This window comes from Enterobacter sp. 22452 (assembly GCF_052045065.1).
GTDB classification, from domain to species: Bacteria; Pseudomonadota; Gammaproteobacteria; order Enterobacterales; family Enterobacteriaceae; genus Enterobacter; species Enterobacter mori.
In genome coordinates, this window is record NZ_JBQEOB010000005.1 from 401031 (window position 1) to 457817 (window position 56787).

At 49.7% G+C, this 56787-nt stretch carries 40 protein-coding genes, 14 pseudogenes and 1 other annotated feature; of the genes and pseudogenes, 33 read left to right on the forward strand and 21 right to left on the reverse strand.

Annotated features, from left to right (window positions below; all coding sequences use genetic code 11):
- Window positions 1-389: 389 nt before the first annotated feature.
- Window positions 390-1268, forward strand: a complete 879-nt coding sequence (locus ACTJJA_RS16950) for a LysR family transcriptional regulator (protein ID WP_440668741.1) — start codon at window positions 390-392, stop codon at window positions 1266-1268.
- 9 nt (window positions 1269-1277) lie between these two features.
- Here ACTJJA_RS16950 and ACTJJA_RS16955 read toward each other — a convergent pair whose 3' ends face one another.
- The 3 genes from ACTJJA_RS16955 to ACTJJA_RS16965 form a co-directional block, all read right to left on the reverse strand.
- Window positions 1278-1577, reverse strand: a complete 300-nt coding sequence (locus ACTJJA_RS16955; protein ID WP_440668742.1) for a hypothetical protein — start codon at window positions 1575-1577, stop codon at window positions 1278-1280.
- A gap of 298 nt (window positions 1578-1875) precedes the next feature.
- Window positions 1876-2229: a hypothetical protein gene (locus tag ACTJJA_RS16960; RefSeq protein ID WP_440668743.1), complete on the reverse strand. Its 354-nt coding sequence runs from the start codon at window positions 2227-2229 to the stop codon at window positions 1876-1878.
- Window positions 2230-2390: 161 nt separating this feature from the next.
- Window positions 2391-2885 carry a glycoside hydrolase family protein gene (locus tag ACTJJA_RS16965; protein ID WP_440668744.1) on the reverse strand — a complete coding sequence of 165 codons (495 nt, stop codon included), beginning with the start codon at window positions 2883-2885 and terminating at the stop codon, window positions 2391-2393.
- Window positions 2886-3575: 690 nt separating this feature from the next.
- Here ACTJJA_RS16965 and ACTJJA_RS16970 point away from each other — a divergent pair.
- The 10 genes and pseudogenes from ACTJJA_RS16970 to ACTJJA_RS17015 all read left to right on the forward strand — a co-directional run bounded on the left by ACTJJA_RS16970 (window position 3576) and on the right by ACTJJA_RS17015 (window position 12101).
- Window positions 3576-3860 (forward strand): hypothetical protein, encoded by a 285-nt coding sequence (locus ACTJJA_RS16970; RefSeq protein WP_440668745.1) that lies wholly within the window; start codon window positions 3576-3578, stop codon window positions 3858-3860.
- A 51-nt stretch (window positions 3861-3911) separates the two neighbouring features.
- A complete protein-coding gene (locus ACTJJA_RS16975; RefSeq protein ID WP_440668746.1) occupies window positions 3912-4097 on the forward strand; it encodes a hypothetical protein in 186 nt (61 codons plus the stop codon).
- Between the two features lie 73 nt (window positions 4098-4170).
- Window positions 4171-4689: pseudogene (locus ACTJJA_RS16980) on the forward strand (IS3 family transposase); the annotation flags it as partial.
- A gap of 60 nt (window positions 4690-4749) precedes the next feature.
- Window positions 4750-5495 (forward strand): annotated as a pseudogene (locus tag ACTJJA_RS16985) (transposase); the annotation flags it as partial.
- Window positions 5037-5153, forward strand: a sequence feature (AL1L pseudoknot). It overlaps the preceding pseudogene by 117 nt.
- 875 nt (window positions 5496-6370) lie before the next feature.
- Window positions 6371-6670: a helix-turn-helix domain-containing protein gene (locus ACTJJA_RS16990; protein ID WP_440668747.1), complete on the forward strand. Its 300-nt coding sequence runs from the start codon at window positions 6371-6373 to the stop codon at window positions 6668-6670.
- 86 nt (window positions 6671-6756) lie between these two features.
- Window positions 6757-6921: pseudogene (locus ACTJJA_RS16995) on the forward strand (IS256 family transposase); the annotation flags it as partial.
- Window positions 6922-7546: 625 nt separating this feature from the next.
- Entirely contained in the window at window positions 7547-7978 is a 432-nt protein-coding gene (locus tag ACTJJA_RS17000) for a hypothetical protein (RefSeq protein ID WP_440668748.1), read from the forward strand.
- Window positions 7979-8969: 991 nt separating this feature from the next.
- Window positions 8970-9482, forward strand: coding sequence for a hypothetical protein (locus ACTJJA_RS17005; RefSeq protein WP_440668749.1), 513 nt, complete (start codon window positions 8970-8972; stop codon window positions 9480-9482).
- An 823-nt stretch (window positions 9483-10305) separates the two neighbouring features.
- A pseudogene (locus ACTJJA_RS17010) lies at window positions 10306-10866 on the forward strand (DDE-type integrase/transposase/recombinase); the annotation flags it as partial.
- A gap of 286 nt (window positions 10867-11152) precedes the next feature.
- Window positions 11153-12101 (forward strand): annotated as a pseudogene (locus tag ACTJJA_RS17015) (IS630 family transposase).
- 757 nt (window positions 12102-12858) lie between these two features.
- On the opposite strand, the gene ACTJJA_RS17020 reads toward ACTJJA_RS17015, so the two are convergent.
- Together ACTJJA_RS17020 and ACTJJA_RS17025 are read right to left on the reverse strand one after the other, a co-directional pair.
- A complete protein-coding gene (locus ACTJJA_RS17020) occupies window positions 12859-13470 on the reverse strand; it encodes a LuxR C-terminal-related transcriptional regulator (RefSeq protein WP_440668750.1) in 612 nt (203 codons plus the stop codon).
- A 5-nt stretch (window positions 13471-13475) separates the two neighbouring features.
- Window positions 13476-14087, reverse strand: a complete 612-nt coding sequence (locus ACTJJA_RS17025) for a hypothetical protein (protein ID WP_440668751.1) — start codon at window positions 14085-14087, stop codon at window positions 13476-13478.
- 219 nt (window positions 14088-14306) lie between these two features.
- Here ACTJJA_RS17025 and ACTJJA_RS17030 point away from each other — a divergent pair, with 219 nt between their 5' ends.
- Together ACTJJA_RS17030 and ACTJJA_RS17035 are read left to right on the forward strand one after the other, a co-directional pair.
- Entirely contained in the window at window positions 14307-14915 is a 609-nt protein-coding gene (locus ACTJJA_RS17030) for a helix-turn-helix domain-containing protein (RefSeq protein ID WP_440668752.1), read from the forward strand.
- Window positions 14916-15172: 257 nt separating this feature from the next.
- Window positions 15173-15808 (forward strand): helix-turn-helix domain-containing protein, encoded by a 636-nt coding sequence (locus ACTJJA_RS17035; RefSeq protein WP_440668753.1) that lies wholly within the window; start codon window positions 15173-15175, stop codon window positions 15806-15808.
- Between the two features lie 326 nt (window positions 15809-16134).
- On the opposite strand, the pseudogene ACTJJA_RS17040 reads toward ACTJJA_RS17035, so the two are convergent.
- From ACTJJA_RS17040 to mscS, 4 genes and pseudogenes are all read right to left on the reverse strand, one after another.
- Window positions 16135-16636 (reverse strand): annotated as a pseudogene (locus tag ACTJJA_RS17040) (transposase); the annotation flags it as partial.
- 311 nt (window positions 16637-16947) lie between these two features.
- Window positions 16948-17232 carry a glycine zipper family protein gene (locus tag ACTJJA_RS17045; protein ID WP_440668754.1) on the reverse strand — a complete coding sequence of 95 codons (285 nt, stop codon included), beginning with the start codon at window positions 17230-17232 and terminating at the stop codon, window positions 16948-16950.
- Window positions 17233-17251: 19 nt separating this feature from the next.
- Entirely contained in the window at window positions 17252-18331 is a 1080-nt protein-coding gene (gene ydiK, locus ACTJJA_RS17050; RefSeq protein WP_440668755.1) for an AI-2E family transporter YdiK, read from the reverse strand.
- Between the two features lie 4 nt (window positions 18332-18335).
- Entirely contained in the window at window positions 18336-19217 is an 882-nt protein-coding gene (mscS, locus tag ACTJJA_RS17055) for a small-conductance mechanosensitive channel MscS (RefSeq protein ID WP_440668756.1), read from the reverse strand.
- Window positions 19218-19477: 260 nt separating this feature from the next.
- Between mscS and ACTJJA_RS17060 the strand changes: the two are divergent.
- The 3 pseudogenes from ACTJJA_RS17060 to ACTJJA_RS17070 form a co-directional block, all read left to right on the forward strand.
- Window positions 19478-19616 (forward strand): annotated as a pseudogene (locus ACTJJA_RS17060) (IS5/IS1182 family transposase); the annotation flags it as partial.
- Window positions 19613-19975 (forward strand): annotated as a pseudogene (locus ACTJJA_RS17065) (integrase core domain-containing protein); the annotation flags it as partial. The pseudogenes ACTJJA_RS17060 and ACTJJA_RS17065, both read left to right, overlap by 4 nt.
- A gap of 52 nt (window positions 19976-20027) precedes the next feature.
- Window positions 20028-20465 (forward strand): annotated as a pseudogene (locus ACTJJA_RS17070) (transposase); the annotation flags it as partial.
- A 40-nt stretch (window positions 20466-20505) separates the two neighbouring features.
- Here the strand turns inward: ACTJJA_RS17070 and ACTJJA_RS17075 are convergent.
- Window positions 20506-21384 carry a LysR family transcriptional regulator gene (locus tag ACTJJA_RS17075; protein ID WP_440668757.1) on the reverse strand — a complete coding sequence of 293 codons (879 nt, stop codon included), beginning with the start codon at window positions 21382-21384 and terminating at the stop codon, window positions 20506-20508.
- A gap of 116 nt (window positions 21385-21500) precedes the next feature.
- Between ACTJJA_RS17075 and ACTJJA_RS17080 the strand changes: the two genes are divergently transcribed.
- A complete protein-coding gene (locus ACTJJA_RS17080) occupies window positions 21501-21878 on the forward strand; it encodes a YybH family protein (protein WP_440668758.1) in 378 nt (125 codons plus the stop codon).
- Window positions 21879-21978: 100 nt separating this feature from the next.
- Here ACTJJA_RS17080 and ACTJJA_RS17085 read toward each other — a convergent pair.
- The 3 genes and pseudogenes from ACTJJA_RS17085 to ACTJJA_RS17095 all read right to left on the reverse strand — a co-directional run.
- Window positions 21979-22435: pseudogene (locus ACTJJA_RS17085) on the reverse strand (IS3 family transposase); the annotation flags it as partial.
- Between the two features lie 80 nt (window positions 22436-22515).
- A complete protein-coding gene (gene ltrA / locus ACTJJA_RS17090) occupies window positions 22516-24024 on the reverse strand; it encodes a group II intron reverse transcriptase/maturase (RefSeq protein ID WP_440668787.1) in 1509 nt (502 codons plus the stop codon).
- 672 nt (window positions 24025-24696) lie between these two features.
- Window positions 24697-25382, reverse strand: a pseudogene (locus tag ACTJJA_RS17095) (IS3 family transposase); the annotation flags it as partial.
- Window positions 25383-25570: 188 nt separating this feature from the next.
- On the opposite strand from ACTJJA_RS17095, the pseudogene ACTJJA_RS17100 reads away from it, so the two are divergent.
- A pseudogene (locus ACTJJA_RS17100) lies at window positions 25571-26407 on the forward strand (IS110 family transposase); the annotation flags it as partial.
- 32 nt (window positions 26408-26439) lie between these two features.
- On the opposite strand, the gene ACTJJA_RS17105 reads toward ACTJJA_RS17100, so the two are convergent.
- The gene (locus tag ACTJJA_RS17105) at window positions 26440-29424 is read right to left on the reverse strand and encodes a Tn3 family transposase (protein WP_440668759.1); all 2985 of its coding nucleotides are present in this window, start codon (window positions 29422-29424) and stop codon (window positions 26440-26442) included.
- 159 nt (window positions 29425-29583) lie between these two features.
- Here ACTJJA_RS17105 and ACTJJA_RS17110 point away from each other — a divergent pair, with 159 nt between their 5' ends.
- From ACTJJA_RS17110 to ACTJJA_RS17145, 8 genes are all read left to right on the forward strand, one after another.
- Window positions 29584-30192, forward strand: a complete 609-nt coding sequence (locus ACTJJA_RS17110; RefSeq protein ID WP_440668760.1) for a recombinase family protein — start codon at window positions 29584-29586, stop codon at window positions 30190-30192.
- A gap of 571 nt (window positions 30193-30763) precedes the next feature.
- Window positions 30764-31321, forward strand: a complete 558-nt coding sequence (locus tag ACTJJA_RS17115; RefSeq protein ID WP_440668761.1) for a fimbrial protein — start codon at window positions 30764-30766, stop codon at window positions 31319-31321.
- Window positions 31322-31342: 21 nt separating this feature from the next.
- On the forward strand, window positions 31343-31870 hold the full coding sequence (locus ACTJJA_RS17120) for a fimbrial protein (RefSeq protein ID WP_440668762.1): 528 nt from the start codon (window positions 31343-31345) through the stop codon (window positions 31868-31870).
- Window positions 31871-31923: 53 nt separating this feature from the next.
- Complete coding sequence (locus ACTJJA_RS17125) at window positions 31924-32640, forward strand: fimbrial biogenesis chaperone (protein WP_440668763.1); 717 nt, start codon at window positions 31924-31926, stop codon at window positions 32638-32640.
- Between the two features lie 12 nt (window positions 32641-32652).
- Window positions 32653-35208 carry a fimbria/pilus outer membrane usher protein gene (locus tag ACTJJA_RS17130; RefSeq protein WP_440668764.1) on the forward strand — a complete coding sequence of 852 codons (2556 nt, stop codon included), beginning with the start codon at window positions 32653-32655 and terminating at the stop codon, window positions 35206-35208.
- 3 nt (window positions 35209-35211) lie between these two features.
- Window positions 35212-36186: a fimbrial protein gene (locus tag ACTJJA_RS17135; protein WP_440668765.1), complete on the forward strand. Its 975-nt coding sequence runs from the start codon at window positions 35212-35214 to the stop codon at window positions 36184-36186.
- Window positions 36187-36355: 169 nt separating this feature from the next.
- Complete coding sequence (locus ACTJJA_RS17140) at window positions 36356-37399, forward strand: quinone oxidoreductase family protein (protein ID WP_440668766.1); 1044 nt, start codon at window positions 36356-36358, stop codon at window positions 37397-37399.
- Between the two features lie 396 nt (window positions 37400-37795).
- Entirely contained in the window at window positions 37796-38233 is a 438-nt protein-coding gene (locus tag ACTJJA_RS17145) for a hypothetical protein (protein WP_440668767.1), read from the forward strand.
- Window positions 38234-38527: 294 nt separating this feature from the next.
- On the opposite strand, the gene ACTJJA_RS17150 is transcribed toward ACTJJA_RS17145, so the two are convergent.
- The 6 genes and pseudogenes from ACTJJA_RS17150 to ACTJJA_RS17175 all read right to left on the reverse strand — a co-directional run bounded on the left by ACTJJA_RS17150 (window position 38528) and on the right by ACTJJA_RS17175 (window position 44693).
- Entirely contained in the window at window positions 38528-39040 is a 513-nt protein-coding gene (locus ACTJJA_RS17150) for a fimbrial protein (protein ID WP_440668768.1), read from the reverse strand.
- A 93-nt stretch (window positions 39041-39133) separates the two neighbouring features.
- Window positions 39134-39655, reverse strand: a complete 522-nt coding sequence (locus ACTJJA_RS17155; RefSeq protein WP_440668769.1) for a fimbrial protein — start codon at window positions 39653-39655, stop codon at window positions 39134-39136.
- A 21-nt stretch (window positions 39656-39676) separates the two neighbouring features.
- The gene (locus ACTJJA_RS17160; protein WP_440668770.1) at window positions 39677-40792 is read right to left on the reverse strand and encodes a fimbrial protein; all 1116 of its coding nucleotides are present in this window, start codon (window positions 40790-40792) and stop codon (window positions 39677-39679) included.
- 14 nt (window positions 40793-40806) lie between these two features.
- Window positions 40807-43344: a fimbria/pilus outer membrane usher protein gene (locus ACTJJA_RS17165; RefSeq protein ID WP_440668771.1), complete on the reverse strand. Its 2538-nt coding sequence runs from the start codon at window positions 43342-43344 to the stop codon at window positions 40807-40809.
- 77 nt (window positions 43345-43421) lie between these two features.
- Window positions 43422-44106: pseudogene (locus ACTJJA_RS17170) on the reverse strand (fimbrial biogenesis chaperone).
- Window positions 44107-44168: 62 nt separating this feature from the next.
- Window positions 44169-44693: a fimbrial protein gene (locus ACTJJA_RS17175; RefSeq protein ID WP_440668772.1), complete on the reverse strand. Its 525-nt coding sequence runs from the start codon at window positions 44691-44693 to the stop codon at window positions 44169-44171.
- Between the two features lie 257 nt (window positions 44694-44950).
- On the opposite strand from ACTJJA_RS17175, the gene ACTJJA_RS17180 reads away from it, so the two are divergent.
- From ACTJJA_RS17180 to ACTJJA_RS17195, 4 genes and pseudogenes are all read left to right on the forward strand, one after another.
- The gene (locus ACTJJA_RS17180; RefSeq protein ID WP_440668773.1) at window positions 44951-45256 is read left to right on the forward strand and encodes a hypothetical protein; all 306 of its coding nucleotides are present in this window, start codon (window positions 44951-44953) and stop codon (window positions 45254-45256) included.
- A 41-nt stretch (window positions 45257-45297) separates the two neighbouring features.
- Complete coding sequence (locus ACTJJA_RS17185) at window positions 45298-45939, forward strand: helix-turn-helix domain-containing protein (protein ID WP_440668774.1); 642 nt, start codon at window positions 45298-45300, stop codon at window positions 45937-45939.
- Window positions 45940-46028: 89 nt separating this feature from the next.
- Window positions 46029-46643, forward strand: coding sequence for a helix-turn-helix domain-containing protein (locus ACTJJA_RS17190; RefSeq protein ID WP_440668775.1), 615 nt, complete (start codon window positions 46029-46031; stop codon window positions 46641-46643).
- Between the two features lie 399 nt (window positions 46644-47042).
- Window positions 47043-47180, forward strand: a pseudogene (locus ACTJJA_RS17195) (IS110 family transposase); the annotation flags it as partial.
- A 200-nt stretch (window positions 47181-47380) separates the two neighbouring features.
- Here ACTJJA_RS17195 and ACTJJA_RS17200 read toward each other — a convergent pair.
- Complete coding sequence (locus tag ACTJJA_RS17200) at window positions 47381-50374, reverse strand: Ig-like domain-containing protein (RefSeq protein ID WP_440668776.1); 2994 nt, start codon at window positions 50372-50374, stop codon at window positions 47381-47383.
- A gap of 494 nt (window positions 50375-50868) precedes the next feature.
- On the opposite strand from ACTJJA_RS17200, the gene ACTJJA_RS17205 reads away from it, so the two are divergent.
- The 3 genes from ACTJJA_RS17205 to ACTJJA_RS17215 form a co-directional block, all read left to right on the forward strand.
- Window positions 50869-52179 carry an Ig-like domain-containing protein gene (locus ACTJJA_RS17205; protein ID WP_440668120.1) on the forward strand — a complete coding sequence of 437 codons (1311 nt, stop codon included), beginning with the start codon at window positions 50869-50871 and terminating at the stop codon, window positions 52177-52179.
- 66 nt (window positions 52180-52245) lie between these two features.
- A complete protein-coding gene (locus tag ACTJJA_RS17210; protein WP_440668118.1) occupies window positions 52246-53916 on the forward strand; it encodes an Ig-like domain-containing protein in 1671 nt (556 codons plus the stop codon).
- Between the two features lie 40 nt (window positions 53917-53956).
- On the forward strand, window positions 53957-56787 hold a 2831-nt coding region (locus ACTJJA_RS17215), incomplete at its 3' end, for an Ig-like domain-containing protein (RefSeq protein ID WP_440668116.1).

Below are 56787 nucleotides of genomic sequence, written 5' to 3' on the forward strand. Positions count from 1 at the left end.
CCTTCATGGGGATACGCCCCCCACCTTTGCTTCATCACACCAGAACAACGCATGTAAACAAGTTATCTACAGATATTCACGCCTGGTGTAAACGGTAGTATTTATCGTGCACCAAACATTCCAATATAGCTGAACTAAGGCATATAGTGCACGCACGACAATCATTATTACATCATATGGAGCGAATTGAAGTTAAAAGCCCTGTAACTATAAGCATCAAAATAGACTCTGTGCTGTTATTGTTCATTTTAAACTCTTTTTTGCATTCAGTAATAGGTCTGGATAGTTTATAAATAAACGGTACCTGATGCTGATATTCGTTCTGGGTACAGAAAAGATTGACCACATGGTCAACTATATCGAAATGGGAAATAAAAAATGGAGTAGGAATGTCTTTGTTAATGTCGAAAAAGTTGAAATATTTTATTGTTGCCTATGAGACGCAATGCATTAACAGCGCAGCAGAACAATTATGTGTTACTCGTTCTCCATTGGCTCGAGCCTTATACGAACTGGAAGATAAGGCAGGTGGTAAATTATTTACAAGGAAATACAATCAACTTTACCCAACTAATTTAGCGCTTTTGCTTTATCAAAAAACAAAACCGATATATGATTTGTTATGTGGTATTGAAAATGAATTTATGATATCACCATATATTTCAAAAATAGAATTACTTTGCGATTTCAGTGTTCCTTATATAGTTTATCAACATCTTTGTTCGAAGTTAAAAAACATATCCCCATTAATAGAATGTCGCCGCGTTATTGTATCGAATTGCGAGATGCAATCGTTGATTTCAAATCCAATGGTAGTATTATTTTCTTTCAGAAAAATAACCGTTCCAGATAATTTCACCTGTCATGAATTCAAAAGTGAATCACTGTGTTTAATTCTTCCTGAGAATATTTCCAATGCGGACATATTGGATTTTGAAATAATGAAAGACATTACGCTATATATTAAAAAAGATCTAATCTCCGCGGAGGTTAAAGGTTTTGTTTTTTCGGTAGTGAAAAAATTCATGCCTTATACAAATATAAAAGAAATAGAATGTGATACAGTATCCTTACTTTTCTATGCCAGCACAGGTGAGGGGATGATATTGCTCCCGGAAAGCCTTGTTGCTTATCTTTCCCCGCCAAGGACCCGGACACTAAAGATCCCCGACATCAGGCTACAGAGCGGCTTGTATGTCAATAATCGTAACAAAAACACATCTGTTATACAAAAAATCACAGATATACTGGCTCAACTGATGGAGTAGTTCCATAATCTAAAATATGCCTCTGTTACTCATTTCACGTATCAGAGGCATGTTTTGCAAAAGTTCAGGAAGACGTTTCTCGACAATGCCGATAAGCCAGAGTGTTCGTTGAGGGATGTAAATCGCTGTATTCTGCTCATCAATAATCACCTGAAAAATATTAAAAAAGCCCTTATCCAGGTTGCGTAGTCTGGAAATATCATCATAATTAACCTCCTCTTTTAATAGGATTTTTGTCTGAATCTCCCTCAACAGAACACAACCATTAATCAGTAATGATATTTTAGGGAACAATAAAAGCTCACTCACTTTAAAACAACCTATCAAAATTTAACCAGATTTTAATCTTAAAGCAACATTGTTTCTGTGGCAATATCGTTTTCCGGATAATGTGCATTTCAGTCACGCCTTTCATTATGAACTTCCACGGCGGGCAGAAAGATACTAAAAACAATTCACTTGCACCTGGCATTCCAAAAAAATGTAATATATTGATAAATTGCATAAAAGTTATCGTGGAATCAGGATGCAATACGGCAGCAATGAAGGTTTTTTAATCGAAAAATAAACTCCGTGATAGTTGATCGCCCCTCCATGCTGCGTCATCTTATTTTTTATTTCTACCAAGAATTTCAGAAATATCAAGTCCCGTTCTTTTCTTAATGGTATATGTTAAAATCTGACTGATACCATGAGTTCCCAGCAAGGCGATGCATATCGCAATTGCACCAGAGGACAATTTTGTTCCAAAAATAGGTGGAAAATTAATGATATGCGGACGGATCAGATAAAACAGAAGCAGACTGATGACTAAGTCTCCTGCTCGTTCCCGGAAACGTCCCCCACCGTACAACCAGCGGCCAACTTCACCCAGTGTCAGGATCACCACTATTTTTATAACCTCCGCAGGTTGCGATATAAGCATCATTAATAATCCGCTTATTGTTAGCTTATTATTCATATATCACCTTCATATTATGTTGTATAAATATGATTACGAACATCACATTTTGTGAGCAGAATGCCCTTTTAACATCAGAGTTAGCCTGATTACCAGACGGGAAATAACCGCCCGGTATACTTTATCATTCACTGCAGGGGGATGTTTTCGGACTGCACTGCTCATCTGCAATCATAAGAAACATCAAAATGGTACACGCCTTTCCAGACACCGGTCCTCATAACCGTTGCATGTCGGCATGCACGTTCTGCAGTTTGTTTTGCCCAGATACTGTCCAGCATTTCGTTTGCAGCGGTATTCCAGTCATCTGCTATAATGGCTGTCAGCATATTACGAAACTTCTCAAGACCCGAAACCCCTGTCTGGTAAGCCATTGATGTCAGCACATCCTGGCGAGCCGGATTACAGTGCGACATCGCAGCTGCAATACTGCTGCTGCGTTTCATCCCGGCTTGCACCGCAGTGATGCAGGCATTCAGCCAGGCATCAATCGTCCGGTCATCAAGTGAAAATGTGTAGTGGCTCAGTGGCACGCCCTGGGGGCCAAGCTTAAATCCTACTCCGGCCGTGGGGTAACCCAGGCTGTCAATATACGGTCTGTTTCTGACCCCTTCCTCCTGTCGTAGTAGGGGAATAATCATGCTGTCCTGATCCATCACGGGTTCCTCATTACTGGTATTCAACATTTTCGAATAGTCCGGGAAAATATTTACTATTCCCTTCAAAAATTATACGCTCTGCCTCCCGCAACAGTGTTCTTTATTTGCTTTTTGGGTAACTAAAAATCGGACAAAGCAAGGGGGGAATATATTCTACATCTCTGTTATTTTCATTTTTGAACCAAATAATAAAGCCAGGTGTTATGTTTTGTATGGATAAGGTAAGTTCACTCACGCATGCTGGTATCAAAACCTCTAAACAATTGCAATATGTCCTTTTACCCCCGGTTATTATCCAGAATTTTTCTTTTTTTCGGCACATCATCAAAAATAAAACCATGATAGTTCATGGTGTTTTCAGAGATTACCGGATGAGCACCCACAAAAAAAACGCTTCCTTCTCTCTTATTTTACGCAGTTGCATGACAACTATACATCTATTCTGACAGGGGGCGTTAGATAGATGGAGGTATATTTCCCGCCAACAGAACACGGGGCATTTGTTTTTTTATTTTCACTCATTCAATCTTTTAAGGAATTAAAATGGTCGCAATATATTCTGTTTCTTCAGTGAACGCTGATAAATCCTCAATACCGTCTGATGGTTCACTGGCCGCGACCATGATCGTCGTTATTCAGGACCGTACCGATGCAGCCGCACCTGTGGGTACAAGTGTTAGTTGAGCGGTGACCACCGACGGCGCACTCTCCACTGCCACCTCCACCATCGATGATACCGCTATCGTTGACATGACAGCAACCGCAAACGCGACGCTGACCGTCACCACAGATACTGAGACCATGGGTAAATTGGTCAACATTTACGCCAGTGTCGCATTACCGACCCAGGCCGTCTCCGGTGTCACCGAGGCAGACAAGTACACTATCGATTACTATGATTTACAGCTCGGGATCCAGATAGACATTCCTCGCTACCCGAACCCCGCAGCAGGCGATACCGTCACCTTCTGATGGGGCGATTTTCTCATCCCGCTCCTGACCGACCCGTTAACCCAGTTGCCGATGGGGATTGATATCAACACCGAGCTCCCGTCAGCCTACCTGGAAGACGGTAACTATGCGGTGTATTACTCTGTGTCTGATGCCGCTGGTAACGTCAGTTATTCTTCAGCCCTGTCAATTGTGATTGCTAACGGTGGTCAGACCATACCGACGCTGGACGAACCGGTCATCCCTGATGGGTGCTGACGGCTGTTAGCGCCAATGATATAAGACTGTAATGGGGGTGCGGACAATTTTCTGGACACTCAGGAGATAAATAATGTCTACCGAAGCAGAACGGCTCCCTGCAATTGAACTTTACTTTAAATACGGTAGTAAACTGGCTCCTGTGGTTCGTGAACTGGATTCCCCCTCTAAAAAAACTGCGACGCTGGATCCGTTTATGGGAAGCGAGTGACGGTGCTACAAAAACCATACGCCGTAAGCCTCATTACTCTGATATGCAAAAGCAGGCTGCTGTTGAACATTATCTAAATCATGGCTATTGCCTGGCGTTTACCAGCAGGACTCTTGGTTATCCCTGCTGTGATGTACTGGCTCGCTGGGTTAATGAACATCATCCCGACAGACGGCTTTTTTTGCCAGTACGATCAATCAAAATGCACCTTTTGAACCTGAAGTGAAACGTCCGGCTGCCATGGCGCTTTGTACACGACATGTACCTGCCAGAGAAATCGCCAGGAACATTGGCATCAGTCGCTCGGTATTATACAAATGGAAAGATGAAATCATCGACGATAAGGCTTACCAGTCCATGCGCAAACATGAAAAGCCGTCTCTTACGGTGAACCGTACCGGGTTTTCGGGAGACTAAACTCTCAGTTAAAGGAGACCCGAAATGACATCCAAACGAGCAAACCGTTACCCACCAGAACTGCGTGAGCGGGCTGTCAGAATGCTGCTGGAACAGCGCAGTGAATATCACTCAGAACACGTCGCCATCAACTCCATCGCGCCAAAAATTGGTTGCAGTCCCGACACGCTCAGAGCCTGGCTGCGTCAGCATGAACGCAATAATGGTGCCGGCGATGGCGGGCTCACAAGTGATGAGCGTCAGCGGCTCAAAGAGCTGGAGCAAGAGGTTCGTGAGCTGCGGCGCAGCAACGATATCCTGCGCCAGGCCTCGGCTTATTTTGCGAAGGCGGAGTACGACCGTCTATGGAAAAAATAATGCCGCTGCTGGATACCCTCAGCGGTAGTCACGGGGTCGGACCGGTATGTCATGAGCTGAATATCGCCCCGTCGACGTACTACCGGCACCGTGAATACCGCCAGCATCCGGAGAAACGCAGTCAACGTGACCGCCGTGACGATCGGTTGAAGCCGGAAATACAGTGAGTGTATGACGAAAACTACAGTGTCTATGGCATCCGTAAAGTCTGGAGGCAGCTGCAGCGTGAAGGCTTCAGCGTGGCCAGATGCACCATCGCGCGACTGATGAAGAGCATGGGCCTCGCTGGCGTGCTTCGGGGTAAAAAAGTGCGGACTACGGTCAGCCGGAAAGCAGCTGCGGCAGGTGACCGGGTAAACCGTCAGTTCGTGGCGAAACATCCCAATCAGCTTTTGTGTGCAGATTTTACATACGGTGTGCCCGAAGTTCAGGGCGAGCACGGATGCTCAAATGAACCACGAGCCTGTCTGGAATGTTGAACCGGTAACTCACGATGAGAAACCCAACAATCCCACCGGGTGTGACGGTGGTGAACCTGAGCGGCAGTGACCTGCGGCATGCCCGCAGGGTGATGTAACCCGCTGACAACGGGGATTGAGGCGAGATCACTAAGCCGAGATGCTCCCCAGGGTTGAGTGCTGAAAAGCTGAAGAACATGAACCCGTTAATCCGCCTCTGTGGGTTGAAAACGTCACCACGGCCTACGTGATCTGACAGGTCGTGCAGAAGTAACTGACAGCGACACGTATGCGCTGTCAGTCAAAGGTGTTCTGACATATATGCAAAACACCGGGACAGCAACGCCTATCACGCTCGTGTTGCTGACTTCTGCCAACTTGCGGTAAGCAAGGACAAAGAGTGCGACGGGCAGCCTCCTCAGTATGTCTGAGTCCAGACAGGTGAACCGGGGAAGGTCAGCGACGGATGTTAAGGAGGCATGGCTCCGATGACGTGCTGGCTGGCGGAGCTTCCGTAGTAGTCCGCGATGGGGAAAGCCCATTACATGGCGAAGGATCACAGGTGTCTGACGACTTGATATTAAGGTAACCGAAATGGCAACAGCCGAAAATATACAGGCCGTCTATTCCGAACGTGGCAGGAGGCAACTGCCTCTGGAAGGAGTCTATACGCTGCTCTATCTTACTCTGTCATACCGTTTACCGGAATGATGCCACATGTTGGCAAAAAACGTTTTAACAGCCTATAATCTGTTAAATACATTAACAGCCTATAGGCTGTATTAACATTCAAATTGCGTATATTAATTAGCCTATACGGTCGGTTGCTAATGAACACTCAATATCCTTTGAAAACTTTGAATCAGTTACGTCCTGTGCTGATTGGCTTTCGCAAAGCTAACGGGCTGACGCAAAGAGAGATGTCAGAATACCTGAGTGTAACACAGCAAACTTATGCTCGTATGGAGGCAAACCCTGCAAGTGCAAGTTTTGAACGTTTGTTCAGGGTGTTTACCATATTGGGTGTTGAGATCGCATTTTCATCAAGGAAATCATTATCCGATGCAAAGCCCGAATACGTGGAAATGCAGCAGAATGCATCGCTTCCTGCCAGGAGGGAGGAATGGTGACGTCACATATGCCCGATTTTTATATTTTCGTCTGCCAGATTATCCGTATCAGATAGAGTCTTAGGGCGTGATGTAATTTCAACAAGATGGTGGATAATAGCATGACATTCAGCAGTCCACTGATGCAACTCGGCGGCGAGGGTTTTCCGCGTGAGCTCACCGAGCTTATGCTCAACCGCATCAAGGAAATGAATGTCACTCAGCGCATCAACGCAGAACCTCATGAGCGCGAGGCCTGCCGTAACGGCTATTCACGCACTTGATCCGCTGAGGCTGCTGGAAACCATTCGACTTTATAAGCATCAGCTGGTGTACATAGCTGTCGTGGATCCTGTAGGAGACAAAACAGCGATATAACCACATTTTTTCAGGGTTTCCCCGTTGCCTGACAGAACAGGTTAAAAGCAGTAGAAAAGTAAAGTTCCCCGAATGATTGATCAGAGCAGAATACGCACAATGTACAAAACTACATCATTACACTGCGAAAAGGTGGTTGCATGCACGTTCATTTATTCGTAAACGAGGAGGGAAGAACAGTTGGTTGTAATCGTCACTACCTGGTTATTATAATTTGGTAAAGGTATTCTTAATTTTCATAATCCTACGGACTACAATTACGGTGCAATAACAACAGATTTTCTCTCCTCAAGGAAGATCCCATTGGTCATCGCTAGAGTTGCATCGCGCGCTAATCAGTCACCTCACGTTTTTTCATACATCAAGTTATCTTCGCAATTCAAATGCAAAAATCGCGAGCGACATCACAATTTAGAATAATTCGTGTAATCATGATCTGGTAAATAACCATTAATATCATATCCTTTTTCTGTCACTTCACGATTTTTGCTCCTTTTCTATTCCTCACAGGAGAATCATATGTCTACTAATATCATTTACAACGGTGATTTTGAAAGCAATGGCGGAGGGTTAACCTCCTGGCAGTATACTTCTTCCGGTTCCGGTGTTAATGGAGAAACAGAGCAGATTACAAACCACTATTGCAGTATCGCGACCACTGAGTCTGTATATCAAAATATTGGTTTATTAGCGGGGGAGAATTATAATCTCTCATTTGATTCCCGGGGATTAGTTAATGGCACAGTTACCATAATGCTTGTCAATTCTAATACAACATATTGGAGTTCTTCATTTAACTCAGCCAGAAATACTGTCTGGACACGAGAAAATTTTTCGTTTCCTGCGGATCCATCATGGACAGGTACACTTATGTTGCATTTCCATGCTGAATACAGCGCGACACCAACTGACAGTGTCGATATTGATAACGTTGTCTTAATTCAGAATTGACTTCACAAAAAAGACAGTCTTTTCCTGTGACTGTCTTTTCATATAAAAAATGACTTTTGGAACAATCTCTCCTGTCTGCGGTATGTAATTCCTGACCAGAAGTTTTTTACCATTTTGGGTACAGTAATGCGTCAATTATTTTCTGGAATACCTTGTTTACTTTGAAGGTAACATATATTAAATATGACCGAACCCTGTCTCGTGTTACAAAAATTGAACGCCGGAGATTATACCTGTGTGCAAGTAGCAATAATATCTATGGTTTCAGAATTGAGCGCCAATTGCTACCAGGAAGGAACTAATACAGAAGTAGTGAAAAACCAAAGCCTGGAGCTGCAATCACAATTTCGACATTACGTAAAACAATACGCGTAGCCGAAGTTGCTCTTCGACTCGCGGCTCTGGCAACACCGAACATCCATAATGAATAAGTGATCGTAAGCAACATTATAATGTTAAGAATCATGGTATGAACACGAGAAGTATATCAAGGTACAGAAGGATAGGATGAACATTAAATGGTGGACATTCCATAATACGATGAAAATATAGCTAATCGAGTTAAAGGAACTCAGATAGTTCCTTATTTACCTCATTAACGGTAACGTCACCAGTACAACTTGTTACCCGCACTATCACCGAATCGCCATGGCAAGAATTTTCTGACGCAAAAGAAACCAAAAAACCGGGGCAGTAGTACACGTCTCTCACGGCAGGGAAAGAAGTGATTATCATGCATAAGTATCACAGGTATCAGGTACTGTTCAGCCTGAAAAACTCATAACAGATGAAAATTCCTGAAGCTTTCGCAGCGCGTAACAGCCCGCATCACCGCATTTTGTCACCTAAAAATTAAAACTTTCAGCTATCAGAAACCATACTTTTCTGAAAACGCAACATCCCGTTTCTGATATGACGCCGTAAAGCCATAATAGTCACAAAATTTCCGACAGGATGACATAGAGTATTTCCTTTTTAAGGAGATACTTACATGTTAAAAAAATTGCTCATTTCATTATCCTTGCTATCTTCCTGTTCTTTATCCCCTGCACAGGCATCATGGAAAACAACGACAGAGCAGGATATTTTTTCACCTGGTTACATCAAAGCTGAGCTAGTTGGAGATATCACCAATCATAATCAGTCTGTTATTTTTAATTGTTCGAAAGATTCACTCTCTGTCAGCCAGGTAGAGCTGGACCCTGATTCGATGATAGGGGGGGAACCCCACTATCAGACGTTAATAGAGGTTCCGGATAATAATCCTGTTGTTTTTAATACAGTACTGTCCCGCAGAAACGCAAAATACATTCAAATGATGAGTAACGAGACCACAAAGATTAAGCTTCTGCTAAAACAGTTTCGTGATGAGTCATCCCGTAAAGATTTTCTGATTGGCAACATTGACAGCAACGGAAATCATGTTTCATCCGGTTCGGGTTCCGTTTCGTTTGCAAAGAAAGCCGTCAAAGAGTTTATTGCGGCATGTAACATTACGCTGTAACTGTGTCGGAAAGACCGTTTAAATGTGTGTTAAACGGTCTTTAAAGGTACTTCTGGTGGCAGAGATCACCACGGAGCGCACGAGTTCTGGAGAAAAGCTTTCACGTTCCACCCGCTGTGGATGTTCCCAGTTTATGTCTTTCGGCAGTATTGCCAATTGTGCCTGAGTCAGGAACACTTTCCCGCCTTCGGCGGCTGTTGCTGGCGATGCTGGATCCCGACAGGGATTGTAACACCATATTCAGCAAGCAGAGTAAAGCGCAGGTTAACCAGCTTTTTTCTCTACTCAACCATCAGTTGACGTGTGTTTAGAGTACATTGATATATATCCTGTTGGTCCGTTATTCTAACCAAAACAAAGTGGATACCGGGGCGGAATGCGGTTGCACAAATTACCAAAGCATCGTTGACATCGTTCTTCTAGCTGTGGGCAAAGGATGCGGCGTTTTTCAACATAGTTGTCACTTGATGTAATAAAATTACGTTATGTCGCCTCTTATTCCGGGTTAAGGTAAACTTCCGGAATATAGTCCCAGTAGTGTAACTGCTTACTCCAGCGTACGTATTTGAACCCGCTGTGCTTATGTTCAACGTTGTACCAGTTTGCGAAACGGCTTACCCATGCCCGTACGTCATCTATTGTGTGAAAACCAGTTCACTGGCCATCAGGGACAATATTTGAGTGTGCGGAACAACGATTCTGTTTACGGATTCTCATTGCTGACCCAAGCGAGCGTAAGCACTCAGTACACCAAGAGCATACTTTTTGCCTGCAATGCATAGCTCCGAATTGGGCTTCCGTTGTCAGAACGAAGCACCAGGTTATCCTCGATATCATCAGCGATATGCCCAGCTACGGTTATCGACGAGTGTGGGGCATCCTGCGTATGCAACGTCGCACAGAGGGACTACCGCCGGTAAATGCCAAACGACTTTACAGGATCATGAGTGAGCATAACCTGCTGTTATAGCATGACAAACCAGAACGCTCAAAGCGTGAACACAAAGGGAAAATCGCGGTAGCAGAAAGTGATATACACTGGTGTGCAGACGGCTTCGAGTTCGGTTGTGACGATGGTGAAAAACTACGGGCCACGTTCCCGCTGGATTGCGGCGACCGAGAGGCCATAGGCTGGGCGGCGAGCACGGGAGGCAACGACAGTTCGACGGTGCAGGATGTGATGCTGAGGTCGGTGGGAAAGCGCTTCGGCTACAGGTTGCCGGACACAGCAGTACAGTGGCTGACGGACAACGGCTCAGCGTATACCGCGCATAAAACGCGGAGGTTCGCCAGTGAGCTGAATCTGGAGCCCTGCACAACAGCGGTGAGCAGCCCATAGAGCAATGGCATGGCCGAGCGGTTCATGAAGACGATGAAGGACGATTAGATCGCGTTCATGCCAAAACCGGATGTGAGAACAGCACTGCGAAATCTGACAGGGTACGGATCCCGTGAGCGTCTAGCAGGGCGCTTTGCTGTCATGGAAGCTGCGTTGATCCTGAGTGCTAATATTACCGGCTGGGATTTACAGACCTGCCGGGGTGCAAGTCAATATACCCGGAATTCCTAAATAACTGCTCGGAATAGTAGATCACTTACGGGGGAACTCAGTCCGGTTTATGCGATCTGATCAATCGCTGAATATCCCAAATCACCAGCCGGACTGAGCAATGCCGACCATAGCACCAATACCCAGAACTGAACGACGCCTGATGCAGAAAACTATCCATAAAACAAAGGACAAAACCACACCCGGCGACTCACCGCTATGCTGATGCTGCATCGTGGTGACACCGTCTGTCATGTTGCCAGAACGCTCTGTTGTCCCCGCTCATCGATTGGTCGCTGGATTAACTGGTTCACGCTGTCTGGTGTTGAAGGCCTGAAGTCATTACCGTCAGGACGTGGGAGACGCTGGCCGTTCGAACATATTTGCGCATTGCTGCGTGAGCTTGTTAAGCATTCTCCCGGCGATTTCGGTTACCAGCGTTCCCGCTGGAGTACCGGACTGGTATGGCGGAGAGCCGCACCGACACTGCGTATCCGTGGCCCACACAAAGAAGAAAAAATGGTCGCTATCCATGAAGCTCTGGCGAAATGTAGTGCGGAAAATCCCGTGTTTTATGAAGATGAAGTGGATATTCACCTCAATCCCAAAATTGGCGCAGACTGGCAGCTATGTGGGCAGCAAATGCGCGTTGTCACGCCGGGCCAGAATGAAAAGTACTATCTTGCCGGCGTGCTGCACAGCGGCACGGGAAAAGTCAGCTACGTTGGTGGAAACAGTAAAGGTTCGTCCTTATTTATCAGTCTGTTAAAAAATCTGAAGGCGACATACCGGCGGGCAAAAACGATTACGCTCATTGTCGATAACTACATCATCCACAAAAGCCGTGAAACGTTGCGCTGGCTGAAAACAAACCCGAAGTTCAGGGTAATTTATCAGCCGGTTTACTCGCCATGGGTCAATCATGTGGAACGGTTGTGGCAGGCGCTTCATGAGACAATAACTCGAAATCACCAGTGCCATTCAATGTGGCAACTGTTGAAAAGGTTCGTCACTTTATGGATACCGTTAGCCCATTCCCAGGTGGGAAACATGGGCTGGCTAAAGTGTAGCGGTATTAGGATCAGTTATTTAGATAAGCAGTACAACCGGGTTGGTATAATCCCCCGGGCTGGGTAAGTAAAAGAGCCCGCATTGCGGGCTACTGACAAAAGATAACTGTACAGCGGGATCAAAGCTGAGAGAACATTTACTTTAACCATTGCTGTGATTCCTTCCAGGAAGGATTGAACTTTATTTGCCCCCACCAATCAGAATAATCTTAAAATCGTTTTTATTTGGAATGTGAAAAGATGATTTTAAATACCAGTGGATTGCATAACATTAACACTTTGCAATGATGATTGGTTATAAATATGAATTTAAGGAAGCATTCGCGCATTATATTATTTTACCTTACTTTTTTTGAGGTAGTATATATCCATTACTGCGACGGACGCTACTTCTTTCTTTGCATTAGTGAGTATTTCTTCTGTGTTAATTTGTCCACAACCCATTATTTAACTAACGCATGGCCCATTTTTTCGTTAAAACATTTTTTGGATAGTACAATTATTGTATACTGAACCTGTTTCCTGAACAGACTAAACCGTCTCAACAGGGGAGTCTTATGCGAGTTCCGCTTTGTTAAAAATGCCGTAAGGAATAATGAAAGAAACTATACAGAGGGGGGATTTTATTGTGGAAAAGAAATTATTACTGGCAGGATCAGACGATGAGTTAATGTTGACCCCAAACTCTTATTTCGCTTAATGAAATGATGTAAATAAAGGCTGGCTCACTGCCCCTTAAGCCAGCTTTTCGATGCACTCAGACAATCTCTTCTGCTTCGATCATCTTCAGCTTTTGTTTAAAAGCAAGATCGCTATCCACGCCAAGTTTACGCATAATATTGCGCTTATGTGAGCTGATGGTTTTCTGGCTACGAAACAGCATTTTTGATATGTCGACACTTTTTTTCCCTTCTCGCAGAAAGGACAGAACTTTACTTTCCGTTTCGGTTAATGATACCTGTACCTGCGCATCTGGTGACGCCAGGCTTAGCTGGCGAATGAATGGACTAAGAAAACGCTTCTGTCGGCAGCAGCACTCAACCAGTTCGCGCGCCGCAAAAAAGGGGTCATCCACACATAACAATGAACAACGGCTTCCAGTCAGTAGTTTATGGATAAGACGCTTATTAATCCCCCGGACCAGAACCAGCATGCGCGGATCGTTAAGAGGGAGTGCTGAAACGGATGCTGTTTTTATATCCGTAAAATCGATAACCCACAGCTTTTGCTCTGTACTTGCCTCATACCCAGGGGTACTCAGTGAATACGACCAGCCGGGATTTGTTTTGGCAAGATTTGCAAACTCCAGGCTTAGCGCATGAAACCAGATATTGCTGGAGGAAAGATATAGGGCATGAAAGTGTGACATACAATTTACCTTGTCTGATATGGTGTGGAAAGTTGCGCGATTTCCGTCAGTACATCGAACCAGTGTTCCTCGTGCTGAAGCCCCAGGGCATCGCACAAATTATGTTTCCATGAGAAAATGGTTTTGTGGCTGCACCCCCGGGACTGAGAGATTTCCTTTGCGGATAACCCACTGGCAAACTGCAGCATGATATCCAGCCCGTTTTGAGAAACGGTGCGTTGATGTCTGGTATGGGCTGGCAATGTAACTCCCGATGTCTCCATTCGTATGAATTGCGTAAGCCCCGGCTCCAGATCATCTTCCAGCAACAGATGGTTTACCCCGATGCTTCGTAAAAGTTGTGCGACATGCGGGTATCCAGAAGGAAGCCAGACAATGGTTTTGATTTGTAAACGTATCAGAGAGCTAAGTAGCCTGAGTAGACGCGCAAATTCAGTTCCGGCTCCATCCATTCCTGCCAGCACAGCCGTACGGTGATGATCGGCACCGCAGACGTCCTCACTCAGCGACGTCAGTCGCGGGTACACATCCAGAGAAGAATAAATAGCATCATGAAGTAAAGAACAAACGGCAGAACGCATCAGCATTCTGGGTTCATACAAAAAAAGTTGCGGCACAACAATAGCCCCTTGCAAATTAAACCAGATATCAGAATAGTATTACTGACTATTAGGATAATTAAAGCACTCCGGGAAACCAGTCAAAACAAGTCCATTTATAGATACAAACCTGATTGCAAAATTGTTCGCACCCCATAACAGTATCATGTACATTGGTTGTGGCGCTGAATTCATCAGTAGCTATACTGTTGATATCCACACAATGATGACACGAACATGAAACCGGAAGAGCATATTATTCATTTAATCGACAAAGCATCCGACCCGACACGCGTTAAAACAGGACGGGAGCGTCAGATTATATCTTTACTGCAGTACATGGAACCCATGACGGTGTTGTTACATGAGGGTGTTGTCGCTGTCTATCGTAATGCCGATCATATGCTGCTCAGTAACACGAGAGCACCTATGATTCTTGGTTTTAATCTGATGAATGACGATAATCCTGACATGTATCTACAGGCACGAGGTATGATTCGCTATGAGATACTCTGTCGGGACGAATTCAGAGGAATCATTGAGCAACAGGATCTATGGCAATCTCTGGCATGGACATCGATGTATGTTTCGCTGCGTTTTTTGGATTATACCTTTAACTCCACCTCACTCCCAACCTATGACCTGATTAAGAATAATCTCGAAGCACTAATGCGCGAACCGGAAACGCTTCGTATGCGCACTAATGCCTGCGACTATATTCAGGAAAAAACGTTATTGTCGCGTAGTGGCATCATGAAAATCCTTGGGGATTTAAAAAAAGGCGGTCATATTGAGTTAAACCGCGGCATACTGATAAATATACATAAATTGCCCGCTCGTTATTAATTCCAGCTTTGGATCAAAAACCGGAACCCCCAGGATTTGAAAACGTTATTCAGAGTAGCTAAGTTAATATTTTCATGACATTCCCATTATTATAGCCTTGTTGATTGGGGAATATTTGGATGACATCCATCTGAGCAAAATAAGATGTTTCTGGTGCTTGCTATGGAGCTATGGAGCTATGGAGCTATGGATAGGGAAGATAACTGATTGACCGTATTGATGGCCAACTGAATTCGATGATAACAGGAAACAGCATTATGTATGATAATAAACCAATAACGAGCATTCGCACCATTATCAGTAGGATAAGCCAACCATCAAGGATCGTCAACGCTCCCCGAGGGGCTCTGATATCTTTTGACAATTCCTGTATATCCGATGGTGTGCTTTTACATAGTGGTGTCGTATTGTTGCGCCGTAGAATGGACGATAGGATTCTCGGCCATATCAGCGGCCCGGAATTTTACGGATTTGATCGCTTTATTTGTGTTGGCGAAATAATTTATCTTGAAGCAATGAGTACCGTCGAGTTTGAGATTTGCCCTGTTGAGCAGATGTTCCAGGTAGTTGAGTGCCAGAAACTATGGCCACAACTGGTTGATTCAACGTTGTATTTGATGTCATCACTTTTCAAAATCTATACTGTACTGAGCCAGCACAGCTCTTTCAGGATTGTCTGCGCTTTGCTACAGTTGCTGAGCCAGTCACCGACAGAGTTGATTAACACAATCACGGTTATTGAATATATCAAACAGAGTTCAAATCTCTCCCGCAGTAGTATCCTCAAACATCTTGCTGCGCTAAAGAAAAACGGAACACTACAAATGGAGAATGGTTATCTGAAATCATTTATACATGATTCAGCCCTTGAAACATCAGATGCATCATCCTGATGAGATAATAGATTTTAATCCAGTTCATCACATACCCGCATGGACCTGTAGAAAGCGGTACTTCGGAAATTTCGGTTAATATAACCGTCACTCTATAGCGGAAACGACCATGTATCGGGTAAACATCTGTTCGGAGGCTCATGGGCACTGAGTGAGAGGAGCTGGTCACGGTACGTGCACTGATCAAAATGACAAAGGCAGGTATGGCAGAAAGCATGCGTATTGCCTGAAAATCAGACCAGCGACAGGGAAATTCGCTCGGAATCTTATTTATTCAACAAAGCCACCCGGGGTATATTCCGTTGTCCTACTCACCGGGCCAGTAATCCGCTCCCTTCTGGGATGAGGGCGCTGATTTTCTTACGGTGCAGCTCATCGTGACATAAACGGGTATCGTAAGCACCATTAGCGGCGGCTGACCTGATTTTCCGGATTAACCCGGGGAAGGCCTCTGAGTCTGTAACGTAGTTAAGCGACAGGTCAGCACAGATGATTTCATGTGTTTTGCTGTCTACAACCAGATGCAGCTTCCGCCAGATCGGTTGGTGTTCTTTGCCGTATTTTTTGACTTTCTATTCGTTTTCACCGAAGACCTTCAGCCCGGTGGAATCAATGAAACCCTGTGCAGCCCGCAGGGTCAGCCGAAATACTCGTTTAATCACCAGAAAGGTGGTGATGGCAAGGTCAGAATAGCGCTGAGGTCTTCCACGTACTGAAGGCGGGGCTGTGTCATACCACGCCTTAATCGATTCGTCGCCCGGCCAGAAAGTCATGGAGCCACGGTTTATAGGTGTGCCAGTTGGTGATTCTGAACTTCTGTTTTGCCACGGGACTACCTGCGTTGTCAGGGAATGCGTGATCCGATCCTTCAACTCAAAAAGTTCGAGTCATTCAACAAACAAAGCCCAATGACACCTGTTTTGCAGGGACAAATTTGAGCGTCCAAACTATCAATACCGTATCGGGACCGTTTGATGCGACATTCGATATCGTGAATACAATCCCTGGTGTCGTCACGATAACCTGGATGCCGGCAGTGGCGACAAAATCACCTGCTCTTTTACGTTTGTCCCTTTAATTTTAATTGTATGCCCTTTGCAAATAGCAAAGGGTGTTTTTAAGATGGCATGGCGTGAGGACTAATGCGTCGCTTCGCCAGTCATCCCACCAGCCCCGGCACCGACGGCAGCACCTTTCAGCACATTTTTCCCGGTCATTGCTGCTGTACCAGCCCCCACCGCGCCGCCTTTACGCGCTGCTTTGCCTTTATCGCCGCTTTTGAACATCGCCCCGGTACCCGAACCAACAACTGCACCACCGACGGTAGACTTCACGCTTTTGCCTGTTGCCGCACCAGCCACAGCACCCGTTGCGCTTTTATCCATAGCCATGCTGACAGATGAAAAAGTCAGCAGCGCAGTCATCACTATTACAGAAATATCTTCATATCATGTCCTTAGCTGCTGTGATGACGACGGGTGTTTCCCGCACCCAGGCGGCGATCAATCGCCAGGATACGGCGAGAAGCACCGGGCCAATGAACAAACCGAGGATACCAAGGGTCAGTAATCCACCAATGACGCCCAGCATAATCAGAAACAGCGACGTTTCTGCACCGCGGCGGATCAGTACGGGTTTGAGCACATTGTCCAGCGATCCGGCAACCACAGTCCATATTAGTAGCAGTACGCCCCAGTTATACTGGCCGCTCCAGAACAGCCAGGCTACGCAGGGTAGCATGAGGAGTACTGGGCCGAGTTGCATCAGACAAAGCACAAAAATAATTGCCATCAGTAGCGCCGCGCCGGGGATCGGGCAAATCAGCAAACCTAATCCGGCGAATGCTGACTGGATCACCGCAGTCAGGACGATACCCATCGCGACGGCCTGAATGGTTTTTCCGGCCAGCAAAATGGCGCTTTCACCACGCTCAGCGGCCAGACGACGGGCAAATAGTCGCAATCCGTGCGCTATTCTGTGACCGTGCAGGTAGAACAACAGACATGCTATCAGCATCAGTACGCCATTAAGCAACAGTGCACCGATATGCGAGATTTGCTGCATAAAAGCGACTATCACCCGGACAACCCAGGGTTTAAGGGTATCGCGAAGCGTCGCGGTGTGCTCGTTGATGAGGTCCAGCCAGCGGGAATGTAGTTTCTCACCTATCCAGGGAATATGAGCTAGGAAAGCGAAATCCGGCAGGTGCTTGAGATCGAAAAGGGTGAACCAGGAGAGGATTTTCTCCAGCAGAGTAGAAAATACCGACATGCAAAACAGTAGCGGGAGCAGGAAAATGAGGGTAAGGAAGAGCATCATCAAACCAACTATTATCCCCTTGTGCCATCCCGTTTTGCGTTGCAGGAGCGTAAACAGCGGCCATGTAGCGATAACAATCAGTCCCGCCCAGACAATACTCAGCAGAAAAGGGCTGGCGACCCAGATAGCGCCGATCAGCAAGGCCATAATAAGGATGCTACTGAACAGCGTCTGTGTGAGATCGCGATGAAGAGTGACTGACATCGGCTCAGGCCTCGCTCATAGAAACGTAACGCTGCACAGTGGTCTGCAGCCCGTCGTTCAGGTGTACGTCCATTTGTGGGAATGGCATCTGAATATGGTTTTCGTCGAGCGCCAGTTTGATATTCTCCATCAGATCAAAGTAGACATCCCAGTAGTGGCGGTTTTCCACCCATACCCGAACCACAAAATTCAGTGAGGAAGGGGCAAATTCACTCAGGCGAATGGTGTAACCTTTTGCGTGAATAATTCGCGGATCGACGCTGACCACGGTGGTCAGCGTGCTTTTGACATGAGAGATGTTTGAGTTGTATGCCACACCCAGCGTAATATCCACCCGGCGCATCTGCTGCCGGGAGTAGTTGGTAATTTCTCCCGCAATAATTTTACCGTTAGGTACAACGATAATCTTATTGTCTGCCGTTCGCAGCGTGGTGGAAAAAATATGAACTTCTTCAATCGTTCCCGCCACAGCGCCAATGCTGGCGTACTCACCTGCGCGAATGGGGCGCAACGAGACCAGCAACACACCTGCCGCAAAGTTTGCCAGCGAGCTTTGCAGCGCCAGGCCGATAGCCAATCCTGCCGCGCCAACCACAGCGATAATCGACGATGTTTCCACCCCAATACGACCCAGTGCGGCAATCACCGCAAACGCCAGCAAGGCATAACGCAACAGGGCGCTACAAAACAGTGTAATGGTATGATCGACCCTGCGTTTATTGAGTAGTTTTTTAAACCCTGAACTGGCAATACGAGAGAAAAAAATACCCGAGCAGAGCAGAAAAATAGCACCAATAAGATTAACACATCCTTGCGCAATCGCTGATTCATTATTAACAATCCAGTTAATCAGTTGGTGGATACCGGGGAATGCGTCGATTTTCATAAAATCATCCTGTGAAAAGAAGCCATCCATTTTACAGCGGGGGCAGTGACAAAAAGAGAGATTAAAAAGTCTGTTTTTAGAGGCAAAAAAGAGTTAAAGGACCTGTGAAGGAGAATATGGTACACAGATTATCATCATCACGTTTTGTGTCATTTATGACTCTCTTCGATTGATTTATCCAATAAGACATTTTTTCGAGCAATATTCCTATTTTTATATTGAATGGGGCTTTGTTTGTTGAATAACTCGAACTTTTTGAGTTGAAGGATCGGATCACGCATTCCCTGACAACGCAGGTAGTCCCGTGGCAAAACAGAAGTTCAGAATCACCAACTGGCACACCTATAAACCGTGGCTCCATGACTTTCTGGCCGGACGACGAATCGATTAAGGCGTGGTCGTCGTTCAGCAGACCGAGGGTCAGTAATGACAAACCTTACTCGGAGTCGCTGTTCCGTACGCTGAAATATTGCCCGGAATGGCCAGTGGATGGCTTCAGCAATATAAGCAAGGCGCGAGAGTGGGTACACAGCTTCATCCGCTGGTACAACACTCAGCACCGGCATAGCGGGATAAAGTTCGTCACACCAGAGCAAAGACATCTGGGACTGGATAAGGGGCTTCTCAAACAGCGAGAGACCGTGTACGAAGCAGCCCGCTGTCAGCATCCCGAACGCTGGTCAGGAAAAACGCGCAACTGGGCACCGGTAAATATGGTGGCACTTAACCCGGAGAATGAACACCGCCGGGCAGCATAAAAAACGACATCTATCTTGAAAAACGCCGGTCGGTTTGGGTCGGAATATGCAGAAACTACGCGGGCAACAAAAACGCGTGGTGACCCGGGGCAGAACGAAAAAAATTTTCTGGCCGGAGTACTGCACAGCAGAACGGGTAAAGTCAGTTACGTGGGAGGCAACAGCAAAAGTTCGAAGCGGTTCATCAACCTGCTGAAACGGCTTAACACGACGTACCGACGGGCAAAAACCATCACGCTGATCGTGGACAACTACATTATCCATAAAAGTCGGGAAAAACTGCGCTGGCCGGAGGAAAACCCGAAGTTCAGGGTGATTTTCAGCCCGTCTACTCCGCCATGGGTGAATCATATTGAACGGTTATGGCAGGCACTTCACTACACAAATACGCAATCATCAGTGTTGCTCAATGTGGCAACTGTTGAAAAAAGTTTGCCATTTTATGGAAACCGGCAACCCGTTCCCCGGAGGCAAACATAAGCTGGCAAAAGGATACCTTCGAGGGGGCATGTATTCAGACAAATTTATCTTCAATGTGGCACAAGTAGTGGCACCTGCTGCTGACAAAAATCCAGATACGCCCGAACTATTGACGAAGGATGTCGATGTGAGGGATAGAGCAAATGGATCTGCAGTTCTGGCATCGGCTTGTCAGGTAACAGCGAGACCAGTTCATCATTTTGTAAATGAGGGGTAGCCAGAAACAAAGGTAGCTCGGTCACCACGTCTCCAGCCAATGCACGATTTCTTAAATGCGCGTAGTCGTTGGTGGTTAGCATACTACGCGGCTCAAAAACCTCTTCACCCAGACTCCAGCGACTCACGGAACTCGCGCCAGAAGACCAGGTTGCGCAGGGATAGTGATGTAGCGAATCCACAGATTCAGGCACCCCCAGTCGGTCAATAAGGTGCCGACCAGCAACCAGGACATGGCGGTATGACAGTACACGCCGGGCCACTATCGTCTCGTGAACAATTGCACCGACCCGTAGTGCCACATCAATACTATCTTCGACCAGGTCAACGCGACGCTCAGTGCTAAACACATGTAGCTGAACTTCTGGATAGCGTTGCTGAAACAGGGACAGCAATTCCCACCACGGCTCAAATGCAGGCGGCAGAGACAAGCGAAGCCGCCCCCTAAGCCTCTCCTGATCACTCACCACCGCCTGTTCAGCCTCCTGCAATGCCTCGATGCCACAACTGGCATACTTATAGAGGCGTGAGCCTGCGTCCGTTAAGCGAGTTCCGCGCACAGACCGTTCCAATAGTTGCACTTTCAACTGCCGCTCAAGCTCGCGGATACGGCGGCTAACAGTTGGCAATGGTAGCCCCAGCTGTACAGCCCCGGCAGAGAGACTTCCCGATTGTACGACGCTGACAAACATCTGCACTGCATTGAGATCCACATATACCTCTCATATTTGAGAGCCAGACAGCAAAAAATGCATCTATTCATTCGTCAATGATAGCACTAAAGTTCATACATACCGTTGATTTCAACGATTCTGACAGGAGCCAGACCATGACCATTCAGGCCCTCATTCAGTCCTACGAGGTCGCACTCAATCACAGCGCCACAGACTCTATCCTTAATCTTTACGACAGTGAGCCTGTGTTCATGCCCCAGCATGCCCCCGCCCTGGTAGGACGTGATGCGGTACGTGCCGGTTATGAACAAGTTTTCGCCACCATCAAACTTGATATCCGCTTCGAAATTCATGAAATCGAAGAGGCTGGAGACTGGGCCTGGGCACGTACCAGTTCTGCAGGCCGCACCAGGATTCTGGCCACTGACCTTGAAGTGACGGAAGGGAACAATGAACTGTTTGTTTTCCGAAAAGAGAACGGAGAGTGGAAGATCCACCGCTATCTGTTCGCCACAAGTCAGCCACGTACCTGAAGTAAGACTATGAAAAATTTTGTCATTGAGGTAGGAGGTGGTTCCGGAATTCTGTATTCTGACTCTGGACTGACCCCACAACAGTAGACATTTCCTGTCCTCACGACGAGGCCTGTTCAAAGGCCTCCGGGCTGACGCCGCCGAGGTGGCTGTGGCGCCGGGCCCGGTTGTAGAACACTTCAATGTAATCGAAGATATCGGCCCGGGCCAGATCCCGGGTTTTATAGATACGTTTTCTGATCCGTTCTTTTTCAGTGAACTGAAGAACGATTCGGCCACTGCATTATCCCAGCAGTTGCCACGCCGGCTCATACTCGGGGCCAGATTATTGGCCCGACAGAACCGTTGCCAGTCGTCGCTGCCGTACTGGCTGCCCTGTCTGAGTGCACGATGACCTCGCCGTCCTGTTTTCGCCGCCAGACGGCCATCATCAGCGCGTCGAGTGCCAGTTCGCGTGAGAGGGTGGGCTTCATCGACCAGCCGACCACATTACGGGCGAAGAGATCGATAACCACCGCCAGATACAGCCAGCCCTGCCAGGTGCGGAGTAGAGTAAGAGGCAGGGCGTAGTCGGACTATTTCCCTGCCTCTCCTCTCCGAACCGGACGTGCACCTTTCAGCGCATCCGGCTCTCCATTTAAACGCTGGTGAACGCCATTGCCACTTCAGTAAAACGCGATGTGTATGTGTTTCTGGCCTCCGTCCTCAGATAGGGATTACCTTCAGGCAGACGCCAGCGGAACAGCTTCTTGCCTTGCCCCACCAACCGGTACAGCGCTTCACCGCTGAGCTTGCCGTGGTTGGTTTTACCAAATAAAACCCACGTTTTGCTCTGACCCGGTTTTGGTGATTTACACCACCACCTCATCAGGGAAGCGATTCCTGTACGGTATTTGCGGGCCAGCCAGTGAGCCAGCTTCCAGAACGCGACACGGTCGATATAACGGAAGACTTTGGCCTTAAAATCAACGAACTGATAGAACATGACCCATCCTTTCAGTTTCCGGTTGAGCATCTCAACCATATCGACTTTGCTTTCACTGTAATTGCCTGATAACAGTGCCGTCAGCGAGGCCGCGAAGTTTCTGGCTTTCTCCTTCGGGATCGTCGAGACCACTCGCAGATCGCCGTAACGACTGCGTTTGCGGATGATCCGGTGGCCCAGAAAGATAAAACCGTCATTGACATGGGTGATTCTGGTCTTGTCCATGTTCAGCCTGAGTTTCAGGCTGTCTTCGAGCACACCCCGGCATTCCTCCCTGATGGCTTCTGCCTGTGCTTTGGTGCCTTTGACGATAAGTACAAAATCATCGGCATAGCGGCAGTAAGCCACCGCAGGTTTCCATTGCCAGTTTTCTCTGACAGCAGTACTTCGGCCTCGCTGGATACTGTTATTCCAGTACCATCTATCCTTTCGGGCTTTCCCGCACAGATAGCGTTTATGCAGATACTGATCGAACTCATTGAGCATGATATTCGACAGCAGCGGCGATATTACGCCTCCTTGCGGCACGCCTTCACTGGCCGCCCGAAAGAGACCGACATCAACATGCCCGGCCTTGATGGTTTTCCACAACAGGCTCATAAAGCGTGTGTCACTGATCCTGCGGCGCACGGCCTTCATCAGCAGTCGATGATGTACGGTGTCGAAGTAACTGGACAGGTCGCCTTCGATCACCCATCGGCCCCGTGTTTCCCCGCAATCGGTGAGCTGTAATTTCACCGTGCGGATCGCGTGGTGGACACTGCGTTCGGGCCGGAAGCCATAGGAGAGTGTATGAAAATCACTCTCCCATATCGGTTCCATCGCCATCAGCATGGCCCGCTGAACAATACGATCCCGCAACGCGGGGATACCCAGTGGTCGCAGTTTGCCGTTGCTTTTAGGGATGTAAACCCGTCTGGCGGGCAAGGGCTGGTAGTGATCTGAGAGTAATTCATCTCTGAGGATTTGCAGCTCAGCAGCCAGTCTGGCCTGTAGCATTGTTTTGTTCACGCCATCAACGCCGGGGGTATGTGCCCCCTTTGATGACAGCGTGATCCGTGCCGCTTCAGCCAGCCATTCTGGTTGTATTATCAGGCGCAGCAGCCGTTCAATCCGTCGGGACGGATCGGTGGCTGCCCATGTGGCAAGCTTGCGTTGCATTTCGCTGATTATCAAAGGTCTTCACCTCGTTAGGTCAGTTAATTCACGTCGCAAACACATTTAAACTACTTCCCTTCGCCATGTAATGGGCTTTCCCCATCGCGGACTACTACGGAAGCTCCGCCAGCCAGCGCGTCATCGGAGCCATACCTCCTTAACATCCGTCGCTGACCTTCCCCGGTTTACCTGCCTGGACTCAGACATACTGAGGAGGCTGCCCGTCGCACTCTTTATCCTTGCTTGCCGCAAGTTGGCAGAAGTCAGCAACGCGAGAGTGATAGGCGCTGCTGTCCCGGTGTTTCGCATACATATCAAAACACCTTCGACCGGTAGTGCTTACGTATCACCGCCAGTGACTCCTGCACGACCTGTCAGATCACGTAGGCCGTGGTGACATTTTCAACCCACAGAGGCGGATTAACGGGTTCATGTTCTTCAGCCTTTCAGTACTCAACCTTGAGGATCATCTTGGCTTAGTGATCTCGCCTCAATCCCCGTTGTCAGCGGGTTACATCACCCTGCGGGCATGCCACAGGTCACTGCCGCTCAGGTTCTCCACCGTCACACCCGGTGGGATTGTTGGGCTCCTCATCGTGAGTTACCGGTTCAATATTCCAGACAGATTCGTGGTTCATTTGAGCATCCATGCTCACCCTGAACTCCGGGCACACTATAAGTAATATCTGTGACCCAGACCTGATTGGCCCGGACAACAGTAAACTGCCGCTGCACGCGATTAGGGGCAACCATTGAAGGTCGGCCGGCGATACGACGCGGCGCTTTATAGCCGCGCACGGCTTTGATCCGGTTCAGTTGCATAATACGACCCACCCGGTTTTTGCCGCAGGTCTCCCCGATTTCGTTCAGGTCGCCATGAACCCGCCGGTAACCGTATACGCCTCCGCTCAGTGAATATGAGTCACGGATAAGCGTCATCAGGCGCTGGTTATCTTTAGCGCGTGCCGAGACCGGGTTATGCGGCCACGCGTAGAACCCGGCCCGGGCGACATTCAGTACCCGACACATTGTCATCACACCCCATACAGTGCGGTGCTCATTGATAAAGCGGTACTTCAGTCGGGCTCCCTTGCAAAGTACCGCGCGGCCTTTTTGAGGATATCCCGTTCTTCTTCGGCGCGTTTTAGCTGTGCCCGTAGTTTCAGGATCTCGCTTTTGGCTTCCAGTAAATCCCGGGCATGCTGTTCGCTGTTATCGGGTTTAATAGCCCGTAGCCACTTATAGAGGCTGTGTGCAGACACGCCCAGGCGGTCAGATACTTCGGCAACGGAATAACCGCGTTCCGTTATTTGACGGACGGCTTCTTCCTTAAATTCAGGTGTAAATCGTGGTGTGCCCATACGCTCCTCCTTGTATCTTGAAAGTGGATTACTATGTTCTGGCTTAGATTTGGCAAAGCCCGTGTAGTCCGATTCCTCCTGGGGTTATTCAAGCCCGCAGCATAGCGACTGACGCACAGGCTGAGTCGTTCATCTGAAGCCCGAACAGTTGTCTGAACTTCAAATCGTATTTGCAAGGAGGGGTATAGATGAGCGTGTCAAATCAACGTTGTGCAGGCATTGATGTTTCGAAAAGCACTCTGGATATTGCAATCAGCAGTATTGCCCGGCAATTCACTGTGCCAAATGAAGATGGCGGTTTTAATCAGATACTCAAAGAGTTAAAGCAAAATGAAACTCAACTGATCCTGATGGAGGCCACCGGGGGACTTGAGTCTGGTGTGGCTGGCTATCTTCAGTCTGAATGTTTCGACGTGGTTGTTATCAATCCCCGCCAGGCGCGAGATTTTGCCCGCGCAATGGGCTATCTGGCTAAGACCGACCAAATAGATGCCAGAGTCCTGCTACAAATGGCAAAAGTTATTAACCAGCATCCTGAGCGGGAAAAATATATTCGTCCCTTACCTGATGTTCACAGGCAGTTGCTGGCAGCAATGGTGGTCAGACGCCGACAATTAACGATCATGCTTACAGCTGAGCGGAACAGGTTGCATCCATCGCATCCTCAGAATCATGAAAGTATCAGATTTATTATTTCGGTATTGAAAAGTGAAATGGCTCGTATAGAAGTTGAAATGTCAGCCTATATTTCGAAAAATTTCAGTGAATTATCTGCATTATTGAGCGCCGTTAAAGGTGTTGGTGCAGCGACTGTTGCCGTGCTGCTGGCTGAGATTCCGGAACTTGGAACGTTGTCACGACGTGAAATTAGTGCGCTTATTGGGGTTGCTCCAGTAAACAGAGATTCCGGCACGATGCGTGGTCGCCGAACGGTATTCGGAGGGCGAGCCTCCGTCCGAACAGCTCTCTATATGTCAGCCCTTGTCGGGACGAGGCACAACCCAGTAATTAAAGAGTTCTATACGGGGTCCGCTTGGAAAACGGAAATTATCCCACGCTAAGACTGTTTTTTGTACAATGCAGTATCGACTGTGCGTAATGAGCGGTATTTTCCGGACCCCAGCTTAAGATTGTTACGCCAGACGTAATCTCCACTCAGATTGATATGTTCCCAGCCCAGGGGAGAAAGATGAGATACCAGTTGCTCATTTATCGGGATACCTTTTCGTTTCAGTGACTCAATGGCTCTTTCTATATATACCGTGTTCCACAACGTGATCGCCGCTGTCAGTAACGTCAGCCCGCTGGCGCGGTAACTTTGATTCTCCAGCCCACGATCCCTTATCTCACCCAGACGGTGCATAAAAACCGCTCGCGCCAGGGCATTACGGGCCTCACCCTTATTCAGCCCCGCCTGTACGCGTCGGCGTAGACTGGGATCTCGGAACCAGTCCAGCATAAATAGTGTCCGCTCGATGCGGCCAATCTCTCTCAGCGCTTTGGCGAGTCCGTTCTGTTTTGGGTAACTGGCTAACTTTTTCATCATCAGCGATGCGGTGACTGTCCCCTGCTTAATCGAGGTTGCCAGGCGCAATACCTCATCCCAGTGCGCCTCAATGTCTTTGATATTCAGGCTGGTTGTTGATATGACGGACTGAAGCCCCGGATAGCGATCTGCCTTTCCATGAATAAACAGCCGCTTGTCATGAAGATCCCGGATCCTCGGCGCAAAAGCGAATCCCAGCAGATGCATCAGGGCGAAAACATGTTCAGTGAAACCTGCGGTATCGGTGTAATGCTCGGTAATTTCCAGATCGCTTTCATGGTACAGCAGACCATCAAGCACGTGGGTTGAGTCGCGCACCCGGCTGATCACTTTGGCGTAGAACGGGCTATATTGGTCTGAGATATGCGTATAAATCTGCACGCCCGGCTCCTGACCATACTTAAGATTGACCTGTCCGGCATAACGCCCGTGACTGCCTACCCGAAAGTTTTGCCCGTCTGACGACGATGTTGTACCGTCGCCCCAGAGTGCAGCCAGAAGTCGCGCTTTCTGAGCGTTGACCAGCTCGGCCAGTGCCGCTGAATAGGTTTCATCCCTGATGTACCATGCCTGAATACCTTCGAGTGACGATTTTGTTGCCCCCGGGCAGGACTCCGCCATTTTTGTCAGCCCCAGATTGATGCCGTCGGCCAGAATGGTGGTCAGCAACAGTCTTCCGTCTTTTGGTCTGACGTTATTATTTTTGAGGTGCGCGAAGTGACGCGTAAACTCCGTCCAGCTGTCCACTTCTTCCAGTATCTCCGTAATTTTCGGATGGGGAAGCATGCCATAAACCAAATCGGCAAAGGGGGCAACACCCGAAGAGACGCTGTTCTCGAGCGGAGTGATTTTTACTCCTTTATCTGAGATATCAACATCGGGCAAATCACCGGCAAGCGCCATCGCGTTAACTTCTTCCAGACGCGATGCAAGAAGTGTCATACGGGCCTGAAGATAAGCCTGGCAATCGGTCTGAACGGCCAGCTGTAACTGGTCATTGTGGCGGGATTTCTCAAACTCAGCAGCCGGGATGAGATAATCATCAAAATTTCTGTAGCGGCGCGATCCTTTTACCCATATATCACCGGAACGTAACGCCCCCTTGAGTTCATTCATTACGCAAAACTCGTAATACTTGCGGTCGATCCCTGACGGTGTGAGCACCAGTTTTCGCCAGCTTTCAGGGATAAATCCAGTTGGCGCTGCTGGCGGAACTCTACGGAGTTGTTTACGGTACATCTCTCTGATGGTGTCCAGCGCATCGCTGAGCGTCTGCGCTGCAGGTGTCGCCATGAACTGCAATACTGACAGCATACGCGGGGCGTATTTTCGCAGCGTACTGTATTTTTCGGTGATCAGGTGAAGAGGGTCGAAATTGCCCTTACGGGACAGAAACTGTGTTTCTTCCAAGCTGTTGATAAACTCCTGCCAGGGAAGGACATCTTCTATCGCTGCCCAGGGATCTTCACCGGATTCTCTGGCATGCAGCAGTGCCTCACCGACAGTAACATACTGCTTCAACTTGCTCTGGATGAGTTTCCCCGTCAGCTGAAGCCTCTCGGCTTGTGTGCGTTTTGCCTGGCTGAACAGCGTGCCCAGAATACGTTCGTGCAGTTCGATAACCTCATCAGTCAGTGTGGCCCGCGCTTCCTGAATGACACAAACCAGCGTAGCGTAACGTCTGACATCGGTGAATTTTGCCAGATCTCTGCTGCTCATTTTCCGGCCCTCACGCGCCAGTTTAAGTAACCTGTTCTGGTGAACGGAAAGCGCAATACCATCAGGCAATTCCAGCGCGGCGATGGAATTAAGCCGGTCGATATGTTGCAGCACGTTTTTACCGTTTATTTTACCCGGAGGCTGAAGTAGCCATGCCAGACGGGAAGGCTGTTCACCCTCTGATATGAGCAGGCTGTCGAGTGCTGATTCATGTTGCTTTTTCAGTTGCGCAGTAAGAGCCGAAAATACGGCTCTGTCAGCGAGCGTGGCAACTTCGGCAAGCGTCCGTTCGATCACATCAACAGAAGGGAAAATAACATTATTGCTATGTAGCCAGTTGAGCATTTCTTCCGCCAGCACAAATCCTTTGTCAGTACGCATGGCATAGGGGTGAAGATGCTGAATACAATCTTTTTGCAATGATCGGCTGAACGGGGATAATTTCAGGTAGCGATAAAGTTCAGCCAGATGTTCCCAGCGAGTTTGCTCTCTTGAGGCATATTCCGGCCATAAATCAGGCTGAAGTTTCAGCTGGGAAGTGATTCTGGATATGACGCCACTGTGAGGGGGATTGCTTTTATCCGGAATAAATCCAGGTCCACGCAGATAACAGAGTAATACAGCAAAGCCCAGGCGATTTGCTGGCCGTCGGTGTTTATTAATGAGTGCAATATCCTGTTCATTCAGAAAACACATTCGGGTCAGAATAATTTCATCATCTGGAATAACCAGCAAGCGCTCCTGCTCTTCACTGCTCAGTATCTGTCGCCGTGGCATATATGCTTCCCTCGCGTATAGTTTCCATATGTTATGGTTAACAGTGACCGAAACCGGTCGGTTTAGTACATTCCTTAAAATAGATGTACGAAAATTAGTGATTTTATTTTCGTACATACGCTATAATTCGGACATCCTTTACGTACGGAAAGTTGCGCGATGTCACGAGTTTTTGCCTACTGTCGTGTCTCTACGCTGGAGCAGACCACGGAAAATCAGCGAAGAGAAATTGAGGCGGCTGGTTTCTCTGTCAAACCTCAGCGACTGATTGAGGAACATGTCAGTGGTTCGGTGGCTGCCAGCGAACGACCTGGATTTGCCAGACTACTTGACCGTATGGAAAATGGCGATGTGCTGATTGTCACGAAACTTGATCGTCTCGGACGCAACGCGATAGACATCAGAAAAACGGTCGAACAGTTGGCGGTTTCAGATATTCGTGTGCATTGTCTGGCACTTGGTGGCGTGGACTTAACCAGTCCGGCAGGGAAAATGACGATGCAGGTGATCTCAGCAGTGGCCGAATTTGAACGTGATCTGCTACTTGAACGCACACATTCAGGTATAGCCAGGGCAAAGGCTGCAGGAAAACGTTTTGGACGTCCTCCGGCCCTCAATGAAGAACAGAAACGGGCTGCAGTAGCGCGAATCAATTCCGGCGCGAGTATCAGCGTTGTTGCGCGGGAATTCGACACAACCCGGCAAACTATTCTCAGAGTAAAAGCAGCATATCTGCCTCGTGAGACGGATCCCGATGAACCTGTTTGAATTTTTTACGTATTAACGGACCCATTCAGTGCGTAGTTTCCCCGCCAGACGACCCGCTGCAGCACTGACAATAGCCCTTCACTGTACTTGACATACACCACACCACCTGATGTTGTTTCTTTGAAAAAAGCCAGTGAAAAACAAAGATGTAAATAGTATTACAAACAGTTTTTATAAATTAACAAATGTCGCTAACATAGAATGGAATCACACTATTTTTATAAGTATTGTTATTGTCACCTTCCTGAAGTATCTGATATTATTTTTTATTGAAAGTTAGTAACACTTAATATTACGAAAACCTGTCAAGCATGGCACTTGCTAACCTGGTGAGTCATAATTACTTTTCTCATCATTAACCAGCCAGTAGTCTTTATCTACGCGGTTGCCTGCCGCCCATGTGAATCCATTATTTAATAAGCCCCCCCGACAGCATTATGGAACAGACTGCATGAATGTTTTTTTGCAGTCTCAACTGAGACTGCAAAAAATATTCTACGGAGAAAAATTGCAATAGTATTAGCATGCAGGCTTCTGGTTCGTGACGTTATTATTAAAGGGAAACTTAAATATGAAAACCAAAGAACTATCGCTGATATCAGCATTAGGCTTATCCGCGCTGTTAGCCTTCCAGACCGCATCAGCGGCCGACAGAGGGTTAACACAAACACTGACTATCGATGGTGATATTGTTGGCAGTGGTTGCACCGTCAGCTTCCCCACCTCAATCACCTTTCCGGAAACGGATATTTCTAAACTTGTTTCCAGCTCGGCTGCCACCTATTCGAATATGGTGATGCCATCAGGGACAATGCCAACCATAGCCCTGAGTGACTGTGCTGCAGCACAGCAGTTTACTGTCACTCTGGTAGGGACAGCAGACAGCGATGATGCCAGTGTATTGCATAACGATGCAACGGAAACACCTGCTGAGCATGTTGGGATGATGATGTTTTTAGGATCGGGTGAAGAAGAGTTGCTCAAGCCTGGCGTGGCCTCTAAACCCTATACTGTTAATGGAGACGGCGAGGCCGGTTTATCTGCATGGCCAGGTCTGGTGAAAACGACCGACGCGCCTGCCGCCGGGGATGTCCACATCTCAGGCCAGATCCGCATTGATTATCTATAATTACAGGGAAGGATTGCATTCATGATTATTAATAAAACGCTCATTACAGTGGCGCTGTTTGCGACGGCGTCCGCTTATGCCGCTGAACCCACTACGGTGAACTTTGACGCGACAGGGAAAATTACCGAGAACTCCTGTCAGCTTGAATTAGCGCAGTCGGTGACTATCAACCCTATCTCGTTTGAAAGTATGCATGATTCCAGCTATGTGAAAAATAACGGACCCGATTCGAATGGGACGTTTGTTATGATCGATGCGAAGTATTGCACGCCGGGTACGGTGACTGCTTCAATTCTGGGCGCTGCAGACGAAAATGACAGCGACTTATTAGCTATTGACCAGGGAGAAGGTGCGGCTAAAAACGTGGGTATTGCTTTTTTCAGCGGTCCAACACTGTTGGCGCCGAATACCAGCAGTGCGGCACCGACTGGTGGCATCGATGGCGATCATTTCTTCCAGTTTATGATTGACCCGGTCAGCGTTATTCACACCACGCCGCAGCCAGGGAAGATCCACACCACTGCGCAAGTCCATATTAACTATCTCTGATTTATCCCTCCAGAGCAGAGCTGTCAGAGGCTCTGCTCCTCATCAGGTTTTCCATGAAATTAATTATTCGCACTGTCATTGTTGTGGCCGCGCTGATGCCACTGCTGAGTGGTGCCAGCATTAAACTCGGCAGCAACCGTCTCATTTATTCCGGTGATAAATCTGATATTACGCTGGCATTAAAAAATGATGACTCCCGTCCTTTCCTGGTTCAGTCATGGGTAGACGCCAAAGGAAACGCGCTACTGGAGGGGATGAAACTGCCTTTCATTATTGCTCCCCCGTTATTTCAGATGGATCCTGGGTCTGAAAATGTCATTCAGTTGATGTATACAGGATCAGGTCTGCCAGCCGATCGGGAAAGCCTGCTCTGGCTCAACGTGAAGTCCGTTCCGTCGGTGAAGCAGGAGGAGAAAAATCTCAGCAATAAAATGCTTCTGGCCGTCAGTAATCGCATGAAAGTTTTTTATCGTCCGGGTGGGCTGACAGGCTCCCCGAATAACGCAATTAAAGACCTGAAATGGCATCAGGAAAGTAACGGAACGGTCATCGCGAAAAATGACTCACCCTATTACGTGGTGATGAATAGCGTGGCTTTTAATCATAAACCGATAACCATTTCGATTGAGACCAACAATACCGTGGTACCTCCGTTTGGTGATAAAAGCTTCACGGTGAAAACCGATAAGTCCTCTTCACTCACGGTGAACTGGAGCGGTATTAATGACTACAGCATGGTGTCTCAGACCTACAGCGCTGATATCCAGTGACGGAACTGAAGTATGTTGCATAAAAAAACAGCGATGGCATTACTGGTTTCCGGGGCCGCTATCAGTTCAGGCGCTGTCGCTGATAATTACTACGATCCGGCGTTATTAACGATTTCTGACGGGGCACCAGAAATAAAAAACATTGAGAATGTGCAGAAGAATTTGTTACGCCCGGGAAACTACCATCTGCATGTGTATGTTAATGGTGACAGCCAGTTTCGGGTGATGCCGGTCACCCTCGCCGGGCTCGGAGATGAAAATCCCGTGCCTTGTCTTCAGTACCGCGATTTTATTGCTATCGGCATTAGTCCCTCCGCTCCGGGCGTACATCTCAGCGATGCCACAAAAAAAAACTGTCTTTCAGTCAAAGAGGCTGTGCCGGAGGCCACCTGGCAACTGAACGCTGCCGCGATGACCCTGAAACTCAGCTTTCCCCAATCCGTCATGCAAAAACATGCAGAAGACGAGATCCTGCCCGGTGAATGGGATGAGGGGATTTCGGCTCTGCTTGTGGAATATCAGTACAGTGGATCGCAAATCTTGTCTGCTGAAGAAGGGGAAAGCCGCACCTCTGACAACTATCTCAACCTGAACAGCGGGATGAATTTTGGTGCCTGGCGACTGCGAAATCTTTCCTCATGGCAAAAGTCTTCCTCCGATGAACAGCACTGGAGCACCATCAGTACCTATGTTGAAAGGACCGTTGCAGCGCTCAAAAGCGAGCTGTATCTCGGGGATACGTACACGTCTGCGGACGTCTTCGACAGCGTTAAACTGCGCGGCATCCAGCTGGTGTCGGACAGCGGAATGCAGCCCGGTAGTCTCAACGGCTTTGCCCCGGTGATCCACGGTATTGCCCGAACCAATGCGACGGTAACGATTCGGGAACAAAACAATGTCATCTACCAGACCAGCGTCACGCCGGGCAGCTTCACGATAGACGATCTTTCCTCGGTTTCCACCGGCGGGACGCTGGATATCACGGTCAAGGAAAGCGACGGTCAGGAGACGCATTATCAGCAGCGCTATGCCGCTTCGCAGCGGCTGCAGCGACAGGGCGCGTTCCGGTACTCACTCGCGGCCGGGCGCTACTCATCGGCCGACAGTGATGAGCCGGACATGTCTGATGATGAGAACACTGATGACGGGAATGATCCCCCAGCGAAAGATTCCGAAAGCCGCGATGCCGATCTCATCCAGGGGAACTTCGCCTGGGGAATCCCCTGGGATCTGACGCTGTCCGGCGGTCTGTTACAAACGCAGGATCGCTATTCTGCCGGGAATGTCGGGCTCGGGAGCGATCTTGGCATATTTGGCGCACTGTCAGCGGATCTCACGCTGGCGCGAACCACACCGGTGGCAAGCGACAGCACTGCTCAGGGCAAAAGCCTGCGCCTGTCCTATACCCGCCTGTTTGACTGGACAGGCACCAACGTGCAGGCGAGCTTACGCCGCTATTCATCTGACTATTACACGCTTGCTGATGCCATGCATGCTTGCCAGAGCTGTCAGCGGAAAAAGCGGGAATACACCGTCTCGGTCAACCAGCCGTTGCCGGGGACATGGAGTTTCTTCGCTTCCCTGAACAACGCCGTTTACGATAATGATGAACGAAACAGCAACTATCAACTCGGACTTAACTTTCCGCTGAGCAGGGCGCAAATGTCGCTGTCGTTCAGCGCCAGTCAGAGTGCCGACGACCAGAGTGATGCCCGCTGGGACAGACAGATAGCGCTGAGCGTATCTGTCCCTTGGGATCTGTTCTCTACCCGCCAGGGCAACCTGACCGCTATGTATACCCGTGATGTGGGTAACAGCGCTTCAGCACAGGTCGGCTATTCTGCCACCGCACTGGAAGACCGAAGCCTCGCCTGGTCTGCGCAAAGCGGGAAAACATTCTCCCGCGCAGGTGAGGATACCAGCCAGAGCAATCTGAATATGACGCTGACCGGCAGCAGAGGTTCTGTTGCAGCGGGCTATGCCCACGAATCCCGGCAGGACAGGGCAACGATCGGGCTCAATGGCGGGGTGTTAGTTCATTCGGGCGGGGTCACGCTGGGACAGTATTCTACCGGCGCGATGGCGCTGGTGAGTGCCCCGGGAATGGCGGATTTACCTCTGCTTGGCGCGACGGCGGTGCGGACAGACCGCTCAGGCTATGCCCTGCTGCCTGATGTCGCCACTTATTCACGGGATACCATTGCCTTTGATACTTCTCAGGATATGCAAACCGGGAATCTTGGCACGGTGGCGCAGTCAATCGTCCCGACCCGGGATGCGGTGGTTCTGGCCCGTTTTGAAACACATCCCGGTCAGGATTTTATTGCCACGCTGCAACAGGGGAAGCAAGCTCTCCCCTTCGGGGCTGTAGTTCAGTTGTCGGGTGAGAAGGAGCGTGTGTTTTATGTCGGCAACGACGGACAGGTTTATCTCAACGGCGTTGCAGAAAGGGGTTCGCTGACGGTGACTCTCGACAGCGAACAACGCTGCCATGTGGATTACGACTTAACGCATGCCATCCGGATCGGTAAATTTGCCACTGCCACATTGCAGTGTTCTGAGGGGTAAACCATGAAATGCTGGCTTTTTAGCGTCAGTCTGTTGCTCTCTGCTCAGGCTCTGGGGTGTCACGGGATACCGGAGATGCAGAGACTGGATATCCAGTTACACCCCGAAGCGCTCCTGAAACAGCTCCAGCAAAAAAAAACAGGAACGGTGCTGTATACGCACCAGGCTACGCTACGGGAACTAACCGGGCGCAGCGAGGCGCTGACCTGCGGTGGTCGCCACGAGAGAGTGACTATTTCCGGGAACTTAACCGGTAATGAACTGGGGCGTCGGGTATACCAGACCTCCGTTCCGGGGATCGGTGTGCGGATTTTTTATCTCAATCGCTATGCGCTGGATGACGCAAAACTGCGGCTATTTCCGTTCATCGACAGCGCGACGGGGAATGACTTATCCCCCTTACGCACCGACAATATCGCGCTGCGTATCGAGCTGGTGAAAACCGCCGAAACGGTTCACCCTGAGGAAGCACTGAGGGTGACACAGAATGAGTTGCTGCGATTCAGCACCCAGGAACTGAACACGATGGTGAACTTCAAGTTGATTTCGGGTTTACCGCCCGTTAACTGTTCTCTGGATACCCCCCAGGTGGTGGTGCATCTTCCGACGACGCCTCTTAACAAGATAAGCCAGGACAAGAATAAACCCGGTACGTTATTTCCGTTATCGGTGAAAATCCTGTGTGATGCGGCCCCGCATCTGATGTCACTGACTATCAGTGGCGATGCCGCCGATGCCCGTACGGGGGTACTGAATATGCAGCCGATTACAGGGAGTGCAAAAGGGATTGGTCTTCAGTTCTGGCTGAATAACAGCCCGGCGCCCCTGAATCAAGCCATACTGCTGTCATCGTTGCCCACGCAGAATCCAAACGGCCAGCTGGCTATCCCGTTATCACTGAGCTACATCCGGCTCCAGCCGGATACCACGCCGGGAAAAGTCAGTGCTGTGGCAACGTTGCAGGTCAATTATCTGTAATAAACGCCTGAGGTTCCATCGTATAAAAAATGGATGGGTCACTCTGTTCCCTGAACGATTTATCACATCATCCATTGCAGAACTGATACCCAGGATTTGGTTAACTATCCCATAGGCATCCCTCAACGCAGTGAGTCACTGCACACCATGAACGATTGGAGTATTCATTATGAAAGCAGCTGTTATTCACGCCTTTGGCGGACCTGAGCAGATCCGCATTGAAGAGCTTCCCACTCCGATTCCCGGACCTGGACAGGTACTGGTCAAGGTGCTGGCCGCTGGCGTCAACCGACTGGATCACTATGTCCGCCTGGGCCAGATCAATCCGAACCTGGCCTTCCCTCATATTCTGGGCTCAGATGCAGTGGGTGAGGTTGCTGAGCTGGGCGAGGGCGCCAGCCGCTTCGCCGTGGGCGACCGGGTGATCACCATGCCTGGTTATCCGACTAATCCCACCGAAGCGCATATTCGCCCGGTAACGACAGCAGCGAGCTACGCTATTCCTGGCACACACATTCAGGGAGCCTATTCCCAATATATTGTGATCCCTGAGGCCTGGCTGCTGCGTGACATGAGCGGCCTTCCGGCGGAGCAGATCGCCGCCATGCCGGTGGCTCTGCTCATCGCGATCCGTTCGGTACAGATCGTGGGCGAAGTGAAGACTGGTGATCGAGTGCTTATCCATGCCGGGGCATCCAGCACCGGCATTATGAGCATCCAGGTCGCGTGCGCGCTGGGTGCTCATGTAGCGGTAACCGTGCAGAATGAGTCTTCAGCCAGGCTGGCCAGAAGCCTGGGTGCCGAACTGGTGATTAATTCCAGCAATGAAGACTTTGTCCAGGCTCTGGATGAATGGACTGGTGGCCACGGTGTTGACGTCGCGATCGACAACCTGGGAGGCAACATCCTCGCGCACACTATAGATGCGGTAAGACCCCAGGGCATCATCGTCACCATGGGCTTCATGGCCGGGCATCATGTGACTTTCGATATCCGCAACTTCTTTTTCACACAGAAGCAGCTGCGAGGGACTTTGGTTGGTGATATCGAGGACTTCTCAGCGTGGATGGCTCCTGTTCGCGAAGGAAAGATCCGTCCGGTGATCGACAGCGTACTTCCGCTGTCCGAAGCAGCAGCCGCACATGAACGAATCGCTGCCAACAAAGCCAGAGGCAGCATCGTTCTCCTTCCCTGGGCGGGTAAGGACTCTTAAGAGGAGCAAAGAGGACATGCGCGATAAAACACTGGAACGTCTGCACCTGCCTGGCTTGAACCATAAACCCAGGTGGCCTGCGTAGAGCCCTTCACCGCTCACCCACAGGTGAATGATAGCGCCTCGCAGCTTTTGGCCTGGGTTTTTGAAGAGCAAGCGGGCCATGTGCGTACGGTCTGCGGGTTTCGCAACCGGCCAGGTAACCTTTCTGTCATTGCAGAACTGATACCCAGGGTTTCCTGCTACCGTTAAAAGTAATGCTCTGTGTGTGAGGTTGAATGCAGGGTGATTCAGATGTCTGCTCCGTAATGAGTACCGCATAAAATTTTTATCGCTCTATACTTCAGGTTCACGTTTATAAAACGTTCCATCGACTCAACACAAAAAGGTTACGTTATGACTACAAATCTTGTAAATAACGGTGATTTTGAAAGTAGTGGCGGCAGTCTCACATCCTGGCAGTTCACCTCTTCCGGTTCGGGTGTGAGTGGAGACTCGGAAGACATTACGATTACGAATAATTACTGCAGTATCGCCACGACTGAGTCTGTTTATCAGAATGTTCCGGTGTCGGCAAATGAAAGCTATGCACTCACTTTTGACTCACGGGGCGTGGTGAACGGCACCGTTGCACTGATGCTGACAAACTCCAATACCACCTACTGGAGTTCGCCATTTAATGGCGCCAGAAATACGGACTGGACAGAGGAGAACTTCGCTTTTTCTGTGGATCCTGCATGGGCGGGTCCATTCGTACTTCATTTTCATGCCGAATACAGTGCAACAGGTACCGACAGCGTCGAAATCGATAATGTAGTCCTGACACAGAACTAAAAAAAAGTATCAGTCCTTAAGCCACCTTATTCAAGGTCTGATGTTTAACAGAGAACAACCAGCGGAGCAGACGTCAGTCATTCTGACGTCTGCTAAAAGATGATGAACTGATAACATGCAGGATATGAGCGAGAACGCTATAGACAACTAATAAAATTTAACATTGCGGGCAGCCTGCCGGCCATCCTGCTTAGCCCGGCGCTTATCCACCCGGCAGTCACGATTACTTTTCTCATCGTCAAGCAGGCAGTTGTTTTTATTCTGACGGGCTTCCTGACGCTTATCTTAGACTCATCACTGGTAAGTAAATGTTGCCACGATGACGGCGGAAATGGTGCCGGGTGTGACTCCACCGGCATTGGAGTAAGCCCGGGCTTTGAGGTTATAGGTATAGGTGTGGTCGCTAAGAATAACCCCAGTAAACGATTTACCATTGCCAAATTGATCTCCACCGCTGCCCTGTAACTGTACCGCCACATTAGTTGCTGTGCCCGTGTTTTTATACTGGTCGGCCGGATTATCGCCATCCGGTGTCCCGCTGAAGGTAATGGTTGCTTTGGTGGTGCCTGCAGGACAACTCCCAAGGGTTATCTGGAAAGCCGTCCAGTCAGATGCGGCACCCGCCGTTGCCAGGCTGGAAGCCTGAATGTTTTGCCCGAGGTCGACGGGGATATCCGCGGGGGAAGTAACGGTACAGGGAGAGGCAACGACTTTTCCGGTGACGTTAATGGCGACGTTATCTGCGGCCTGCGCGGCCACGGCAGTCACTAACAGGAAGACAGTAATAAGCTGAGTAAGTTTGAACATGTTTTTCTCGCGACAATAATAAGTTTGTTAATAATGTGACCATTTCCTGCGACAGTTTTTACTGTCCTGAAAGATACGACAAACGGTCCCGGGTTACTGGTAGGTAAAATCCAGGCTGACAACTGCCCCGAATGTTCCCAGCGTGGCCCCGCCGGTCGGGGAGTAAATCCGGGCTGACAGCGGGAATACCGCGGTATGGGTTGCTGAGTCCACGTCCACCTTCATGGTGCTGCCGTTGCCGTAGTTGGTAGTACGGGCCGCCAGCTGCAGGGAGACATTCTGTGCATCCCCGGTGTTTTTATAGGTGGTGTTATCCTTGTCATCCGGCGTGCCGGTGAATTTCACCGTGACGCTCTGCAGGTAAGCCGGGCAGGCGCTCAGGTTCAGATTAAAATCCACCCAGTCACTGCCGGTCCCCGCATCCGCCATGCTGTGCGCCTGGGTTTTGGGCAGTGTGACCTGTTTATCCACCGTATCGCTGTCAATGGTGCAGGATGCCGCGACGACAATCCCGCTGATGTTGATACTCGGACCCTCTGAAGCCTGACTGCTCCCTGAGGCCAGCGCCAGACAGGTGGCGAGCAGGACAGGAAACAGCCCTTCTGTTTTTCTCATAATAAAAGCCTTCATCTGCTGTCACTGATAGGTCAGGGACAGGGTTGCCGACGTGCTGGCATCGCCTGGCGTGACCGTCGTTTTGGTCTGGTAATACCGGGCGGTGATCGGGAAGGTTTCCTGACCGCCTGCCGACTGTTTCAGCACCATGTTTTTACCGATTTCCAGCGGGGAGCCGTTATACAGCAGCTGCACACCCAGCCCGCCGGAAACACCTGAACTTCCCTGGTTGTCGAGCGCCAGTACACTCGTTGCCGAAGCGTCCGGGTTCTGGGTAGCATTGAGCTGAACATTAATATTCGCCCCCGCATCACAGTTCAGGCCCAGATTCTGGGTGCTGGTTTCAGCGGGAGTAAAGCCGACCGTGGTGCCGAATTCGGATACGGGGATATTTCCCAGAGGAAATGTGAGTGTTGGCGTTAATATACTACAGGCTAAAGTATTGACGACTAGTGATGACATCATAACAATAGGCGCTGACGGCTGTGTAAAATCGCTGTAATATGTCGACATACCTTGAGCGATTGTTCCTCCATTGATTGCGCCGCTTTTGGATTCCATATATTTTACGAATGCAACCTCAACTTTAAGGCCTGTTGTGTAACTGCGGCCTTTGTTTATAGTATATCCTGCTGATATGCCGCTAAATGATGTGGAATCAGGTTCAGCTACCATTCCTTGCCAACTCGAATCCCAGCCACCATCTGTGTAAGATTCTCTTCCTGATGATTTGATAATAAACCCTATGCCGTCTACATTTGTTTTATATATTTTAAACTCCAGCCCATCGGTACTTACGGTTTGATTTAGAGGTGTTGATATTGCAGCGACAGCCTCCGTCATAAGAGGCTCACTACTACTAAATTGGCAAGTGGTATAAGGATAGGCCTCGGCAGAATACCATGGTGTTATTATTGTTCCAACTGGAGCATCCCGTTGCACGCTATACGCCCCAGAAACATTTATATTTAACGTAACTGGCACTTGGCATTCACTGGCATATACAACGTTCATCTTAGACATAACTAAATATAGTAAAAACACCAAAACCATTCGTCCTAACCCTGATGGTTTACATGTATTTTCCATGCCCATATTTCGTGGGGGATTAGTTATACTGATTGATTTCATTTTCATAGGGATTTCTTATTTTAAAAGCAGCGAGAATTTATTAATTGAATACCGGAAGCGAATTGATTTTTTGTCAATGAGTACTTCACCCTGCATTTCTGACTGGTGTCGTTACCCCATCGGGCATTCAATCCCCCATCATCTACAAGACCCGCCAAATAAACCTGGCCCGAATCCCCGACAATAAAGCCCTGACTGTCATCACTCCCTTCCACTGTCACCGTCGCCCCGAACGGCACCGGTTTCCCGTCAGGTCGGGTCAGGGTCATCAGCACCCGGTTCCCCACATTCGCCTTGTAGTCCGCCCGCACGATGGCGCCACGCGTCGGGACCACGGTCCGGGTGGTGAGCTCGAGGTCCACATCGTCCGGCAGGGTTTGTGTGTCCAGGACGATATCGTTTTTGCGGTACGGCGAGATATTGCTCACCACGGTGTAACCCCGGAAGTCGGTTTTCACTCCCGTCTGGTTTGACACGCCCACCCCACCGGCACCCGGCGCTTTCACCAGGGCAATGGTCTCGCCGAATGGCTGAGCCAGGGTCACGCCATCGCCGTGCACCAGAATGCCGCCCGAGACGCCGTAGTTCAGGCGCTCGCTGCTGTCGTCATAGCTGTAGCCGCCGTTGACCTCGCCATAGGTGCCGCGATAGTCCGCATTGACGTTGCTGCTGTAGCCCACATCGTCGGTCCCGTAACCCTGCTGCACGTTCCAGCTCAGGGTATTGTTTTCCAGCGCCGTGCCGTTCAGGCCAACGCTGTGCGTGGTGTTGCCTTCCTTACTGGTGTTCATGCTGTAGCTGGCGTAGGTGTTCCCCAGCAGTTTATCCAGTGGGATGCTGACGTTGAGGGCCACCATCTGGTCCTTATCGTAGGTCTTGTCGCTATCCTGACCGCTGACCTGCCCATTGCGGCTGTAGGTGTAGCTCAGCCCCCAGGAAATACTGTGCCATGAATTGTTGTAGCTCACGCTGTAGGATTCCATGGATTTCGCGTCATCCCAGTAATTCTCTTTTATCGCACTGCCGGTCAGGGAACCCCGGCTTTCCCCCAGCGACTGGCTGATGGTCAGCTCGGCACGGTTGCGGCGGCGCTCCTGCAGGGCGCTGTCATCACCGTACGAGTCCAGCACTTCCTGCATGCCGTAGTAGCCCGCGGTCGAGTAGCGGTAACCGGCAATCGAAAAGTTGGTGCCCGTTTCCACAAAGTTTTTGCTGTAGCGGATTCGCCAGGACTGGCCGCTCTCCTTGTCCATGTCTTTCGGCGTGGACCAGGCCTGGGTCACGTCGGTGGAAATCGCACCAATATCCCCCATGTTTTTGCCGACGCCGAGCGCCAGTGACTGGTACTTGCTGGCCTCCTGCAGGCCACCATAAAGGGTAAAGCCATGGGGCAGACCGTAAATCGCGGTCCCCTGTGCCAGCGGGGTTTTATCCACGCTGCTGTTATAGGAGCGGTACTGCCCGCCGGTCAGGCTGTATTTCAGATGCCCTTCACGCTGTAGTACGGGCACAGAGGCGAAGGGCACGACAAAATTTTGCTCACTTCCGTCAGCTTCCTTCACAGTGACGTTGAGGTCGCCGGAGCCACCGGTCGAGTACATGTCGGTGATTTCAAATGCACCAGGTGAGACATAGCTCTGGTAAATCACATAGCCATTCTGGCGGATGACCACCTGGGCGTTAGTCCGGGCAATGCCGCGCACGACGGGAGCGTACCCCTTCAGGCTGTCCGGCTGCATGTCATCGTCAGACGCCAGCTGGCCGCCGCGAAACGGAATGCTGTCGAACACATCGGACGGGGACGAACTGCCACCCACGGTGAGCTGACTTTTCAGTGCCACAATGTTGCGCTGGAGGTAGGTGTACACCGTATCCCATTTGTCCACCCCCTCCGAGCTGCGACTCCAGGTGGTGTAGTTGCGCACACGCCACGGGCCGAGATTTAACCCCGGACGCAGGTTGGCGTACTGGCTGTTGCTGTTCTGGCCATTGCCGTCACGGGCCCAGGTGTTGTCCCCGCTGAGGCTGTAGTTCAGCAACAGCGCGGTAATCCCCTCATCCCACATGTCAGGTGCCACATAGCCACGGGCCTGCGGTGACATCGCCGCCTGCGGAATACTCAGCGTCAGCTTCTGTGCACCAAATAAAAACTCGCTCTTCGCATCCGGAATGGCAGATAAATCCGCACACTCGCCGGCGTTTCCCAGTGCGGGAAATAAGGCGGTCTTCACGCCCCAGCTTTGCAGCTGACCGGGGGTCAGGCACGGCAAAAGAATACTGTCTCCGGCGGCGTTTATTGCCGCCTTAAATTCCACCTCGCGGGTGTCCACAGCCTGGTCATTAACAATGATATCCACACGGTATTTCCCCGGTGCCTGCGTCCCCTCTTCAAAAGAAGAGAGGTCAGCACCCTTCATCGCCGGGTTATCCACTTCCAGCAACGCCGGGTTAAAATACTCACGGGTAAAACCTGTCTGGGTATATCCCGATACCGCCAGGGCTATCAGGCAGGCGAGCTGACCCCGCCTGAAAGACACAGGTTTTATAAAAGACGTCATGACTGTCATACTCCACTGAAGGTGCCGGCGCCGGTTAAACCAGAACGCCCCTGCAAAATAACTGAAAATGCTGGATGTTAAACGGATGCCGGGTGTGACTGGCCCACGCCGCCGTAATCATTAATGATTTTGAACGTCACCGCCCCCCCCCGTGACGCCCGGCGGCAGGTCAAACCGGGCAGAGGTCCCTGGCGCCACCCAGGTCGCATCCGGGACTTTTTTCCCGCCGACGGTGATTTCATTGAAGTTCATGTAATACGGGGTCGGGTTAGTCACCTGGAGTTGATTACCGCTACGCTGCCAGGTTAATTTTCCGGACTGTTCTTCCGGGGTTGTTCCTTTTAATTCTGCCGGGCGATAAATTAATTTGATGCGGGTTTTCACGGCAATCTGCAGCGTATTGTCTTTTTTCTCTGCCGACGGAATAGATTTAACATTCAGCCAGTACATCGCTTCTTTGGTTTCCGGTAAATTACCGGCGCGAACAATACGCATGACGTTCTGCTGGCCGTGGTCAAGGCGATACAGGGGCGGCGTAATAATAAAGGGAGCTTTCTCAGCGCCACCGTCAGGCATATCCACCCATGACTGGATAAGATAGGCAATATTATCCGGGTTATTGACGCTCAGTGAAGCTTCCTTTTTTCCGCCATCATAAATAACACGCGTGCCACCAATGACCACGCCAGCGCTGGCATTCAGGGACGTCAGTCCGGCCATGGCCAGTAAACTCATCAGCAGTGTTTTATGGAGCATTTTCATTACAGTACCTTTAAAAAATGGGCGAGCGGGATGCCCGCCTGAGAAGACTTAATAAGACGATATCAGTTATAGTTCAGGGTGAACTGGGTCACTGAATTAGCAGGACCGGCGGTCACCGCTGCCCCTTTCTGAATATAACGTGCGACGAACGGCAGGACGTTATCACCGGCCACCAGGGTGTAGCTCGGGGATGGAGTGAAGAGAGAGATGACATTCTGTGCGGCATCGGAAATCTGGACGCCCACGCCGGTCGCCACGCCTTCATCGGCGGTCAGGGCCAGCGCCGTGTCATCCCCGGCATACGCAATGCCGTCGAACATCACCGTGGTGCTGGTGACGGTATCCGGACAATCCGTCAGATTGAGTTTGAAGCTGTGAGCGGATGCGGTGGAGCCGACACCGGTAAAGGCGGTTTTCGCCACCTTACCCAAATCCACAATCATGGTATTGTCGGTACCAATATCAACGGTACAGGCCGAATCAAGAATTTCACCGGTGAAATTAATTGTTCCATCCGATGCCTGCGCTAATGATGTTAATAGCGATGCTGCAACACCTAAAGCTGCAAGTGTAATTCCCTTGTTCATATATACTCCGAAATGAAAGATGAATAATAAATCACAAAGAGAACAATATTAAATTAAAAAATATTTAATCATTCTCGATGACGTCATCATCTCTATTCATATCCGTTTACACTATGCGCTATCAGTCTCAGATGAGATTGCAGAGATGTTTTTTAGCCATCCCCCCGTCTCATTTGAGACAGGGTCTATTTCCTCATAATATTCTGACTCGCTATACTCGATGTTCCTCCGGTCAAATATATCTTCAGGACAACAAAATGATAAAAAACACCCTCCAGCAGACAGAACCTGCCTGCGTCCTTTCTTCCTATGATGAATTCTGTGAATGGTATCTGAAACGCTATGATTTCAGCATGTTTGCAGAGTCTGAGATTAGCCAGTTACTTGAAGAAGTGAAGCCCGACATTTATCCGTGCGTTCCTTTTACTGTCGGAGAAGACAATGAGACCATTTTTGTCGAGGTGACGCAGGTGGAGTCGTGGTTTCATACACTGACTCAATCCGATGCTGAGGGGGCCACATTACCGTCAGTCGTTGCGGATACTCCGGATATCCCTGAATAATGACTATACTCAGTTCTGTTACAGCCACCAGGTCACGCCTTATGAGTCAGTCTGATGAAAACCGCCCTGCGTATACTAAACCCGGCTCTGCCTATGCCGCTATCCTGATTAACAGGCTCAGTGAATACGTGGAGTTTAAAACCTATCCCAAAGGTTCACGCTTCACCATTAATGCCACGCAGATATCCACTGCCTATCTCATCCGTCAGGGCACCGTGTCACTCAGCCGTTTTCCCGACGATATCATGCTCGGTATGCTGACTGCACCTTCGATCCGCGGCACTATCCCCATGCCGGATGACAGCAAAGCCTGGTGCATCCTGAAAGTTCTCGAACCTTCTGAGATCGCCAAAATTAACACTGAGAAATTTTACGCCCTGCTCGGTGAGTTACAGCTCTGGGAAGTTTATGCCCGGCACCTTCAGTTGACGGCAACGGCCCTTACTGAGCACTTATTCAAGCTTATTTCACCGACCCTTTATAACGTGGTACGGCTACAGCTGTTAGAGCTGATGGCAGAACCACCGGGGATACGGGAATCCATGACCGCCGAACTGTATATTCGCAGCAAAACCCGTATTTCCCGCGCCTCTGTGATGCGTATTCTGGCAGAACTGAAATCCAGCGGAAGCATTGTGATAAAAAATGGCATTCTTAAAGAAATTTTACACTTACCCGAATGACGTCAGGGAATTGTATAAACCCGCCCTGGCAAAATTCAGTGTGGCGTCATCCATCCATTCCTGTAACGAAACTAATAAAATAACCGCCCATGCAACTCGTTAAGCCTACTGAAGAGATCTGTTCATTACTGTCAGTCCTTCTTCCCCATACCACTCCGCTTTTTGCAATGCCAAATCAGCGCTTTCATTTCCACAGAGACGGACGCATGCTCTGTTATCTGATAGATGGAGGATGTCTGGCTGTTCATCGTTCTGACAGTAGTGTCATCAGTACCGTCAGCGGTCCGTTCATTTTGGGGTTGAGTCATCTGCATTTACCCTCTGATACGTGTTATCTGAGAACTCATGAAGCAATGAATATTTCAGTCATGCCTGTGGACGAGGTGCTGGAAAAACTCAATGAATATGGCATGTGGCGAGAGTTGTCACATCTGCTTATGTTCATCAGTGGGCAGTATCTTCGACGGGATGTTCGTACGGCGACGTCTTCATCGTACGAGAAAATCAGGACAGCGATGATCGATCTGGATAATGAGCCCGAAGCCATCAGGAAAAAAACCACGACTGCCAGTTACATTCAGGAACGGACCCACCTTTCACGCAGCCATATTATGAAAATTATCCGTGAGTTAAAAAAAGGGGGTTACATTGCAACCAGTCGGGGAATACTGCTGAGCATTAGCCAGCTCCCGGTGAAATTTTAGCCTTATATGGCATAAAACTGCCCCTCAGCGTAAAAGCTAATTCCCCGGCGGTAAATTATTGTCACCATGACAACCGGTATAGCTCTTTTTATAGCGTGCAAATAGTCGCCGGGTATGTGTACTCATTGCGACTATTACCAGTAATCACGGTGCTGAAACAATATCAATAACATATCGCCCACCCCCATTTTTCATCTCCTCTGAATCCAGCACTAAGTAGATGATGTCATGGTGCGTGCATTTTGGGAGTCAACGGCACTCGCAACCAATGATTATCTGGAAAAAAGAAATCAGAAGTAGACCGGAAGCATAGTATGAAGATTACTTCATACATTTAATCCTAAGGGTTCATTAAAATAACCTTAGCGTGGGATATTTTCCGTTTCCCAAGCGGACCCCTATACGCGCCTCGTTGCCGCAGGAAAACCCAAAAAGGTTGCACTGACCGCCTGCATCAGAAAACTACTGACCATCCTGAACGCAATGCTGAAAAACAATGAAGCATGGGATCCGTTGTATCACCAACATGCTTCGTAATCGGGTTCGAAGACAGTTGCTATGCTCAAACTATAGGGCAGGATCGTCTACCGGGGCGGGGTCAGTCCATTGCCAGAGCACAAGGTGTTTTAACAAATCAAAAGGGGTTTCAATAACTGGCCCAAAGCTTTACTGAAACCCCAACCCAGTTGGGGGCTTTCAATGGCACAAAAAGCTGGCGAAAAAACTCGCCAGCCACTTTATGGTCTCAAGAACGTTACCGACGCCTGTGCACTTTTACCCTGATATTCAGCAGTTACAACGTTATTGCCAAAAGACGTACTGGTATATGTCATTGTGGCCACACCATTTACATCTGAAACTGATGTCGTTGCCGTAGGTGTAGCCGATCCCTGGATTGTCTTCCATGTAACCGTTGCGCCGGGGATACCATGACCATTTATATCCTGAACCTGGGCCTTAAACTCAGCAGGTGTAACACCATCTGCCGGGATAGTATTCAGCGGTTCAGAGACCATAACGACCAGAGCTAGTGTCTGAGGAACAAAAGTTACAACCTGAGTCTTTGTAACATTTCCTGATTTGACAGTCATCGTGACATCTTCAGGCATCCGATCTGTCAGGGTCACGAGGAATGTTCCTGTTATACCTGTGGTTGCGGGAGAAGGGGAAGTTAATACCGCTTGCCCACTTAAACTGGCTTCAACCGATACGTTGCTTACAGGGGTACCGCTTGTGTCCAGTATTGTTGCAGTTGCCTGGTTCGTATCAATACCATCAGATATCGCATTATTGTTATCCACAACAATGGATATGCTTCCAATCACCTGGCCGGTGAAGGAGACAACCCGGTTACCGTCAACGCCGCCCGTGCTGGCCGTCAGGGTCGACTGGCCGGCGGTGGTGCTGGTGAAGGCCGCAGTGGCCACCCCGCTGGCATTGGTCTGCACAGTGGTGGTGCTGGTCTGGGCGCCGTTGCTGGCGCTCCAGGTGACGGTGGCACCGTCCACCGGATTACCGTGAGCATCGGTGACAGTGGCGGTGGCGGTGATCGCATCCGTCCCGTCCGCCGCCGCGGTGGTTTTGTCGGTGGCAACCGCCACGCTGGCAGCCTGGCCGGCGGTGAAGGAGACGGCCCGGTTACCGTCAACGCCGCCCGTGCTGGCCGTCAGGGTCGACTGGCCGGCGGTGGTGCTGGTGAAGGCCGCAGTGGCCACTCCGCTGGCATTGGTCTGCACAGTGGTGGTGCTGGTCTGGGCGCCGTTGCTGGCGCTCCAGGTGACTGTGGCACCGTCCACCGGATTACCGTGAGCATCGGTGACAGTGGCGGTGGCAGTGATCGCATCTGTCCCGTCCGCCGCCGCGGTGGTTTTGTCGGTGGCGACCGCCACGCTGGCAGCCTGGCCGGCGGTGAAGGTGATCGTTCCCGTTGCAGTTTTGTCGCCAGCTGATGCGCTCAAAAGTACAACTTCAGGTTTGCTATCGCTGAGACTAACGGTTGCTACGCCCTGAGCATTTGTCAGGGAGTCCGGTGCACTCAGTTTTGCATTACCGGTCGCTGTCCAGTGAACCTGGTATCCTGCAACAGGTTTACCTGAATCATCAGTTACCAGAGCCTGTGCTGTATCCTGAGTTACACCGTCCGCGATAACGCTGGGACTTGCAATTGACAAGACAATGCTGGCAACACTTTGTTGCCCCACAAAAGTTGAGGTGACTGATTCACTTTTTCCTGCTGCAGTGGCTTTCAGTATGACATTCCCTGCCGTACTATTACTGAAATGCACTGTTGCAGTGCCCTGATTGTTTGTTCTACTGTCACTGCTAACAATAACTGCACCGTTATCAACATTCCAGTCAACCTGAACGCCGGATATAACGTTACCATCAGTATCTTTCACTGTAACTTTACCGGCATTCTGAGCATTTCCGTCCGCCTGCATATTATTCTGGGTAAGTTCAAGGCCCAGTGAAGCAACAGCGGGAACAAAAGATGAACTGATCTTCTGAGTCACAGCCCCCGAAGATGCCAGGACGTTCACCTGTTCAGCTTCTGTGTTTGTTAACTGAACAACCGTCTGACCGTTTTTATCTGTGATCCCGGAAGATGTACTGAGTTTCGCATGCCCCTCGGTACTCCAGTTGATCACTGCGTTTTGCACCGGAGTCCCATTCTGGGATATAGCCTGGACGGTGATGATATTGGTCGTCACACCATCCGCAGGGCTATTATCCTTTATGCTGTTGAGCTTCAGCTCTGCAACTGCACCCTTTTGTGTTTTTTCTTTATATTGCAGAATAATCTCATTATTTCTGTCAACCAGATCATAGCGGCTACCATCAATTCGTCGCAAAGCATCAACTTCTGCCGGGGAGATCTGATTTTGCCATGACTGACCAAAGCTATAGCGAAAGTTTAGGTTAAAACGGGTTTCATCGGTAGAATCCTGTCCATGTCTGTAGTCGATACCAGCTGTTATCAAAGGGAACGGCGTGTAGTTCAGACCAACGGTCATTGCTGAAGGGTTATCCTGCAGATGATCTTTGTCAAATAATGCCACACGGTTGCCATAATATTTTTCATACATAACCCTGGCGCCAAGCTGTGGGAATGAAGGAATATATCCGTCGACCCTTACATCAAACCCATTAGCCGGTTTTTCATAAAAATTATTGAAATCACGTGAGTTATGCCAGTTGCTGACACCAATATAAGTGTTTGCCGAGAATTTGAGATAATTTGCCCATGCTTCGGCACCAAAGCCAATACGCTGATTGCGTCCAGTAAAATCGTTGTCAAAAAAAACATTCCCGCCGTACATCCAGCTTTCTGTCAGTGTTCTTATACCAACACCAAGGTTGCCCGTGGTTCTTCCATTGGGTGATCTTAACCCTAGTTGGGTGAAAAAATAGGCTTGTTTACTGGTGTAAACTGGTGCCAGAAGATCGATCGAACTGTCATCAAAGTTTCCATGTTCGTCGACATTGATTTTGACTTCTGCTGTACCAAATTGCTGTAACCAATGTTCAACTGTATCAGTGGCATAGCTTCTTGCCATTGATGTCGCAACTGTTGATCCCGATTGTGTTACGGGCGAAACACGCGTATCCACGTTTTGAGGAACAGAAGCATGGGCAACAGACCCCAGCATCAAAAGTACTAAGTGGGGGAAGATCTGCATGCAGATCATTACGTAAGATATCATCTTTCGGTATATAAAATTATTTTTCATAAGAATAACGGCAGTTTTCCTGTGTACGAAATAGAATAAGAATATATTTAAGATAGTACCAACTCAGCAAAACATAAAAAAACAATAAAAATGCATCCATATTTGGATGTTAACGTATTCACTGAAACATCAATCAATTACTCCAATAGGCTTCTTTTCTGGCACACTCTATATGCAAAAATGACGCATTCTAATTTCAATTACTCTGTACTCTGTACTCTGTACTCTGTCATGTATGACATACCGGTGATTTTCACCAGAGGTACAAAAACATGTGTCGTGACCGTTCATCATGTCACACATTCATTGTTGAGCGATACAGATTATGAAGATTGTTTTTAATTTTCAACGGGGTGTTTCTTTCTCCGGATACCGGAAAAAATCCACCGGTCAGAAAATTGATTTACTGGATTATTGCTCAATACTTAAGACTCATTTGGCCGGCAAGTCAGAAACGTGCAAGGGCCTAATTCATCACCAACAGGATTAATATCATGCCAAATCAAATTGCTGTTACTATCGACCCAGTCAGTATCCCTGATGACAATACAACACCCGCAACAGTGAGTGCGCTTCTGACCAGCGATGGAACAACCCCTGTAACAACTGCAACGACTGTCAATTTTTCTGTCACCCCCGGCATTGGTTGTTCGTTGTCTGCAACATCAGGAACAACTGATACGACATCAGGGATTGCATCAGTTACAGCAACCTGCATCATTCCGGGGGATTATACCATCACGGCGACTGAGAGTGATGACATCTCAGTAACGGGGGATGCGGTGCTCACTGCAGTACCTGAAACAACGATCATCCTGACACCCGATCCGCTTATTACCACCCTGAACGGTACGGTTACGTTGACGGTAACACTGCTTGACTCCAGTGGAAATCCAGTCGACGGGAAAACAGTCGACTGGTCAGTCGATGCTGGCGGCCTTTACATTATAACCAGTGATTCATCTTCAGTGACAGACGCTGCTGGTACTGCTACTGTTACTGCAACCTGTTCAAATGCAGGGGTGGCCGGAATTATCACTGCGAAAGTAGATGCCCGGACATCTGCATCCTGTAATGTGTTTTTTAGCAGCCCGACAGTACCAGTGGTTTCAATTCTCAATGCCGATGACGATCACACCCTGAATGCTGACGAAATTAAACTGGGTGTCCAGTTGTATATTAATGATCCGGGTAAGGGACCTTACTCCAGCGGGGACTTTGTGACGCTTTACTGGACGGAAGGGGCGGATATCATTGATTCCAGACAGTATCCGGTCGACTCCACAACAAAATTCCCTATTTCAGTAAACATTTCATCTGAGTTTAATTCCGCGTGTTTATATAATGGCCAGTATTCAGTGTTCTATGTTTTTGAAGATGCAAACCAGAACACGCACTGTTCACAAAACTTTGCCCTGACCGTCGATGGTGTAACACCACCGGCAACACTGCCTGCACCTTCCTTCCCGGAAGCGACCAACAACACGATTAATGCGAATGCGGCAGCCGGCGGGACAAATATGCGGATCAGCTATTCCGGTATGGCGGCGGGGGATATTGTGCTCGCCTCCTGGCAGGAATACTCGTCTACCGGTGTCCCTGTTTCGGGGTCAGAAACAAGCACCTCTATTACCGTTAAATCTACTGATGTGACGCTCAGATTCTGTACCTTCATTATTGATCAGGAATATATTACTGCAGTACGTACCAGTGGTACCGCTCAGGGGTCTTATACCGTTCAGCGTTCTGGCACAGGAAATCCGGAGAATTCAGCGACGGCTACCGTCAATGTTGACTTAATTTAACCCTTACATGAAGTGCCGCCGGATATGGCGGCACTTCATGGCAAGGACCAACTCCGGGATTTATATATGAATGAAAAAATCTCGTCATCACTGACTCCTGATAATCAGGTTAACAACAATTTACCGTTGTCGGATGATTATATTATTGCAGGTGTTACCGCGTCGCCTGTCGTAACCAGTCCGGGAACGACAGTTGTCCTGACCGCCGTTGTTCAGACATCTGATGGTTTACCGGTTTCGGGTATGAATGTTATATGGGAACTTGTTTCCGGACAGCTCTATATCACACTGTCAGGCAATGCATCTGTGACGGATGCCGCTGGCTCAGCCACCATTCAGGCTACGGCGGATTCACCTTCAGGCGGGATAGTCAGGGCCAGGGCAGGAACAATAACCTCGGACTGCAGTATCCATTTCAGCGATCCTCTGCTTGGTGCGCCCGTGGTTGTCAATGCAGAAACGGACCATCAGCTGGATGCATATGAAATTTCATTAGGGGTGACGGTTTATGTACCGGAGCCTGCCGCTTATTTTAAACCCTTACCCGGGGAGCTTATTGTTTTTTACTGGGATGGGCTGGCAAGTAAAACATACGTGATACAGGATCCTCCCGTTTTCCCTTTATCAATAGATGCAACAGCCGCTTTGCCTGCATCCTGTTTTTATAATGGTCATTATGAGCTGTTTTATGATTATATCGAGCAGTCACAAAATATTCACAGTTCGCTCCCCTTTACAGTAGAAATCGTCGGATGTCCCCCTCCGGCCACGCTGCCTGCTCCTGTTTTCCCTGATGCCGATTCAACTAATACGATCAGTTATGCCTCGGTCGTGGCAAATAACGGCACCGCTCTGGAGGTGGTTTACCCGGGCATGGCTGAAGGTGACACCCTTACCGCAACATGGTTTGGGTTTAAGGATTCGCCCGATACGCCAATCCCCGGAACGCAGTGGACGGACACCCGGACCGTGACCACCGGTGAGGTTGTCGCTCAAAAAGCCGTTTTTCATATACCGGAATCGAACATCCTGCCTGTCGGTAACGGACAGGGAGAGGGGCAGTATCATGTGACTGACCTTCAGGGGAAAACGGCACTTTCCCTTCCCGGAGATGTGAATATCAGCGGTGAGCTGGCAATGAACTGCAGTACTGGTGCGCCGGTGTTTATTCCGGCGGTGCCAGTTCGTCCCGTCAATTCGATCAACCTGACAGGCCCTGCCAGTGCAGCCGTTGAATTAACCATTCTGGCCCCGACATCGGCATGTTTTTATCCCGACGGGCAGGACACGCAGCTCATCACACTGGATGATACCGGATATGGCGTGGCGCAAATCTATGACTTTTCGGCTGAATCAGTACAGATACAGGCCAGTTTAATCAGTAAACCCGGCGTAACCGCGAATGTCAGTATGCGGTTTCTTGACTGGTTGCCAGGCCGGGGTGATTTGCTCAGTTACGGGGTGTCAACAGGCTCACGGGCTGACGGTCGCAGTGTCTGCAGCGTGTACCTGCAGACAACGTACAGCTCAACGGCAACGGTCGCGAGGCTGACGCTTACGGGAAACACGCACGCCATCATCACCCAGAGCAATGCTACAACCGCAGTTAATGACGTGAAAGACTCTCATGCCTGTGCATTTGATATAACCGATACCGTGCCAGAAACGGTGGCCTTCACACTGTCCTTACCGGAGATACCCGGCTCTGACATCAGTGGTTCACTGGTGTTTATATAGTAAAAAAATAAAACACTAAATATTATGTGGAGATATACCGATGACCAGTAATGTAGCCGCAGGAAAAAGCCTGCTTTATTACAAAGAAACCGATTTCGTGGGTGCCCCGGACAGCATTGACCATGGCGGGACGGGAGTGATTGCCGCCAGCACCAGCAACTGGAACTACCTCTCCGTGGCGATGACCACCATGTACTCTTATGCCTGGAGTAAGGTCGATACTGCCGACGCCTCCCTTAGCTATCTTAACCATATTGAAGAGGTCTGCTCCGCACAGTTCGCGGATTTACAGCAGCTCTACCCGGCTCAGGATCAGTTCCCGCTCCAGTACCTGGGGATTGACCCGGATGCCGCCGTGCTGGTCTGGCTGGATATTGACGCCGCACAAACGGCCCCCAACGCGGTGGCATCCTCCGCGCTGGTAGGTGGTAGTTCACAGAGCGTCACCACGCTGTCCCTGCCGGGTCGGCCTGCCGCGCTGGGGTTTGTTGCTCCCACGAACGGAAGCTCAGTGGTCGCCTCCTGTCGCTACGGTGATTACGATGCCACCACCGGGACTGTCGCCTGGACCGGTACCGGCACGCTCGTTGTGGAGTATCAGAATAATGCCGTCACACTGATTAACGCGGGGGGATTCCCGGCGAACTGGGTCTTCTCAGACCCGGTGCTGAAAGGGGACGGAACCTGGCACACCACGCTTGGCGGCGGCACGCCGGCCACGGACACCATCAGCAGCCTGACATCTGATAAAACGGTGATTGCCAACAACGGGACAGATACGGCTACCCTGACGGCAACCGTTACCGACGGCGCGGGACAGCCCGTTGCCGGCGTGACTGTCAACTGGACGACATCTCAGGGTAATCTGGGCGCCAGCGCCTCGCAGACCGGAGCAAACGGTCAGGCCATCACCACGCTGACCGATACCGGCGGTACCGGCATCGCCACCGTAACGGCCAGTATTACCGGCAGCCTCCGCTCCGTGGATATCACGCTGTCCTCTCAGTCCGCCGGCCTGACGCTGTATCAGACTATCAGTTACGGTGGTAACAGCGAACCTCTGGCTATTGAGAACAGCGAACAGCTGCGTAATGCCGTGTCTCAGTGGGCCTGGCAGTCCGTCCGACTGAACGGCGAGCACCTGTTTGGTCATACGCTGATTGCAGACCGGACGGCATTCGATTTTAGAACCTACCGGGACAGCTACGATGTCAGCGATAACGCTGACCTGACGGCCTGGTATCCCCAGCTTCTGTCCTCCCCTGCCGTGCAGGGCACTGCCCTGGGCGGGGATGACGTGGTGGTCAGGGTGTTGCTGTTCCCCGCTGACCGCAGCCAGTCTGTGGTGGCAACGGCAACACAGTCCTGGCCAAAAGTGACAGAAACGGCCAGCGTGTCAAATGGCCTGCAGACGGTGGAGGGCGTACTGGTCATCCTGAACAAAAAACAGGGACTGACCACGGTTTCGCTGAACGTGGGGAGTCTGGATACCACTACCGGCCTGGTGACGTGGCAGTTCACTTCGTCACTCACCGCCTCCTGGAATGAAGATAAACAGGTTCCGGAGGTCAGACTGGGTGCCGATGCGCCGTCTGACTGGACGCTGTACCCGCCGCAGGCTACGGACAAAACCGGGGAGTACAAATCCATTCTGGCGCTCTCTGCCAGCGCGGTGACGCCGGTGATTGATTCCCTGCAGCGTGACAAAACATCCATTCTCAATAATGGTACGGACTACGCCACCCTGACCGCCGTAGTGAAGGACTCCGTGACAGGTACGGTGCTCAGCGGTGTGCAGGTGAGCTGGACGAAAACCCTGGGGACGCTCAGTGAGACCACGACGACCACGGATGCAAACGGCAAAACCAGTGTGACCCTGAGTGACACCGGGGATACCGGTAGCTCCACCGTAACGGCCAGTATTACCGGCAGCAGCCAGTCGGTTGACGTGCTGATTACGGCTGTCGCTGCCGGGGCCATGCTGTACCAGTCCATGAACTATGGCGGTACCAGCGAGACGCTGGCGACAGGCAGCAGTGAGATGCTGCGCAGTCCGCTGTATCAGTGGAGCTGGCAGTCAGTGAAACCCGGAAGCAGCCATCTGTTCGGGCATACGCTGACGGGGGATATTACCGCCTTCGATTTCCGGACATACCGGGACAGTTATGACGTGACGGACAACCCGGACCTGACGGCAAACTACCCGGTGGTGGCGGGGGCGGCAGTGCAGGGAACGAGCCTGGGAAGCGACGACGTGGTGGTCCGGGTGACGCTGGTGCCGTCAGACCGGAGTCAGTCGGTGGTGGCCGTGGCGCAGCAGAGCTATCCGGGGAGCATCGTCGCAGAATATCTGGCCAGCGTCACCGACGGCGTTCTGACGCAGGCGGGCGTCCTGGTGGTGATGAACAAAAACCAGGGGCTGAGGACGTTCCCGCTGAAGGTGGGGGCGCTGGATACGACCACGGGGCTGGTGAGCTGGCAGACCACCACGTCGCTGATAGCGACCTGGAACGGGACGTCGCAGTTACCGGAGGTGATACTGGGGAGCGACGCGCCGGCTGACTGGAAGCTGCTGCCGCCGCAGGCCACGGATAAGGCCGGGGAGTATAAATCCATACTGGCACTCTCCGCCAGCGCCGTTGAGCCGGTCATCGATTCCCTGACCAGCGATAAAGCATCCATCACGAACGACGGGACGGACTACGCTACACTGACCGCCGTGGTGAAGGACTCTGTGACGGGTACGGTGCTCAGCGGTGTGCAGGTGACCTGGGCGACGACGCTGGGGACGCTCAGTGCGACAACCTCCACCACGGATGCGAACGGAAATACCAGCGTGACCCTGAGCGATACCGGCGATACCGGAACGGC

Bases quoted from the DNA above. Each gene is read 5' to 3' on its own strand.
- ACTJJA_RS16950 (WP_440668741.1), top strand. From the start codon at position 390: ATGTCTTTGTTAATGTCGAAAAAGTTGAAATATTTTATTGTTGCCTAT.
- ACTJJA_RS16960 (WP_440668743.1), bottom strand. From the start codon at position 2,229: ATGAATAATAAGCTAACAATAAGCGGATTATTAATGATGCTTATATCG.
- ACTJJA_RS16965 (WP_440668744.1), bottom strand. From the start codon at position 2,885: ATGGATCAGGACAGCATGATTATTCCCCTACTACGACAGGAGGAAGGG.
- ACTJJA_RS16975 (WP_440668746.1), top strand. From the start codon at position 3,912: ATGGGGATTGATATCAACACCGAGCTCCCGTCAGCCTACCTGGAAGAC.
- ACTJJA_RS16990 (WP_440668747.1), top strand. From the start codon at position 6,371: ATGAACACTCAATATCCTTTGAAAACTTTGAATCAGTTACGTCCTGTG.
- ACTJJA_RS17000 (WP_440668748.1), top strand. From the start codon at position 7,547: ATGTCTACTAATATCATTTACAACGGTGATTTTGAAAGCAATGGCGGA.
- ACTJJA_RS17005 (WP_440668749.1), top strand. From the start codon at position 8,970: ATGTTAAAAAAATTGCTCATTTCATTATCCTTGCTATCTTCCTGTTCT.
- ACTJJA_RS17020 (WP_440668750.1), bottom strand. From the start codon at position 13,470: ATGTCACACTTTCATGCCCTATATCTTTCCTCCAGCAATATCTGGTTT.
- ACTJJA_RS17030 (WP_440668752.1), top strand. From the start codon at position 14,307: ATGAAACCGGAAGAGCATATTATTCATTTAATCGACAAAGCATCCGAC.
- ACTJJA_RS17035 (WP_440668753.1), top strand. From the start codon at position 15,173: ATGTATGATAATAAACCAATAACGAGCATTCGCACCATTATCAGTAGG.
- ACTJJA_RS17045 (WP_440668754.1), bottom strand. From the start codon at position 17,232: ATGACTGCGCTGCTGACTTTTTCATCTGTCAGCATGGCTATGGATAAA.
- ydiK (WP_440668755.1), bottom strand. From the start codon at position 18,331: ATGTCAGTCACTCTTCATCGCGATCTCACACAGACGCTGTTCAGTAGC.
- mscS (WP_440668756.1), bottom strand. From the start codon at position 19,217: ATGAAAATCGACGCATTCCCCGGTATCCACCAACTGATTAACTGGATT.
- ACTJJA_RS17080 (WP_440668758.1), top strand. From the start codon at position 21,501: ATGACCATTCAGGCCCTCATTCAGTCCTACGAGGTCGCACTCAATCAC.
- ltrA (WP_440668787.1), bottom strand. From the start codon at position 24,024: ATGCAACGCAAGCTTGCCACATGGGCAGCCACCGATCCGTCCCGACGG.
- ACTJJA_RS17105 (WP_440668759.1), bottom strand. From the start codon at position 29,424: ATGCCACGGCGACAGATACTGAGCAGTGAAGAGCAGGAGCGCTTGCTG.
- ACTJJA_RS17110 (WP_440668760.1), top strand. From the start codon at position 29,584: ATGTCACGAGTTTTTGCCTACTGTCGTGTCTCTACGCTGGAGCAGACC.
- ACTJJA_RS17115 (WP_440668761.1), top strand. From the start codon at position 30,764: ATGAAAACCAAAGAACTATCGCTGATATCAGCATTAGGCTTATCCGCG.
- ACTJJA_RS17120 (WP_440668762.1), top strand. From the start codon at position 31,343: ATGATTATTAATAAAACGCTCATTACAGTGGCGCTGTTTGCGACGGCG.
- ACTJJA_RS17125 (WP_440668763.1), top strand. From the start codon at position 31,924: ATGAAATTAATTATTCGCACTGTCATTGTTGTGGCCGCGCTGATGCCA.
- ACTJJA_RS17130 (WP_440668764.1), top strand. From the start codon at position 32,653: ATGTTGCATAAAAAAACAGCGATGGCATTACTGGTTTCCGGGGCCGCT.
- ACTJJA_RS17135 (WP_440668765.1), top strand. From the start codon at position 35,212: ATGAAATGCTGGCTTTTTAGCGTCAGTCTGTTGCTCTCTGCTCAGGCT.
- ACTJJA_RS17140 (WP_440668766.1), top strand. From the start codon at position 36,356: ATGAAAGCAGCTGTTATTCACGCCTTTGGCGGACCTGAGCAGATCCGC.
- ACTJJA_RS17145 (WP_440668767.1), top strand. From the start codon at position 37,796: ATGACTACAAATCTTGTAAATAACGGTGATTTTGAAAGTAGTGGCGGC.
- ACTJJA_RS17150 (WP_440668768.1), bottom strand. From the start codon at position 39,040: ATGTTCAAACTTACTCAGCTTATTACTGTCTTCCTGTTAGTGACTGCC.
- ACTJJA_RS17155 (WP_440668769.1), bottom strand. From the start codon at position 39,655: ATGAGAAAAACAGAAGGGCTGTTTCCTGTCCTGCTCGCCACCTGTCTG.
- ACTJJA_RS17160 (WP_440668770.1), bottom strand. From the start codon at position 40,792: ATGAAAATGAAATCAATCAGTATAACTAATCCCCCACGAAATATGGGC.
- ACTJJA_RS17165 (WP_440668771.1), bottom strand. From the start codon at position 43,344: ATGACGTCTTTTATAAAACCTGTGTCTTTCAGGCGGGGTCAGCTCGCC.
- ACTJJA_RS17175 (WP_440668772.1), bottom strand. From the start codon at position 44,693: ATGAACAAGGGAATTACACTTGCAGCTTTAGGTGTTGCAGCATCGCTA.
- ACTJJA_RS17180 (WP_440668773.1), top strand. From the start codon at position 44,951: ATGATAAAAAACACCCTCCAGCAGACAGAACCTGCCTGCGTCCTTTCT.
- ACTJJA_RS17185 (WP_440668774.1), top strand. From the start codon at position 45,298: ATGAGTCAGTCTGATGAAAACCGCCCTGCGTATACTAAACCCGGCTCT.
- ACTJJA_RS17190 (WP_440668775.1), top strand. From the start codon at position 46,029: ATGCAACTCGTTAAGCCTACTGAAGAGATCTGTTCATTACTGTCAGTC.
- ACTJJA_RS17200 (WP_440668776.1), bottom strand. From the start codon at position 50,374: ATGAAAAATAATTTTATATACCGAAAGATGATATCTTACGTAATGATC.
- ACTJJA_RS17205 (WP_440668120.1), top strand. From the start codon at position 50,869: ATGCCAAATCAAATTGCTGTTACTATCGACCCAGTCAGTATCCCTGAT.
- ACTJJA_RS17210 (WP_440668118.1), top strand. From the start codon at position 52,246: ATGAATGAAAAAATCTCGTCATCACTGACTCCTGATAATCAGGTTAAC.